Here is a 41064-nt window from a genome sequence, read left to right as displayed (position 1 = left end):
GTGAATCGTTACCTTTCCCCGGATTGCGCCGTAAACGGCTTATCCGGGCTACCGGACCGCAGACGGCTGTAAACCCGTAGCCCGGGATAAGGCGTCAGCCGCGACCCGGGGATCCTCCCGGAGGCGGCGCTTAACGCGCCTTGTCCGGGCTACCGGATCGCACGGACCCGTAGCCCGGTCAGCGCAGCGCCACCGGGAGATTTCCTATTAGGAGGCTTTGATGAATGAAACCATAACATTACGCCCCGAAAGCAGGGCATCGACAAAAGATGTCATTATCGATTACATGCTGGCATCAGTAGATGAAGTTGAACAACTGCAGCCCGCGCTTAACCTGTTAGCGCACCCATCGGTTGCCCGCGGAGGCCATGATTTTTTTGTCCATTGCTATGAGGCGGGTACGCAAAATAAAGCAGCTGAAACAGAACCGGCGCTACCTGATACGGTATTTCGGGACTCCACACCGTGGATGCAAAGAAGTGGGCTGCTGTGTGCCGCAGCGGGTCATCTGGATACACTGGGAAAGACGCTGACGCACAATCGTCTGTGCGACCTGGCCGGCCAGTATTGTGCCGGCGCGGCGGATGCCGATGCTGAAACCCGTAGCGGATTTTATACCGTGCGCAGCATATCGCTGCCGGTTTACCGGCGACTGCTGCGGGACAAGCATCCTCATGGCGTCTGCCTGCAGCAGTCACTGCTGCATCTGCTGGCCTGGAAGAGCGAATCACCCTGGGCGCGGCAGCAGGCTCAACGGTTGCTCTGGCAGGGCGGCGTACTGGGTGATAACGGCGAATTTGCGCTGATGACGCTCGATGACGAGCTGCGGGAGCGGCAGTTTGCCTGGCCGGGGCTGTGGTCGCTGCTGGCCGTCACCGGGTTTCTGGCGAAATTCCCGGCCGGGCCGATTTTTGCTGATTAAATAGCGCTCCCCGTTCGGGGAGCCTGTTAGTTGGTCGCAGGATATTCCTGTACGGCGATATGCAGCGTAATTTTTTTATCGTCACGCATAATCACCACCGGAATTTCCGATCCCGGACGGATCTCTGCGACCTGATCCATGGTTTCCAGGGCGGAAACGGCGGGTTTATCGTTAACCGAAATAATCACGTCATTGGCGCGGATCCCTGCCTGGGCTGCCGGGCCTTCCGGCGCCACATCATTCACTACAATCCCCTGCAATTGATCGATACCGCCGCCGCTCTGCGCGTGCAGCGGCGCAATTTCGCGGCCGCTGATCCCAATGTAGCCACGAATCACGCGGCCATCGCGGATCAGCTTATCCATAATCTTGGTCGCCAGCTGGAAAGGAATCGCAAAGCCGATGCCCTCCGGCGTTTCGCCATCGTTGCTTTTATCAAATGACAGGGTATTGATACCCATAAGCTCGCCCAGCGAGTTCACCAGCGCGCCTCCGGAGTTACCGTGGTTGATTGACGCATCGGTCTGCAGGAAGTTCTGGCGCCCAGTGGGGTTCAGACCGATACGCCCGGTGGCGCTGATAATGCCCTGGGTAATGGTTTGCCCGAGGTTGTACGGGTTGCCAATCGCCAGCACGACGTCACCGATATGCGGCACGCGTTTCGGGTTAATCGGAATAACCGGCAGACCGCCGCTGGCGTTGATTTTTAATACCGCCAGATCGGTGAGGGTATCTGAGCCGACCAGCAGCGCTTCAAAGACCCGGCCATCCTGCAGGGCAACAATAATCTGATCGGCATCGTTGATGACGTGCTTGTTGGTCAGAATATAGCCGCGCTGGTCCATGATCACGCCGGAGCCGAGCGTTAACTGATTATGACTGGTGCTGTTAAGGGCGCGGTTATAGACATTGACGACCGCAGGCGCCGCGCGACGGACGGCGGAATTATAGCTGGCGGGGGATTCATCCGCGCTATCGTATTGCGTGGTCGGCGAAAGCTGCCACTGGCGCAGGGAAGGCATGACGGCCAGCAGCAGACCGCCGACGATCAAACCGATAAGTATCGAACGTAAAAGCTTTGCAGGCATGATGCAGATATCGTTGATGGATAGACAGGCGAAGCATAACACGACTTGTCCGGACATCGCACTGCACGCGATGTCCGGAAGGCGAGTTAGCGCAGCAGTAGATAGATGCTTTCGCTGCCGCGAACGACGTTCAGTGCAATGACCGTCGGTTTGCTTTCGAGTACTTTTCGCAGTTCGGCAATCGAGCGCACGCGTTCGCGATTGAGGCCAATAATGATATCGTCCTTATGCAGGCCGGCCTGCGCGGCAGGGCTGCCTTTATCGACGTTATCAATGATGACGCCTTTGGTCCCATCCTTCATCTGACCGTCGCTTAACGATGCGCCCTGTAACGCCGGAGCGATAAGCTCTGCGCTGGCGGAAGACGAGGTGCTCTTGTCCAGCGTGACCTCCACTTCAACGGGTTTCCCTTCGCGCAATAGTCCTAATTTCACCTTGGTTCCCGGCTCGGTCGTGGCGATGCGTGAACGCAGTTCGGCGAAGCTGTTGAGCGGTTTGCCGTTCAGGCTGACGATAACGTCGCCAGATTTAACGCCCGCTTTAGCCGACCCCGAGTTTGGCAGGACTTCGCTAACGAATGCGCCGCGCTGGACGTCAAGATTCATCGCTTTGGCGATATCCGCGCTCATTTCCATTCCTTTAATACCCAACAGGCCGCGTTTGATTTCGCCAAACTGGATAAGCTGCTGAGAGAGGATTTTTGCCATATTGCTGGGAATGGCGAAACCAATGCCGACGCTGCCACCGCCCGGGGCCAGAATGGCGGTGTTGATGCCAATCAGCTCGCCGTTGAGGTTCAGCAGCGCGCCGCCGGAGTTGCCGCGGTTAATGGAAGCATCGGTCTGGATAAAGTTTTCCAGCCCCTCAAGGTTCAGGCCGCTGCGGCCAAGGGCGGAAACAATCCCGGATGTGGCGGTCTGACCCAGGCCAAATGGGTTACCGACGGCGACGGCGAAGTCGCCAACCCGCAGCTTGTCCGAGTCGGCGATAGCGATTTGCGTCAAATTACTGGGCTTGAGGATCTGCAGCAGTGCAATATCGCTCTGCTCGTCGCTGCCGACCAGTTTGGCATCGAATTCACGCCCGTCGTTGAGCTGGACGCTGATCTTCTGGGCCTGATTAATGACGTGATTATTGGTCAGCACGTAGCCTTTTGCGGCATCAATGATGACCCCGGAACCCAATCCTTCAAAAGGCTGCGCCTGCTCTTGCGGCGCGTTGTCGCCAAAATATTTCTTCAACTCTTCCGGCATATCCTGCGCGGGTGACGCGGTACCCTCAACCTGTACGTTCACCACCGCCGGCAACACTTTTTCCAGCATTGGCGCGAGGCTTGGCAGCGCGCCCTGGCCCGGAACTTGTGTCGGTAAAGACGCTGCTGCCGGAGGTAAGGCTGACAACGACAACCCAATGCTTAACGCTAACGCACTCAACAGCAAAGTTGGTTTATTCATTAGTTGCTGGCTCTCGTAACCTGAGGTGTATGGGAAACGTCCCGAATGGCCCGATGTTATTGAATTTTCGACCCGGTAACAACGTGGGCAATAGTTAAATTGTAGCTGGGATGAGAGGTTGAAACGGGCGCAGAGGGTGCGCCCGGAAAATATTTTTACTGGCGTTGCCGAATCAATCGCGCTTTACACCGCCGCGCAGCAGACCGGATGCGCCTTCAGAATAGTCGCGCGGCATCTGGACCGGAGCCTGATCGTTGCCCGCTTCGGACTCTTCCAGACGATTGCGGAACGGATTAGCGTCCGCCATGGTGTCCGGCAGGAGGTTGCTGGAGCTTTTCGCCATATGCTGATACAGCTGGCGGTAATCATGCGCCATGTTATCCAGAAGCTCGGCGCTCTGGGCGAAATGGCTCACCAGCTCTTCGCGGTACTCCTCCAGCTCTGCTTTATTCTTTTCCAGTTCAAACTGCAGCGCCTGCTGTTGGCGTAATTTACGATTGCCAAAACGCATCGCGACGGCACCGATAATGATGCCGACAACTAGCCCAATTAGCGCGTATTCCCAGGTCATGAACATCTCCCGTTGTTTTGTGGTTCCGTAGGGTGGCTATGAGGCTCTCCGCCTGCGCCCGATAGTGCCACTATAACCGCTAATTCCACAGAAGTGGAATCCTGGCGTATCATCACGTAGTGTAGAGCAGCCTTTTTTTCGTCAATCGTGAGCTACGGCATTACGGTTTTCAAGGAATAACAATTAGATCATGCAAAGCCTGTCCCCAACATCGCGTTACCTTTCCGCTCTCAAAGAGGGAAGCCATCAACCTGACGACGTTCAGCGAGAAGCGGTCAGCCGCCTCGATACGATTTATCAAGAATTGCAGAATAAACCTTCGGTAGCGCCGCAAACCGGCGGCGGTCTGCGGGCGAAATTCGGCAAGCTGCTGGGCAAGCGTGAACCCGCTGTCGAAACGGCCGCAGTTCGCGGTCTCTATATGTGGGGTGGGGTCGGCAGAGGGAAAACCTGGCTGATGGATCTGTTCTTTCAAAGTCTGCCGGGAGAACGTAAACAACGTCTGCATTTTCATCGCTTTATGCTGCGGGTACATGAAGAGTTAACCACGCTGCAGGGGCACAGCGATCCGCTGGAAATCGTTGCGGACCGTTTTAAAGCTGAAACCGATGTGCTCTGCTTTGATGAGTTTTTTGTCTCTGACATTACCGATGCGATGCTGCTGGGCGGTCTGATGAAAGCGCTGTTTGCCCGCGGGATAACCCTGGTGGCGACGTCGAATATTCCTCCTGACGAACTGTACCGTAACGGTCTGCAGCGCGCCCGCTTCCTGCCTGCGATCGACGCGATTAAGCAGCACTGCGATGTGATGAATGTCGACGCCGGCATCGATTATCGTCTGCGCACGCTGACCCAGGCGCACCTGTGGCTGTCGCCGCTGAACGCTGAGACCCGGCAGCAGATGGACAAACTGTGGCTGGCGCTGGCGGGCGCAAAGCGCGAGCAGATGCCAACGCTGGAGATAAACCACCGTCCGCTGCCGACGTTAGGCGTTGAGAACCAGACGCTGGCGGCTTCCTTTGCGACGCTGTGCGTGGATGCGCGTAGCCAGCACGACTATATTGCGCTTTCGCGCCTGTTTCATACCGTCATGCTCTTTGATGTGCCGGTGATGACCGGGCTGATGGAGAGCGAGGCGCGGCGCTTTATCGCCCTCGTCGATGAATTCTACGAACGCCACGTCAAACTGGTGGTCAGTGCTGCGGTTCCGCTGTATGAGATCTATCAGGGCGAGAGATTAAAATTCGAGTTCCAGCGCTGTTTATCGCGCCTGCAGGAGATGCAGAGCGAGGAGTATCTGAAGCGAGAACACCTGGCGGGGTAAAACCGGGTACAAATCACATAAAGGGGTCGATCTTTGACCCCGACTTCTCTATAATCTTGCGACCCCACGTTACGAGAAGGTTTTTTTCCCAAAACTTTCTATGTGCCGGCATAGGCTATTCGAAGGGGTAGGTTTGCTGGACAATGTCGTGTGAACCTCAACTGACTAAACGTTTGGGTGTTCACCAACGTGTAACTTATTTATTTGGGTAAGCTTTTAATGAAAACTTTTACAGCTAAACCAGAAACCGTAAAACGCGACTGGTATGTTGTTGACGCGACCGGTAAAACTCTGGGCCGTCTGGCTTCCGAACTGGCTCTGCGCCTGCGCGGTAAGCACAAAGCGGAATACACTCCGCACGTTGATACCGGTGACTACATCATCGTTCTGAACGCAGAAAAAGTTGCTGTAACCGGCAACAAGCGCGAAGACAAAATGTACTATCACCACACCGGCCACATCGGTGGTATCAAAGAAGCGACCTTTGAAGAGATGATTGCCCGCCGTCCTGAGCGTGTGATTGAAATCGCGGTTAAAGGCATGCTGCCAAAAGGCCCGCTGGGTCGTGCTATGTACCGTAAGCTGAAAGTTTACGCGGGTAACGAGCACAACCACGCGGCACAGCAACCGCAAGTTCTTGACATCTAATCGGGATTATAGGCAATGGCTGAAAATCAATACTACGGCACCGGTCGCCGCAAAAGTTCCGCAGCTCGCGTTTTCATCAAACCGGGCAACGGTAAAATCGTTATCAACCAGCGTTCTCTGGAACAGTACTTCGGTCGTGAAACTGCCCGCATGGTAGTTCGTCAGCCGCTGGAACTGGTCGACATGGTTGAGAAATTAGATCTGTACATCACCGTTAAAGGTGGTGGTATCTCTGGTCAGGCTGGTGCGATCCGTCACGGTATCACCCGCGCTCTGATGGAGTACGATGAGTCCCTGCGTGGCGAACTGCGTAAAGCTGGTTTCGTTACCCGTGATGCTCGTCAGGTTGAACGTAAGAAAGTCGGCCTGCGTAAAGCACGTCGTCGTCCGCAGTTCTCCAAACGTTAATTGTCCTCTGCTTATGCAGAACAATTTGCGAAAAAACCCGCTTCGGCGGGTTTTTTTATGGATAAATTTGCCATTTTCCCTCTACAAACGCCCCATTATTACCACTTTTTCAGCATTTCCAGAATACCCTCACCACAACGTCTTCAAAATCTGGTAAACTATCATCCAATTTTCTGCCCAAATGCAGGTGATTGTTCATTTTTTGTTTGGATGATAAGCAAAAGTGATATCACGCAAATGGGGTTTTTACATCTGGCTGGCCATCCGTGGTCGGCAGCAGTACAAAATTCTGAATATACCTGGAGGTTTTCATGGCTGTCGCTGCCAACAAACGTTCGGTAATGACGCTGTTTTCTGGTCCTACTGACATCTATAGCCATCAGGTCCGCATCGTGCTGGCCGAAAAAGGTGTTAGTTTTGAGATAGAGCACGTGGAGAAGGATAACCCGCCTCAGGATCTGATTGACCTCAACCCGAATCAAAGCGTGCCGACGCTTGTGGATCGTGAGCTCACTCTGTGGGAATCTCGCATCATTATGGAATACCTGGATGAGCGTTTCCCGCATCCGCCGCTGATGCCGGTTTATCCGGTGGCCCGTGGGGAAAGCCGTCTTTACATGCAGCGTATCGAAAAAGACTGGTATTCTCTGATGAATACTATTCAGACCGGTACCGCTTCGCAGGCCGATACTGCACGTAAGCAGCTGCGTGAAGAGCTGCAGGCCATTGCGCCGGTCTTCACCCAGAAGCCGTACTTCCTGAGCGATGAGTTTAGCCTGGTGGACTGCTACCTGGCTCCGCTGCTGTGGCGCCTGCCGGTTCTTGGCGTCGAGCTGGTTGGTGCTGGCGCGAAAGAGCTTAAAGGCTATATGACTCGCGTATTTGAGCGCGACTCTTTCCTCGCTTCTTTAACTGAAGCCGAGCGTGAAATGCGCCTCGGTCGGGGCTAAATGATGGATGTATCACAGCTGACGCCTCGTCGCCCGTACCTGCTGCGGGCGTTCTATGAGTGGCTGCTGGATAACCAGCTGACTCCGCATCTGGTCGTTGATGTTACTCTGCCGGGCGTACTTGTGCCGATGGAGTATGCGCGTGATGGGCAAATTGTTCTCAATATTGCTCCGCGTGCTGTCGGTAACCTGGAGCTGGCGAACGACGAAGTGCGTTTTAACGCGCGTTTCGGCGGTGTGCCGCGCAATGTCTCCGTGCCGATGGCTGCCGTACTGGCGGTTTACGCGCGTGAGAACGGTGCGGGGACCATGTTCGAACCAGAAGCCGCTTACGATGAAGATGTCACCAGCCTGAACGATGAAGAAGAGCTGCCTGACAGCGAAACGGTCATGTCGGTGATCGATGGTGATAAGCCAGATAATCACGACGACGATCCGGATGATACGCCGCCGCCCCGTGGCGGACGCCCGGCGCTACGCGTTGTGAAGTGATATCAATAACAGGCCCTGCGGGGCCTGATTCATATATGAATTCATATGTGAATCAGACAGCATCCCCTATCCCGAGCGAAGCATTCATAGATATGCTTCGCTTTTTTTTCATTTTATAACTTTACTGCTGGCGTCGAGTCTCTTCTCCGTCAGGGCAAAGTGTGTTTCTGCGGCGGGCTGGGTCTGCACAGATTATTTTGCTGTGCCCTATGGTCATCCAGCACAGGAGATAGGGTATATTAGATGAAATGGGAGTGTGAATTCATATTTTTCTGGGTTTATTTATTGTAACTTTAATTAAGGTGTTTCTATGATGAATATGTGTTCTTATTTTACTATTGATGCCGTTTATTTATAAAGAGCAGATTAATTAACTGACCTGTGTTTTATTTAACTTACCTGCAGTTCATGTACTATCTTCTTGTAATCATTGAAGGTTTTTACTTTTTAAAATTTGCAATTATTTTTCTTGAGATTAGTCGTTCAATTAAGTAGATTAGCCGGCGGTGAGAGGAGTCTCTTTCATCATTACTTCCAGTGACTAATTCTTTTCTCAATAATTATTGAGGGGATGATTAGTGATAATGATTTAATTGGATAAAGGATATGCCGATATTTTAATTCATATCGGTCGTACTATACATTAAGGAAAATTGATATGTTCTCTAAAAAGTCACTTTCTGCGCTGTGCGTTTGCGCTGCTATTGTTTCTACTGCAGGCGCCAATGCTGCCACGGATGCCAATCTTACGGTAAAAGGAACTTTTACTCCGGCAGCATGTACTCCGGAACTAAGCAACAGTGGCGTCGTTGATTATGGCTCCATGAACAACTCGGTTCTCGAGAAAACAATTAACGGTAACTCCTTAGTTCAGCTGGGAAAAAAATCCATTACTTTAACGGTAAGCTGCGATGCGGCGACCAGCGTGGGTATTATTGCGCAGGATAACCGCGCGAGTTCTAAAGTCACGCTTTCAAGTTCGGCCTATATTGCAGACTATGTACCGGGTCAGAATATGTCGAATACTAATGCAGTATTTGGCCTCGGCACCGTTAACAACGTGAACATTGGTGCTTACACCGTTACGGCAATGAAGGATGGGTTAACTGCCGATGGTGCAGCAGTGGATATGATTGTGAAAGATACGGATGTAGCAAGTTCCGTATGGAAGAATGCGAACGGTGGTGGGTTATATTATCCTGATACTACCCGTATCGTTACCGTTGCTGAAACCGGCAAAACCACCCCAATGTTGTTTAAAGATTTAGTGATGCCGCTGGATATTGTTTCCGCCGTTCAGGACAATGGCGTACTGGGTGCCGGAACAAAAATCGAGCTCGATGGTAATGCCACGCTGAGTCTTGTTTATCTCTAATATTTATATGCTGTCCTTCTGAAATTCGGCCCAATAAATATTTTTATAAAATTTATTGGGCCTGTTAATAAGCTCTATCTCATTTTAATACACACCACTAATATGAAAAAAACGCTGCTGTTGTCGATATTGATATTGACGACCCGGGCCAATGCCAGCGGCATGGTGCCTGAGACATCTGTTTTACTCGTTGATGAACAAAAAGGTGAGGTGTCGATGAACCTCACCAATTCAGATCCGCATCCGTCCCTGCTTTATACCAAAGTGGTTGATTTAGCCGATAGCGATAAATCTATCCGCTTAATTGTTACACAACCGGTAGTACGCGTAGAGCAAGGGGACACGCAAAAGATCCGTTTTATTTTGCAAACCTCTAAACCGCTGCAGCATGAAGAGTTTAAACGGGTCACCTTTGAAGGCATTCCGCCGAAGGAAAAGGAAAAACTGAAAACAACGGTCACAATTCGTCAGGATTTACCGGTCATTATCCATCCGGCTGGCCTGCCGGAGGAGCCCGCGCCGTGGAAGCATCTGGTCTGGCGCAAAAAGGGCGGCCAGGTGGAGATCAGTAATCCGAGCGACTATGTCGTCAGGATGACGGCCATGTTTAATACTTTGCCGTCAGGTTCTCCCGGCGAGTTAGCGAAAACGTATCTCCTGCCGCACACCAGCGTCAGCGTAAAATTACCTGCTAAAGCGGGAGCGGATACGAAAGTCGAGTTTTATCCGGCAAGCCGCTATGGATATAAAGGAGAGCGCTACATCACCTCGTTGCAGTAACCATGTTCAAGGATGAACGGAATGCTCAGGAAAAAGCTGTTGGCCTGTCTTATCGGGTTGGGAAGCGCTCAACTGGCGGTAGCTGAAGAGGCCAAAAAGAGCGCGATAGAATTTGATAGTGAAACCTTAACGTCTTTGGGTATCGATCCGCAAATTGCGCATTATTTCTCCTCAGAAGCCAAATTCCTGCCAGGGGCGACCTCGGTTATGCTGGGCGTTAACGGTAAGGATAAGGGGAATATCGTTGCCCACTTTGATGATGACGGCCAGCTGTGTTTCGATAAAGCGTTTATGGAACAGGCCGGTGTTCACCAGCCCAGGAACGATAGCGAGGGCTGCTATGACTATTTACAGGCCCATCCTGAAACGATCCTAAAAGCGTCGCCCGGAAAAGGGCGAATCGATCTGATATTACCGCAGGAGCAATTAGTTAGCCAAAGTACCGACCTCAGCGGATACGACACGAGCGGTACGGCTGGGGTGCTGAATTACACCTTTTTCGCTTCGCGCAACGATTATAGCGGCGGTCATTCCGAGTATTCGCAGCTGATGCTGGACGGTGGTCTAAACGTGAATACCTGGCTGCTGCGTAGCCATCAGCTATTAAGCCGTGCGAATAATCAGTTTACCAGCGAAAATTCGCAGACCTACCTGCAGCGCACCTTTACGCAGATAAAAAGCACCGTTAAGGCCGGAGAGGTAGGCATGAATAATCCTTTGCTCGACGGCGCCGAGCTATACGGTATCTCCTTTGTGCCGGAGAGCGCCCTTAACGATGCCGGGAGCGGCGTGCTGGTAACCGGGATCGCCAGTACCCCGCAGGCGCGGGTTGAGATTCGCCAGCAAGGGATCATGGTGTATTCCACTTTAGTGCCTGCCGGCCCCTTTACCTTAACGGATATTCCTCTGCGCAACGTCACCAGCGATCTGACGATCACCGTTATTGAGACCGATGGCAGCCAGCATAGCCAGGTGGTTCCCGCCTCATTGTATCGCTCCGGGCTGGGGCCTGCGGGCGGATATCAATTTTCATTAGGCCGGGTGGGCGATGCATATAGCCAGCAGCCCTGGGTAGCCAGCCTGGCTGGCGGCTGGAAGCTGAATGCCAGGCATAATTTAACTAGCGGCGCGATCGTTGCCCAGAGCTACCAGGCCTTAGGAATACGCGTTGACTCAGCACTGCCGCAGGAAATTTCGCTTTCCCTTCAGATTAACCAGGCGTTCGATCGCGATAATGCGCAGCAGGGCCAGAAGTACAATCTATCGGCCTCCTGTGCAACACCGTCCGGTTTTGGGCTGAATGCTTCGTTGAGCAAATACTCTGAAGAGTATCGTGAGTTTTCTCAGGCTATTGATAAGAGTTTTAGCGCCACCAATAAAATGGAGTACTCATTGGGCGCGAGCTGGGGACACCCTGTTATAGGTACGATGAGCGCCAGCTTCTATGATGTAACAGGGTTCGATAGCCACAATAATTCTCGCTACGCGACGCTTAACTGGGGAAAGAGTTTTAGCGCATTTTCCGTATCGGCAAGCTGGCAGCGCCAGCTCAGCGGCGGAAGTATCGAACAAAGCAATGATAATATTTTTTACCTGAACCTGAATATTCCCTTCCAGCAGCATTCGGTCAACGCTTACGCGCGCAGTGAAAAAGGGCGGAAGAGATTCGGTACTTCGGTAACGGGCACTATCAGCGATGACACCACTTATACCCTCGGCGCCGAACGTGACCAGACCGAGAGTCGGAACAGCTTCAGCGGCGGGGTAAATCAGAATCTGCATTACACGCAGCTAAGTATGAATGCGAGTACCAACGGTTCGCAGAGCCATAGCTATTCCGGAACGCTGCGCGGGGGAATGGCCGCCCACCGCCATGGTGTGACTTTTACACCGTGGGCGATTCGCGACACCTTTGCCATTGCCAGCCTGGATAAGCCGGTTTCCGGAGTGCGCATCGAGACATCGCAGGGGCCGGTGTGGACTGACTTCAGCGGTCAGGCTGTCATCCCTTCCGTTTCGGCCTGGCGAGATGCAGTCGTTGAAATCAACACTGGGACTTTGCCAAAGAATATGGATATTGGCAATGGGCTCAGAATGCTCAAGCAAGGCCGAGGGGCCGTAGGCAAAATCCGCTTTTCTACCATCACGGAACGCCGGGTATTGCTGAGTGTCACGATGGGGAACGGTGATCCGCTGCCGAAGGGGGTCGCCGTAACGGATTCAGCGGGCAATTACTTAACGACTTCCGTCGATGACGGCGTGCTTTTTTTGAACAACCTCACAGGGAGACAAACATTGGTGGCGAAACTGGAAAAGGGAAGTTGCCGCATCTCACTAACGCTGCCTGAAGCGCCAGACGCAGATGCGTTCTATGAAAATGCCAGCGGGGTATGTCAATGATTCGTCTATGGCTGGGCCTTAGCCTGCTGGCGTTTTCCGGCACCCTTCTGGCCGGATGCGAATTAAATAGCACGCAGCGTTCGGTTGACTATCTGCCCGTTCGCCCGGCAGAACGTCAGCAGGCGGGAGATAAGCCTGTGGTACTTCCGGAAAAGCAGTTCGTCCTGCATGTACATTGTGATAAGCCACAACGTATTCGGCTTTTCTTCGGTAGCGCCTATGCGCAAAACGGCAGGTTCGCACTTGGCAATCGTGGGGAAATGAATATTACCGCCGGGCAAGCGGTGGCTGACGATCGCGACGTGATGCTGGTCCCTGTACGGAGCGCCGGGGCGCCGATTACCGCTGAAGCAGCAAAGCGATCCCGCATTGTGCTCAATCAAGGGATCGCCTTTGTACAGGGAGAAGAGATTGAAGCCAGTCAGCTCTCTGTGGTTCTGAACGTGGCTTCAATGATGGAGAGCCAGGCGATTACGGATCGCGTAACGTATCGTGGGAATCTGCAGATCAGGGTGGTAACTCCATGAGGTACGCCTTTGTTTTATTCGCGCTTTTACTCAGTCCGATCCTTCACGCCGGCGACAACCTTAGTATTGATTTTACCGTGACCGCAGAAGCGGCGGCGTGCACGCCAACGCTGAGCCATAACGGCATCGTAGATTTCGGTGAACGGCATGTCGGGTCGCTATCAACGTCCGCATTTACCCAGCTAGGCGTGCGGGATATTACCTTAACGATTACCTGCGAATCCTCCACCGGGATCGCTATTACGGCGAGAGATGCGCGATCCAGTTCCGCTATCACGGGAAAAGATACACACGGCCATGAGGGAGTGCTTTTTCAGGTCAATGGCGGCGGATACATAAGCGACAAATTACGGCTTTTTGGTCTGGGTATGACGATGGAAAATAAACCTATTGGCAGCTATGCGATGCAAATCGATTCCGCCAATACCATCGCGGTTGATGATAAAAAAGTTGCCGTTGATATCGCCGGATCGGCCAGCAAGGAGGGACCGTGGGAAGTTTCCTCGCTTTTACCGCTCCCAACGGGACAGGACTATTTCTATACCTTTGTTAAAAAAGGCTCTTCGGTGCCGCAGCCAATCACGGCGGCAACGGTGCCTCTGCAGATAAGCGCATCGGTGGGAAGTAATCTCAGGAGCGGGCAAAAGGTGACGTTGGACGGCGAGGCGGTAATCAGTATTGTCTATCTCTGAATGAATAAGCTTGCGGGCTCCGGGACCCGCAAGCTTTTTTCGTTACACTTCCAGGTAGTTCAGGATGCCGTCAGCCGCCTTACGGCCTTCGGCAATCGCGGTGACCACCAGGTCAGAGCCGCGAACGATATCGCCGCCGGCGAAGATTTTCGGGTTGCTGGTCTGGAAAGCATTGTCGCTGCCTTCCGGCGCAATCACGCGGCCCTGAGAATCGAGCTCAACGCTGTGCTTCGCCAGCCATTCCATGCTGTGCGGACGGAAACCAAATGCCATGACTACGGCATCTGCTGGCACCACATGTTCTGAGCCGGCAACGATTTCCGCGCGGCGGCGGCCTTTCGCATCCGGCTGGCCCATCTCCGTACGCGCCATCTTCACGCCGCAGACTTTACCGTTGGCATTCACTTCAATGCCCAGCGGCTGAACGTTGAACTGGAATTCCACGCCTTCTTCCCGCGCGTTTTTCACTTCGCGCTTCGAGCCCGGCATGTTCTCTTCATCACGGCGATAGGCGCAGATGACGTGAGTCGCGTTCTGGCGAATCGAGGTACGCACGCAGTCCATTGCGGTGTCGCCACCGCCAAGAACCACGACGCGTTTGCCTTCCATGCTGACGTACGGCTCGTCCGCCGTTTCACCAAAGCCCATGATCTGCTTGGTATTGGCGATCAGGAAGGGCAGCGCATCAAAGACGCCGCTGGCGTCTTCGTTTTCCAGACCGCCGCGCATTGACTGATAGGTACCAACGCCGAGGAATACCGCATCGTACTCTTTCAGCAGATCGTCGAGCTGTACATCGCGACCCACCTCGGTATTGAGTTTGAACTCAATGCCCATACCGGTAAAGATCTCGCGACGACGGGTCATCACCTCTTTTTCCAGCTTAAAGGCTGGAATACCAAAGGTCAGGAGGCCGCCGATCTCCGGATGGCGATCGAAGACTACCGCCTTCACGCCGTTACGGGTCAATACGTCGGCGCACGCCAGACCTGCCGGACCCGCGCCGATAATGGCGACGGTTTTGCCGGTTTGTTTCACGCCGCTAAGGTCAGGACGCCAGCCCATTTCGAACGCTTTATCGTTGATATAACGCTCAATGTTACCGATGGTTACCGCGCCGAACTCATCGTTCAGGGTGCAGGAACCTTCGCACAGGCGGTCCTGCGGGCAAACCCGTCCGCAGACTTCCGGTAGGGTATTGGTCTGATGCGACAGCTCAGCCGCTTCGAAAATACGTCCTTCATTAGCCAGCTTCAGCCAGTTCGGGATGTAGTTATGCACCGGGCATTTCCATTCGCAGTACGGGTTGCCGCAGGACAGGCAGCGATCTGCCTGTGCTTTAGCCTGGCCTTCTGAAAACGGCTCGTAAATTTCCACAAATTCAATTTTACGGATCTTCAGCGCTTTTTTAGGCGGATCAACTCGCTGTAAGTCGATAAATTGATAGACATTCTGACTCATCTTAACCCCTTACTGCGCCTGCACCCGCAGCTCAGCTGCGGAACGACTACGGTGACCCAACAGTGCTTTAACATCGCTGGACTTCGGTTTGACCAGCGCAAACTTCGCCGAGAAGGCCGGCCAGTTGGCCAGAATCTCTTCACCGCGCTGTGAACCGGTAAGCTGCACATGCTCGGTAATTAAACCGCGCAGGTGCTCTTCATGGATGGCCAGAGAGTCAACGTCCAGCACTTCTACCAGTTCAGAGTTCACGCGTTTACGGAAGTCGCCGTCTTCATCCAGTACGTAACCAAAGCCACCGGTCATGCCTGCGCCGAAGTTGACGCCGGTTTTGCCCAGCACGCAGACGATGCCGCCGGTCATATATTCACAGCCGTTGTCGCCGATACCTTCGACGACGGTGATAGCCCCGGAGTTACGCACTGCGAAACGCTCGCCCGCACGACCCGCAGCATACAGACGACCGCCGGTCGCGCCGTACAGACAGGTGTTGCCGATAATGCTGGCTTCATGGCTACGGAAGGCCGAGCCTACCGGAGGACGAATGGCGATCAGGCCGCCGGCCATCCCTTTACCCACGTAGTCGTTCGCGTCGCCGGTCAGATGCAGCTCAACGCCGCCGGCATTCCACACGCCGAAGCTCTGACCTGCGGTACCGCTGAAGTGGGCGGTAATAGGATCTGCTGCCAGGCCCTGGTCACCGTGGGTCTGGGCGATGTAGCCGGACAGCGAGGCTCCTACGGAACGGTCGGTATTGCGGATATCGAACCAGAACGTTTTGCTCTGCTTGCCGTCAACAAAGGGTTTTGCCTGCTGCAGCAGCTGCGCATTCAGGACGCCATTATCGAACGGCGGGTTGTTCTCCGTGCAGTACAGCGCTTTGCCTGGATGCGGCTCCGCGGTTTCCAGCAGCTTGCTCAGATCCAGCTTCTGCTGCTTGGCGGTAAAACCGTCCAGCTCTTTCAGCAGATCGGTACGGCCAATCAGATCCACCAGACGCTTCACGCCCAGCTGTGCCATCAGCTCGCGCGTTTCGCGGGCGATGAATTCAAAGTAATTGGTCACTTTAAACGGCAGACCGTGGTAGTGGTTCTTACGCAGTTTGTCATCCTGGGTTGCTACGCCGGTTGCGCAGTTGTTCAGGTGACAAATACGCAGATATTTACAGCCCAGCGCCACCATTGGTCCGGTCCCGAAGCCGAAGCTCTCAGCGCCGAGGATAGCCGCTTTGATGATATCGAGGCCGGTTTTCAGCCCACCATCGACCTGCAGACGAATTTTATGGCGCAGCCCGTTAGCAACCAGCGCCTGCTGGGTTTCTACCAGTCCAAGCTCCCACGGACATCCCGCGTACTTCACTGACGATAGCGGGCTGGCGCCGGTGCCGCCGTCGTAGCCGGCAATGGTGATTAAATCCGCGTAAGCTTTTGCTACGCCGGTGGCAATAGTCCCGACGCCCGGTTCAGAGACCAGCTTCACGGAGATCATCGCTTTCGGGTTGACCTGTTTCAGGTCGAAAATCAGCTGTGCCAGATCCTCGATCGAGTAGATATCGTGGTGCGGCGGCGGAGAAATTAACGTTACGCCAGGTACTGAATAGCGCAGTTTGGCGATATACGGAGTCACTTTATCGCCGGGTAACTGGCCGCCTTCGCCAGGCTTAGCACCCTGGGCGACTTTAATCTGGATAACGTCGGCGTTGACCAGATAAGCCGGAGTCACGCCGAAGCGGCCGGAGGCGACCTGCTTTATGCGCGACACTTTATTGGTGCCGTAGCGCGCCGGGTCTTCGCCGCCTTCGCCGGAGTTGGAGTTGCCGCCGAGGCTATTCATGGCTTCCGCCAGCGCTTCGTGCGCTTCCGGGCTCAGCGCGCCGATAGACATCGCCGCGGTATCGAAGCGTTTGAACAGTTCGCTCGCCGGTTCAACGTCGTCCAGGTTCACCGTGGTTCCGTCCGGGGTGACGGAAAGCAGGTCGCGCAGCGTTGCCGCCGGGCGCTCGTTAACCAGCTTCGCGTACTGCTGATAATCGCTGTACTCACCGCTTTGTACCGCTTGCTGCAGGGTGCGCACCACGTCCGGGTTGTAGGCGTGATATTCGCCGCCGTGAACGTATTTCAGCAGACCGCCCTGATCCAGCGGTTTACGCGCCAGCCAGGCACGTTTCGACAGATTCAGCAGATCCTGCTGGAAATCATCGAAGCCCGCGCCGCCGATACGGCTGACAACGCCCTGGAAGCACAGATCGGAGACTTCGCGATGCAGGCCGACCGCTTCAAACAGCTTCGAGCAGCGATAGGATGCAATGGTCGAAATCCCCATCTTCGACATGATCTTATACAGACCTTTGTTGATGCCGTTACGATAGTTCAGCATCACCGCGCGGTACTCTTTGTCGATGGCTTTATTATCGACCAGCTTCGCCAGGGTTTCATAGGCGAGGTACGGATAGATAGCCGTCGCGCCGAAGCCGAGCAGCACGGCAAAGTGGTGCGGATCGCGGGCGCTGGCGGTTTCGACAATAATGTTGGCATCGCAGCGCAGGCTCTTATCGACCAGGCGGGTCTGGATCGCGCCTACCGCCATCGGTGCCGGTACCGGCAGACGGTTTTTAGCGATGTTACGGTCTGAGAGCACCAGCAGAACGGTACCGTTACGCACCATCTGCTCGGCTTTATCGCACAGCGCCTTCACGGTTTCAGCCAGCGTGGTTTCGGCGGCATCAAAAGTGATATCCAGGACGTCGGCGCGATAGTGCTCCTCTTCCATGGTGGTCAACTGTTTAAAATCCGAGTACAGCAGAATCGGCGATTTGAAGCTCAGGCGATGCGCCTGGCCTTCCGCTTCACAGAAGACGTTCATTTCACGGCCGATGCTGGTGGCCAGCGACATAACGTGCGCTTCGCGCAGCGGATCGATCGGCGGGTTAGTGACCTGCGCGAACTGCTGGCGGAAGTAATCGTAAATGATACGCGGCTGGCTGGAGAGCACGGCAAATGGGGTATCATCACCCATTGAGCCGACCGCTTCCTGGCCATTTTCACCCAGTACGCGCAGGACGGAATCCAGCTCTTCGGCACTGTAGTTGAACTGTTTCTGATAGCTGGCGAGGGTATCATCGTCCAGCTGGCGGCTACCGACCTCTTCGTCCGGCAGTTCTTCGAACGGCACCAGACGACGGACGTTTTTCGCCATCCACTCTTTATACGGGTGACGGCTTTTCAGATCGTTGTCGGTTTCCGCGGAGTGCAGAATACGCCCCTCGCGGGTATCGATAACCATCAGTTCGCCTGGACCGACGCGGCCTTTTTCAACGACTTCATCCGGCTGATAATCCCAGATACCCACCTCGGATGCGCAGGTGATGAGCTTATCTTTGGTGATCACATAGCGTGCCGGACGCAGGCCATTACGGTCGAGGTTACAGGCGGCGAAGCGACCATCGGACATCACGATGCCCGCCGGGCCGTCCCACGGTTCCATATGCATGGAGTTAAAGTCAAAGAACGAGCGCAGCTCGGGATCCATATCCGGGTTATTTTGCCAGGCTGGCGGAACCAGCAGGCGCATTGCGCGAATGATGTCCATCCCGCCCGCCAGCAGCAGCTCCAGCATGTTATCCATAGAGCTGGAGTCAGAGCCGGTTTCGTTAACGAACGGCGCGGCGTCGTGGAGGTCAGGGATTAGCGGCGTCTGGAACTTATAGGTACGGGCGCGGGCCCACTGGCGGTTACCGGTAATGGTGTTGATTTCACCGTTGTGTGCCAGGTAACGGAAGGGCTGAGCCAGCGGCCAGCGCGGCACGGTATTGGTGGAAAAGCGCTGGTGGAACAGACAGATGGCTGACTCCAGGCGCAGATCCGCGAGGTCCAGGTAGAAGCGCGGCAAATCCGCCGGCATACACAGACCTTTATAAATGTTGACCAGGTTCGACAGGCTGCAAACGTAAAAATCTTTATCTTCCTGCAGACGCTTTTCGATACGACGGCGCGCGATGAATAAGCGGCGCTCCATGTCGCGCGGGCGCCAGCCAGCCGGGGCGTTAACAAAGATTTGTTCTATACGGGGCAGCGAGGAGAGGGCGATTTCACCTAGTACGCCTTCATTGGTTGGCACATCGCGCCAGCCGACGATAGACAGCGTTTCGCGCTGAAGTTCTTCTTCGACGATGCGGCGCGCCGCGTTTGCCAGTTCAGGATCCTTATTAAGGAACAGCATCCCAACGGCGTAATTTTTGGCTAAACGCCAGCCGCGCTCTTCCGCAACAATTCGGAAGAAACGATCGGGTTTTTGTAGCAGCAAGCCACAACCGTCGCCGGTTTTTCCATCGGCAAGAATCGCGCCGCGGTGCTGCATTCGGGCCAGTGCGTGTATAGCGGTTCGCACTACCTTGTGGCTAGGTTCGCCTTCTATGTGGGCGATCAGGCCGAAACCACAGTTATCCCTCTCAAGGGATTTATCGTACAACATATCAGTGAACCTCCCCAGGCTCTACGGGACTCCCTCCGATACCGATTGCGCACGGGCACAGAAAGAGCATGGCGACGGGGTTTACACCTCGCATTCGCCCTCTTTAAATCCTTTTCGCATCGGTACACAAGTTTGAGGACTTGCTGTTAAGAGGGAATCTCAATTACTGCATAAATATGATGAGCAGAGCGCTCATCCAGAAAGCTTCCAGCGGATTCCCAACTTATCGGGAATCCACACATACGTCAAATGGCAATCTTATTTATACAAAAATGTGCTATGCAACAGCTAATTAAATGATTTTTAAGAGAATAAATGCGTTTTAAATACTACTGAAACGTGCCCGGAGACAGAAACGAGTGTGATCTGTCTCACTGTATCGACGGCACGACATTATCTGTCTGTGCTGAATTGTTTTTTTATCGCAGTTTTTTAAACTGCTTTTAATTTATTTTTTGGTGGCTAATACTGTTTTGTGCCCGGGTAAAGATAATTGCCAATCAGCGGCTATGTATAAGGAAAAGTCATTACCCTGAACATGAATTAAATTGCAATTATCTTGATTGTTTATGCAATGAGGTAAGCGGCCGCGTTGACGATTGATCCAGGTCATCGCCGTCGGTAGCTAAAAATGGCAGGCTTGGCCCCTTTCTTAAGGCCGGTCTATCAGATTATGCAGTTACAAAAATTAGTCAACATGTTTGGTGGGGATCTTGCGCGCCGATATGGAGAAAAGGTTCACAAACTGACGCTGCACGGTGGATTTAGCTGTCCAAATCGCGATGGCACCATTGGTCGTGGCGGCTGTACCTTTTGTAATGTCGCTTCTTTTGCCGATGAAGAGCAGCAGCAGCATTCGATTGCTGAGCAGCTAGCCCATCAGGCGCAGCGGGTAAACCGGGCTAAGCGCTATTTGGCCTATTTCCAGGCCTATACCAGTACGTTTGCCGAAGTTCAGGTACTGCGCTCCATGTATCAGCAGGCAATCAGCCAGGCCAGCATCGTCGGGCTGTGCGTGGGCACCCGTCCGGACTGCGTCCCCGGAGCCGTATTGGACCTGCTGAGTGAGTATCGGGAGCAGGGCTACGAAGTATGGCTCGAGCTGGGTTTACAAACCGCGCATGATAAAACGCTGCACCGAATTAACCGCGGCCACGATTTTGCCTGCTATCAGCGAACCACCCGCCTGGCACGCGAGCGCGACCTTAAAGTGTGTAGCCACCTTATCGTGGGCCTGCCGGGCGAGGGACAGGGTGAATGCCTGGAGACCTTAGAGCAGGTAGTGGAGACCGGCGTAGACGGCATTAAGCTGCATCCACTTCATATTGTGAAGGGGAGCATTATGGCCAGGGCCTGGCAGGCAGGAAGGTTAAACGGTATTGCGCTGGACGACTATACGGTTACCGCAGGAGAGATGATCCGTCACACCCCTCCGGAAGTGATTTATCACCGTATCTCCGCCAGCGCGCGCCGCCCAACGCTGCTGGCGCCGCTGTGGTGTGAGAACCGCTGGACCGGGATGGTTGAACTGGATAAATACCTCAATGAACACGGCGTTCAGGGGTCTGCTCTCGGTCGCCGCTGGATCTCTCCATAGCAGGCGGATAACGTCATCGCTACGGCGCATTTATTTTGCTTTATCCTCTGAAAAAAAGTGGTGTGACCAACGTCACTGTCGTTAATATAAATCTGGTTATTTTATCTTGTATGGTAGTAGGCTATTACCGTTAATAATATTGAATCAGGTGATTTCGTATGCAAATGACAATGCGTTGGTTTGGGCCGGAGGAAGACAAGGTCTCTCTGGAATATATCCGCCAGGTTCCCGGCGTTGAAGGCGTGGTGGGGGCGCTCTATGATGTCGCGGTTGGTGAGGTATGGCCGCTGGAAAAAATCCAGCGCCTGGTAAATCAGGTTCATGATGCCGGGCTAAAAATGGAAGTTATCGAAAGCGTCAATATTCATGACGATATTAAAATAGGGCTGCCTTCCCGCGATCGCTATATTGCCAACTATCAACAGACTATCCGTAATCTTGCCCGGTTTGGCGTAAAAGTGATTTGCTATAACTTCATGCCGGTTTTTGACTGGATGAAGACCGATATGAACTATGTTCTGCCGGATGGCTCCCGGACGATGGCTTTTGAAAAAAAAGACATTGATAAGAGCCTGGAAGAGGTGGTGAAAGAGGTTCTGGATAACTCAAATGGTTTTGCGCTGCCGGGCTGGGAACCTGAGCGTCTGGCCAAAGTTCAGGAGCTGTTTGCGCAGTACAAAGATGTTGATGACAAGACGCTGCGGGAGAATCTGGTCTATTTTCTGAAGGCGGTTATCCCCGTCTGCGAAGAGGTCGGCGTGAAAATGGCTATTCATCCGGACGATCCGCCGTACTCTATTTTTGGCTTGCCGCGTATCGTGAAAAATCGCGACGATCTGGATTGGATCTGCCGGGCGGTAGATTCTGAGGCCAATGGCATCACGCTCTGCACCGGTTCAATCGCGGAAGATCCTGCCAATGACGTCTACTCGATTCTGGCCGAGTTTACACGGCGCAAGCGTATCCATTTTGCCCATGTGCGTAATATTAATCTTATTAAAGATAAAGACTTTTATGAATGCGCTCATCCGTCAGAATTTGGCTCTTTGGACATGTATAAAGTGATGCAGGCGCTCTATGACAATGGTTTTAGTGGCTATATACGCCCGGATCATGGACGTTTTATCTGGGGTGAAACAGGGCGGCCAGGTTATGGATTGTACGACCGTGCGCTGGGCGTGACCTACCTGAAGGGGCTGTGGGAAGCGCTCAGTAAACGCTAACGCTCGTTTTGTTCTCTTCTCTATTTCCGGCTGACGCCCGTTCAGCGTCAGCCGCGTAACTGCAATCCTTCCCGCATTTTTTGCACAACTTACAGCGTCTTGCTCAGAATTGAGTATTATTGTGCGAAGTTGTCGCGAAGGAATCCCTTATGAAGCAAATCCGTATGCTGGCGCAGTATTATGTTGACCTGATGATGAAGCTGGGTCTGGTGCGCTTTTCAATGCTGCTGGCCTTTGCGCTGGTGGTGCTGGCGATAGTTGTGCAGATGGCCGTTACGATGGTGCTGCATGGCCAGGTGGAAAGTATTGATGTGATCCGCTCCATCTTCTTCGGCCTGCTGATTACCCCGTGGGCGGTCTATTTCCTTTCGGTGGTGGTTGAGCAACTGGAAGAGTCCCGGCAGCGCCTCTCGCGGCTGGTAGAGAAACTGGAGGAGATGCGCGAGCGCGATCTCAAGCTGAATGTGCAGCTTAAGGACAATATCGCCCAGCTTAATCAGGAAATCGGCGAACGTGAAAAGGCGGAAGCGGAACGTGAAACGACGCTTGAGCAGCTCAAAATTGAGATGAAAGAGCGTGAAGAGGCGCAAATTCAGCTTGAGCAACAATCCTCTTTTCTGCGCTCCTTCCTTGATGCTTCTCCGGATCTGGTTTTCTATCGTAATGAAGATAAAGAGTTTTCCGGTTGTAACCGTGCGATGGAGCTTTTGACAGGCAAAAGTGAAAAGCAGCTTATCCATCTGAAGCCGCAGGATGTTTATACCGAAGAAGTGGCGGAAAAGGTGCTGGAAACGGATGAGAAAGTCTTCCGCCATAACGTCTCACTAACCTACGAACAGTGGCTGGATTATCCGGACGGGCGTAAGGCCTGCTTTGAAATCCGTAAGGTTCCTTATTACGACCGCGTAGGTAAGCGGCGCGGCCTGATGGGTTTTGGCCGCGATATCACGGAGCGTAAGCGCTATCAGGACGCTCTGGAGCGAGCCAGCCGAGATAAGACCACCTTTATCTCAACGATCAGCCACGAGCTGCGTACGCCGCTTAACGGCATTGTAGGGCTTAGCCGAATTCTGCTGGATACCGATTTGACCGGCGAACAGGAAAGATACCTGAAAACCATCCATGTCTCAGCGGTAACCCTTGGTAATATCTTCAATGATATTATTGAGATGGATAAGATGGAGCGGCGTAAAATTCAGCTGGACAACCAGCCGGTTGATTTTACCGGTTTCCTTGCGGACCTGGAAAACCTCTCCGGCCTGCAGGCGCAGCAGAAAGGCCTGCATTTTGTGCTGGAACCCACGCTTCCGCTGCCGCATAAAGTGATCACCGACGGAACGCGTTTACGCCAAATCTTGTGGAATCTTATTAGTAATGCGGTGAAATTTACTCCGCAAGGCGGGAATGTGAACGTCCGCGTGCGCTATGACGAGGGGAATATACTGCACTTCGAAGTGGAAGATTCAGGTATCGGCATCCCTGAAGCGGAGCAGGATAAGATTTTCGCCATGTACTACCAGGTTAAAGATAGCCAGGGCGGCAAGCCTGCGACGGGCACCGGTATCGGTCTTGCCGTATCACGTCGCCTGGCGCGAAATATGGGGGGGGATATCTGCGTTTCCAGCCTGCCGGGTAAAGGCGCGACATTTACCCTCACCGTACATGCTCCGGCCGTTGCGGAAGAGGTTGAAGATACGCTGGCGGAAGATGAAATGCCATTACCTGCGCTGAACGTGCTGCTGGTGGAAGATATTGAGCTAAACGTGATCGTTGCGCGATCGGTACTTGAGAAGCTTGGCAATAGCGTCGATGTGGCGATGACCGGTAAGGCTGCGCTGGAGATGTTCGTCCCCGGCGAATACGATCTGGTGCTGCTTGATATCCAACTGCCGGATATGACCGGCCTTGATATCTCTCGTCAGCTTAAACAGCGCTTTGCCGCCGACGAGCTTCCGCCGTTGGTTGCGCTTACCGCTAACGTACTGAAGAACAAGAATGAGTATCTGGAAGCGGGAATGGATGATGTCCTGAGTAAGCCGTTATCGGTTCCGGCATTAACCGCGATTATCAAAAAATTCTGGGATGCGCCGGAAGAAGAGGAGAATGAGATGCCATCTGTAGATAGCAGTAAATCGGCTTCAGTACTGGATATTCCGATGCTTGAGCAGTACATCGAACTGGTAGGGCCGAAGCTTATTTATGACGGTCTGGCCGTCTTTGAAAGAATGATGCCGGGCTATATGGCGGTTCTGGAGTCTAATTTAACCGCTCGCGACCAGAAAGGAATTGTTGAAGAGGGGCACAAGATTAAAGGGGCTGCGGGCTCGATCGGTTTGCGCCATATTCAACAGTTAGGTCAGCAGATCCAGACGCCGGATTTACCCGCATGGGCGGATAACGTTGGCGAATGGGTTGAAGAGATGAAATCAGAATGGCAAAGCGATGTCGCGGTACTGAAAGCGTGGGTCGCGGCGGCAGATAAAAAATGACCCCGGATAAACCGGGGTGCGCGAATACTGCGCCAACACCAGGGAACTGGACATTGCGCCAGAATCATTTAAGTGATTTTTTTACACGGCGCAACCTGAGGATTTGGCTTACTCGCTCATTAAGATAGCAAACCTTAAATATTTTGTTACGTGAAACAGTAAAATATGTGAAGCATAGCGAGTAAATCAAAATTTTTGACTGCTTTCATAAACTTGTACTAAGGGGCTGATGTGATGAAGAAAATTGGTGTCGTGCTGAGCGGATGCGGCGTTTATGACGGAAGTGAAATCCATGAAGCTGTCATTACCCTGCTGGCAATTGCCCGCAGCGGGGCTCAGGCCGTTTGCTATGCGCCGGATAAAGTACAAACCGATGTTATCAATCATCTGACCGGCGAAGCGCAGGCGGAAAGCCGTAATGTGCTGGTGGAAGCGGCGCGTATCGCGCGCGGAGAGATTCAGCCTTTGGCCAATGCCCGAGCGGATGAGCTGGACGCGCTGATTGTGCCCGGCGGTTTTGGCGCGGCAAAGAATCTCAGTAGCTTTGCCTCGCAGGGGAGCGAATGTGAAGTGGATAGCGATCTTAAAGCGTTGGCTCTGGCGATGCATCAGGCCGGTAAGCCGCTGGGCTTTATCTGCATCGCTCCGGCGCTGTTGCCGAAAATTTTCGCTATTCCGCTACGCGTGACCATCGGTACCGATCTCGATACCGCCGATGCGGTAGAGGAAATGGGCGCTGAGCACGTGCCTTGCCCGGTGGATGATATTGTAGTTGATGAAGATAACAAAGTGGTGACGACTCCGGCGTACATGCTGGCGCAGAACATCGCGGAGGCGGCGAACGGAATTGAAAAACTGGTCGCTCGCGTCCTGGTGCTGGCCGCATGACCCTCCGCTTTTCGCCGCTGCGGATGATGAAGCGTTTTGTTCTGAGGCTGCTGTTGGCTTGCGTGGTGCTTTGGGGCGGCGGAATTGCGCTGTTTAGTATCGTGCCCGTCCCTTTTTCGGCAGTGATGCTGGAGCGCCAGGTCAGCGCCTGGCTTTCCGGGAATTTTCATTATGTCGCCCATTCCGATTGGGTGGGGATGGATGAAATCTCGCCGTGGATGGGGCTTGCCGTTATTGCTGCAGAAGATCAGAAATTCCCGGAGCACTGGGGGTTTGATGTTTCGGCCATTGAGAAGGCGCTGGCGCATAACGAGCGCAATGACAGCCGGATCCGCGGAGCGTCAACGCTGTCGCAGCAAACGGCAAAAAACCTGTTCCTGTGGGATGGCCGCAGCTGGCTGAGAAAAGGGCTGGAGGCGGGGCTGACCGTCGGCATCGAGACGGTCTGGAGCAAAAAACGGATCCTCACCGTTTATCTCAATATTGCTGAGTTTGGCGACGGAACGTTTGGCGTAGAAGCCGCATCGCAGCGCTATTTTCACAAACCTGCCAGTAGACTGACGGCTGCAGAAGCCGCGCTTTTAGCTGCGGTTTTGCCCAATCCCATTCGCTTTCGCGCCGATGCGCCGTCGGGTTATGTTCACCGCCGTCAGGCGTGGATCCTGCGCCAGATGAGGCAGTTAGGTGGGGAAGGTTTTATGCGGGCGAATAAGCTACATCAATAAACTTGCTATCAGATCTCCCCGGTAAGCACCGCTGCAGCCGGGGAATACCTCTAGTCTTCATCAAACCCGGCGTTGAATAGCGCGATAACGGCGGCTAGCGCTTCAACCTCCTGCGGACCGTTGGCTTCAATCTCAATCTGACGGCCTTTAGCCGAGTCGAGCATCAGCAAGGCAATCACGCTATTCGCTTCAGCTTCAGTACCTTCATCATTGCGCAGCAGGACTTCAGCATCATAGTTCTGCATTAATTCAAACAGCTTCATCGCCGGGCGAGCGTGCATGCCCAGCTTATTGGTGATTTCAACGGTTTGCTTAACGGTCATGATTTGCGTTTTTCCAGCGTCCGATGACGGGACTGCACGTTCTTACCGCGTGAGCGGAAGTAGTCAGCCAGCTGTTCGGCGATATAAACCGAACGGTGTTTACCACCGGTACAACCAATAGCTACCGTCAGATAGCTGCGGTTATTGGTCTCCAGCATAGGTAACCATAGCTCAAGATAGCTGCGGGTCTGGTAAATGAAATTATGCACTTCCGTGTGCCGGTCGAGGAAAGCGGCCACGGGTTTATCAAGGCCGGTCATCGGGCGCAGCTTCGGATCCCAGTGCGGGTTCGGCAGAAAGCGCACGTCAAAAACGTAGTCGGCATCGATAGGGATGCCGTGCTTAAAGCCAAAGGATTCAAATACCATCGTCAGTTCGCGTTCGCGTTTGCCCAGCAAACGCGTGCGCAACATTTCTGCCAGCTCATGCACCGACATTTCAGAAGTATCGACGATCAGGTCGGCGCGGGAGCGCAGAGGTTCCAGCAGATCGCTCTCTTCATCAATGGCGCTTTCCAGCGACAGGTTTTTGCTTGATAGAGGATGTAAACGACGGGTGTCGCTATAGCGGCGAATCAGGGTGTTACGATCGGCATCAAGGAACAGCAGCTGAGGTGAAAACTCTGCGGGCAGATTTTTCATCGCCTGCTCGAAGATTTCCGGCGATTCGGGCATGTTTCGCACGTCAATACTGACGGCCGCCGAGATGTTTCTGTCGGCGAGCGAACGCGCCAGCTCTGGCAACAGCACAACCGGCAGGTTATCGACGCAGTAAAAACCCATATCTTCCAGCGCTCGCAGGGCGACGGATTTCCCCGACCCTGAACGGCCGCTGACGATCATCAGTACCATGTACCGTTTCTCCTCAGTACGAAAAAGAGTAAGGTGCGACTTCCGTTATGCCTCATTGTTGCTTCCCGCTTCAGTGATGATTTCATAGAGCTCTTCATCACTTTGTGCAGCGCGCAGACGGCGGCAAATAGTTTTATCTGCCAGGCGCTTCGCCACCAGCGAGAGCGTATGCAGATGCGTTTTAGTTTGATCGGCCGGGACGAGAAGGGCAAACAGCAGATCGACAGGTTGATTGTCGATAGCATCAAAGGCAATCGGGGTTTCCAGTTGAACAAAAACGCCCACGGCGCGCAGCGTATCCTCTTCGAGTTTACCGTGGGGGATCGCAATGCCGTTACCAATCCCGGTACTGCCCATTTTCTCACGGGTGAGAATCGCCTCGAACACCACCTGGGGCGCTAAGCCTAACTGCTTTGCCGCCAGCTCGCTGATGATTTCCAGCGCGCGCTTTTTGCTCTGGCAGTGAACCTGGCTACGGGTACATTCCTGGTTAAGGACATTGCTCAGTTGTAGAGCCGAATCGTTATTTATCATAATTTCACCTGAGCTCACCCTGGCCAACCGCCTGCAGGCGGTTGGCGTAGGCTATTGCCCGGACAATTAGTGTTGTTTCAGTTTATCTTTATGTTTTGTTAACTGTCTTGCCAGCTTATCGATAAGGCCATCGATAGCAGCATACATATCCTGCCCTTCCGCACTGGCATGGATTTCGCCACCGTTGACATGCAGATTGGCGTCCGCAATTTGCGTCACCTTCTCCACTTTTAACACAATATAGACCTGATTGATCCTGTCGAAAAACTGCTCCAGTTTGCTGAACTTCGCCGTCACGAAATCGCGCATGGCGGGAGTTATTTCGACGTTGTGTCCTGTAATGTTGAGCTGCATAGTGTCTTCCTTATCGGTTGGGTCAAACCAGCTGCTTGCGCTGATTCGACGGCGGGATGGATAAAGACTCTCGGTACTTAGCAACGGTTCGCCGCGCCACCATAATACCCTGATCGGACAGCATGGTGGTGAGCTTACTGTCACTCAATGGTTTCGCGGGGTTTTCCGCGGCGATTAATTTCTTCACCAGCGCGCGAATGGCCGTCGACGATGCTTCGCCGCCGCCTTCGGTGTTCACATGGCTGGAGAAGAAATACTTCAGCTCAAAAATACCGCGTGGACTGTGCAGGTATTTTTGCGTGGTAACGCGTGAAATAGTGGATTCATGCATTTCGACGGCCTGAGCGATATCCGCCAGCACCATCGGCTTCATAAACTCTTCACCTTGTTCAAAAAAGGCCTGCTGCTGTTCGACGATGCAGCGACTGACGCGCAGCAGGGTGTCGTTGCGGCTCTCCAGGCTCTTGATAAGCCAGCGGGCTTCCTGGAGATTGCTGCGGATAAACTGGCCGTCAGCATCATTGCGCGCGCTGTTACCCATTGCCGCATAGTGCTGATTGATCTTCAGGCGGGGAAGGCTATCTGAATTGAGTTCGACAACCCAACGATCGTGAACCTTACGCACCAGCACGTCAGGGATGACATATTCCGGCTCGCCAGTTTGAATCGACTGGCCCGGGCGCGGATCCAGCGATTGGATCAGATTCACCGCTTCCTTTAACACCTCTTCTTTCAGGCGGGTAACGCGCATCAGAGTACGGAAGTCATGGTTGGCCAGCAGATCGAGATGATCGCTGATGATCAGGCGAGCTTCATCAATCCACGGCGTCTCTTTGGCAAACTGTGAAAGCTGAACCAGCAGGCAATCGCGCAAGTCTTTCGCCGCCACGCCGACGGGGTCGAAACGCTGGATGCGCTTGAGCACCGCTTCAACTTCTTCAAGTCCGATTTCATCATCGCCAATACTTTCAACGATCTCTTCGACAGGAATAGTCAGGTAGCCCGTGTCATCAACGGCATCGACGATTGAGGTCGCAATGGCGCGATCGGTATCGGTAAATGGCGTGAGTTCAACCTGCCACATCAGGTAATCCTGCAGGCTTTGCGTGGTCTCGCCCTGATAGACGGGCAGTTCATCATCCTGATAATCGACGCCGTTGCCTGAAGGCGTTCCCGCGGTATAGATCTCATCCCAGCTGGCATCAAGCGGCAGCTCGTCGGGCATCTCTTTCTGCTCAAGGGCATCGACGGTATCCAGAGATTCGCGATCCTCGGCCTCTTTGGTTTCTACCTCATCGTGAAGATCGGTTTGCTCCAGCAACGGGTTGCTGTCCAGCGCCTGCTGGAGTTCTTGCTGGAGTTCTAACGTAGACAACTGCAGTAGACGAATCGCCTGCTGCAGCTGTGGCGTCATGGCAAGCTGTTGGCTTAGCCTTAATTGCAAACCTTGCTTCATATTCAGGGCCAATATCTCCGGCTAAAACGTCTGGAACCTCTACCCTATCAGAGTCTGAAGTCTTCCCCAAGATACACGCGCTTAACCTGCTCGTCTTCAAGGATTTGCTGTGGCGTACCGTGAGCAATCAGGTGGCCCTGGCTGACGATATAAGCGCGTTCGCAAACGGCCAGCGTTTCTCTGACGTTATGGTCGGTAATCAACACGCCGAGGCCGCTGTCGCGCAGGTGTTCAATAATACGTTTGATGTCGATAACGGAAATGGGGTCAACGCCGGCGAAGGGTTCATCAAGCAGGATGAATTTCGGATTAGCGGCCAGCGCGCGGGCGATTTCAACGCGGCGGCGTTCACCACCGGAGAGCGCCTGACCGAGACTGTCGCGCAGGTGCTCAATGTGAAACTCTTCCATGAGCTCTTTCGCGCGATCTTCACGCTGTTCGGTGCTCAGGTCGTCGCGAATCTGCAATACCGCCATCAGGTTATCGTATACGCTCAGGCGGCGAAAAATAGAGGCTTCCTGAGGGAGATAGCCGATTCCGCGACGCGCGCGCGCGTGCAGCGGCAGCAGGCTAATATCTTCGTCATCGATGATAATGTTCCCTGCGTCGCGCGGTACGATGCCAACGACCATATAGAAGGTGGTCGTTTTACCGGCGCCGTTTGGGCCGAGCAGGCCTACAATTTCGCCCGAGTTCACGGTCAGACTGACATCTTCCACGACGCGGCGGCCTTTATAGGCTTTAGCAAGGTTCTTTGCAGTTAATGTTGCCATAACGAATTACTTACCTTTCTTTGACTGATCGCCACTTTTGTCCTGCAGCTGCGAAGGAACCAGAACCGTGGTCACGCGCCCGCCTTTATTGCTGAAAGCCTGCATTTTTTGTTCTTTCACCAGGTAAGTGATTTTGTCACCCTGGATATTGCTATCGACCTGCTCCAGATGCGCATTGCCGGTCAGGACGACAAAGTCATTTTGCAGTTCATAATGCATTTTCGACGCGCGGCCTTTCACCGGCTTGCCGTTGTCCTGCATCTGGTAGAAGGTGGCAGGGTTACCGTAGCCATCGATAACCTCTTTACCTTTTTCGCCGCCAGGACGGGTCACAACGACTTTGTCGGCATTGATTTTGATGGTTCCCTGAGTGACGACAACATTCCCCGTAAAGGTCACGACATTGCCCTGCATATCCAGCGACTGCTGATCGGATTCAATGTGAATCGGCTGATCGGTATCACCCGTCTTTGCCTGAGCCGACAGGCTGGCCGCCAGTAAGGCGCTGGCGAGCGCAATCTTAAGGCTGAGTTTGTTTGTTCTGAATTTCATATGAGGTTCTAACCTTTTCAATCAGCTCGGCATTTTTGCTGCGCAGGTTCCCGCGCATTTTCAGGCCGCTGGAATTAAATGTTGTTCCGTACAACGTCACCATGTCATCGGAGGTAACATCCTGCGTCACCAGGTTTATCTGGGCGTTATCCGTCGTAATTTTGCGCAGTTGAGAGTCAGCCGACAGCGCATCGACTTCAACGTGCCCGTAAAGATACAGCATGCGATCATTGGTCAACTTAGCTTTATCCGCTTTGATAGACCAGGTTGGTGCTTTATTCGTATCAAAGGTGGTCATCACCGGTTTGGCAAACCACGACAGCTGCTGCGCGGAGAAGTACTCCACGTGTTCAGCGATGAGCCGGTAGTTAAGCGCCCCCTCGGGACTATACACGACGGTATCGGTATGTTCGCTGGTATACGTTGGGTCATCAGGATTGATCGCTTGCTGGGTCGTATCGTCCGTACTCGCCAGGTTCAGGCCGATCAGAATCAGCGCGACCAGCGACAGTAAAATGATAACCCAACGTCTGGTTTTACTCATATAGATTGCCCTTTGGCCTCATCCAGCTTGCCCTGCGCCAATAGTAGCAAATCGCATACTTCCCGTACCGCTCCGCGACCGCCGTTAATACGCGTGACGTAATCCGCGCGCGGGAGCAGCAACGGATGCGCATCGGCTACCGCTACACTTAAACCCACTTTAGCCATCACCGGCCAATCAATCAGATCGTCGCCAATGTAGGCGACTTCATCAGCATCAACGGCCAGCTTATTCAATAGTTCATGGAACGCCAGCAGCTTATCGGACTGCCCCTGGTACAGATGCCTGATGCCCAGCGTTTGGCAGCGATCTTCCACCAGTTTAGCTTTTCGCCCGGTAATTATCGCCACTTCAATATCTGAAGTCAGGGCGCAGCGGATGCCGTAGCCATCGCGCACGTTAAACGCTTTCAGCTCTTCACCGTTATTGCCCATGTAGATAACGCCGTCGGACAGAACGCCGTCCACATCAAGTATGAGTAAACGGATTTTTGCCGCCCGGTCAATAAAGTCCTGGCTCACCGGCCCATAGCAGGTCGCGATCAGGGCATCAGCATTATTCATTATTTTTTCCTTACTTACACTACGCCCGCGCGCAGGAGATCGTGCATATGTATCACACCTACCAGGCGGTCGCCATCGGCAACCAGCACACAGGTGATATGACGGGACTGCATCAGGTTGAGCGCATCAACGGCCAGAGTGCCGGGACGGATACGGATACCGCCTCGCGTCATCACCTCGGCAATGCTGGCGTTACGCATATCAATACCGGTATCAAATACGCGGCGCAAATCGCCATCGGTGAAGATGCCGATGATATTCATCTCATCATCGCAAATGGCAGTCATGCCTAAATTTTTGCGCGTGATTTCCAGCAGCGCATCGCGCAGCGTAGCCTCCAGGCTCACGTGCGGAATTTCATCACCGGTGTGCATGATATCATTGACCCGCAGCAGTAGCTTACGGCCCAGCGCGCCGCCGGGATGTGATAGCGCAAAATCCTCTGCGGTAAAACCGCGGGCTTCCAGCAGCGCTACGGCAAGCGCATCGCCCATGACCAGCGCGGCGGTGGTGCTGGATGTCGGAGCCAGCCCTAACGGGCAAGCCTCTTTGGGCACCTTTACGCACAGATGAATATCCGCCGCGCGCGCCATGCTGCTGTCCGGTCGGCTGGTGATACAAATCAGCGACACCTGCTGGCGCTTAAGCACCGGGATCAGGGCGAGGATTTCGTTTGATTCGCCGGAGTTGGACAGCGCAATCACCACATCGCAGGGGGTGACCATACCCAAATCGCCGTGCGCGGCCTCTCCGGGGTGAACGAAGAAAGATGAAGTACCGGTGCTGGCAAACGTCGCCGCCATTTTTCGCCCGATATGGCCGGATTTGCCCATCCCCATCACCACAACTTTACCGTTACAGCGGAAGATGGTCTCACAGGCACGGGTAAAATCTTCATTAATATATTGATCGAGCTGGGCCAGACCTTCACGTTCAATTTCCAGAACCTCACGGCCTGCCCGTTGAAAGTCAAAATCCGCTGGCAAATCTGTTTGCGACATAATGTTATCCCGAATCATTCAACGAAGAGCGGCGCTGTCCAGTACAGCATCGCTAACCAAAGCATAAAACCGCCAACCAGCAGGGCGCCGGCAAGGCGACCTGGCTGCTGCTTACGGCGCCAGCACAGCGCAGCGAAGATCAGGCTGACCAGCAGCATAACGCCATAGTCGCGGGTAAAGGCCTCGGCGGCAAAGGTACCCGGCGCAATCAGCGCGGGGAGCCCGAGGACCAGTACAATATTCAGAATATTAGCGCCAATGATATTGCCGATGGCGATATCGTTCTCGCCTTTGCGCGCACCGGCAATGGCGGTAGCCAGCTCGGGCAGGCTGGTGCCTATCGCGACGACCGTTAAGCCGACGGTCAGTTCGCTGATGGCAAAAAAGTTCGCCAGAACCGTGGCGTTATCAACGACCATTCGCGTGGCCATCGGCATCACTATCATCGCGACGCCCAACCAGAGCAGCGCGACGGGAAGCGAACCCTCCCGCGGCAGCTCCGCCAGCTGTTCGCGGGTCAGGCTGTCGTTCCCCTGACGCTCTGCCAGGCGGGCGATTTTAATGGTAAACAGCAGCCATAATATGGCCAGCGCCAGCAAAAAAAGGCCGTCTATCCGCGTGAGCTGCCCGTCGTACAGCACGAATCCCGCCAGTAAACTGACCAGCAACATTAACGGCAATTCGCGGCGCAGGATATCAGAATGCACGGTAAAAGGTTGAAACAGAGCCGTGAGGCCGAGGATCAGCAGGATGTTAGTGATATTCGATCCGAGAGCCGTTCCGATCGCTAAATCGGTTTGCCCATGCAGAGAAGCGGCGGCGGAAACGATCGTTTCCGGTAAGCTGGTTCCGATGCTTACCACTGTCATGCCAATAATCAGGGGAGGGATCCCCAGCATACGGCAGAGTATTGAAGCGGCGTAGACCAGACGATCGGCGCTGTAGACAACCAGCAATAAACCAATAATTAACAGAGCCGTCGCTAAGAGCATCTAAAGTCCTTTATTCAGGTATAATCGTCGCCTCGCTGGCCGTCCGTAGGCAGCGTAACGAATTCTTAATTTTGACTTTATGTGTGCCAAAAGTAAAACAAATGCCAGCTTTCGCTAACCTGGGCAGGTAAGATTCTGTAAAAATGTTGGGTTTGTGGTGAAAGAAAGCGCCATGCTTAGCCCGAAGGGTGTCTAGTAAGGATGATTTTATGAGCCAGAGTTTGGCGAATCTAGTCGAAGTGCGCGGTATTCGCTTCTCGCGGGGCGATCGCGTGATCTTCGATGATATCTCGCTATCGGTACCCCGCGGAAAGATCACCGCGATTATGGGGCCATCAGGGATCGGCAAAACCACCCTGTTACGCCTGATCGGCGGCCAGATCCCGCCGGACAAGGGCGAGATCCTGTTTGATGGTGAAAACGTACCGCAGATGTCGCGCTCGCGCCTGTACACCGTGCGCAAGCGTATGAGCATGCTGTTTCAATCCGGCGCGCTGTTCACCGACATGAACGTGTTTGATAACGTCGCCTATCCGCTGCGCGAGCATACTCGTCTGCCGGAAGCGCTGCTGCACAGCACGGTAATGATGAAGCTGGAAGCCGTCGGCCTTCGCGGAGCCGCTAAGCTGATGCCTTCCGAACTTTCGGGGGGGATGGCGCGCCGTGCTGCGCTGGCGAGGGCGATTGCGCTGGAACCTGATCTCATCATGTTCGATGAGCCCTTTGTCGGACAGGACCCCATTACGATGGGGGTACTGGTGAAATTGATTTCTGAACTCAACAGCACCCTGGGTGTCACCTGTATCGTAGTTTCGCATGATGTGCCGGAAGTGCTCAGCATTGCGGACTTTGCGTATATTGTGGCGGACAAAAAAGTCGTGGCGCATGGGAGCGCGCAGTCGCTGCGTGAAAATGCCGATCCTCGCGTTCGTCAGTTCATTGATGGTATCGCTGACGGCCCGGTGCCGTTCCGCTATCCGGCGGGTGATTATCATCATGATTTATTGGGTAAAGGGAGTTAAGCGACTCATGTTGTTAAATGCGCTAGCCGCGCTCGGGCATCGCGGTATTAAAACTATCGCGACGTTCGGGCGTGCTGGATTGATGCTCTTCAACGCTGTTGTGGGCAAGCCTGAGTTTCGCAAGCATGCGCCGCTGCTGGTACGCCAGCTGTATAACGTTGGCGTGCTGTCGATGCTGATCATTATTGTATCGGGGTTGTTCATCGGTATGGTGCTGGGTCTGCAGGGCTATCTGGTGTTAACCACCTATAGCGCTGAAACCAGCCTCGGCATGCTGGTGGCGCTGTCGCTGCTGCGTGAACTGGGGCCGGTTGTTGCCGCGCTGCTGTTTGCCGGACGTGCCGGTTCGGCATTGACGGCCGAAATTGGCCTGATGCGCGCCACTGAACAGCTCTCCAGCATGGAGATGATGGCGGTCGACCCGCTTCGCCGCGTGATTTCACCGCGTTTCTGGGCCGGGGTGATTTCACTGCCGTTACTAACCATTATTTTTGTGGCGGTCGGCGTATGGGGCGGTTCGCTGGTTGGGGTTAACTGGAAGGGCATTGATGCCGGCTTCTTCTGGACGGCGATGCAAAATGCCGTCGACTGGCGGATGGATCTGGTCAACTGCCTGATTAAGAGTCTGGTTTTCGCCATTACGGTAACATGGATCGCGTTATTTAACGGTTATGACGCTATCCCCACTTCCGCCGGGATTAGCCGGGCGACGACGCGTACGGTAGTACATGCGTCGCTGGCGGTTCTGGGGCTGGATTTTGTGCTGACTGCGCTGATGTTTGGGAATTGAGTTCATGCAAACGAGAAAAAATGAAATCTGGGTTGGGGTATTCTTACTGGTTGCGCTGCTGGCGGCGCTGTTTGTCTGCCTGAAGGCGGCAAACGTGACCTCTATACGTACTGAACCGACCTACCGGCTCTATGCCACTTTTGACAATATCGGCGGTCTGAAAGCGCGCTCACCGGTGCGAATTGGCGGCGTGGTCGTAGGACGCGTGGCGGATATCACCCTCGATCCTAAAACCTACCTGCCTCGCGTGGCTCTCGATATTGATGAGCGCTATAACCATATCCCCGATACCAGCTCGCTGGCGATCAGAACTTCCGGTCTGCTGGGCGAACAGTACCTGGCGATGAACATCGGGTTTGAAGACCCTGAGCTGGGAACGGCTATCCTTAAAGATGGCGGCACCATTCAGGACACCAAATCCGCCATGGTGCTGGAAGATTTGATAGGCCAGTTCCTCTACAACAGTAAAGGTAGTGACAATAAGAATTCTGGCGATGAACAGGCTGCTGGAGAGAGTCATACTGACGCTACGCCGCCTGCCGGCACGACGCATTAATTTCAGGAGAGAGAAGACATGTTTAAACGCTTACTAATGGTCGCCATGCTGGTGATTGCCCCATTGACTGCGGCTACCGCCGCGGACCAGTCCAATCCGTATAAGCTGATGAACGAAGCGGCGCAGAAAACCTTCGACCGCCTGAAAAACGAGCAGCCGAAGATTCAGGCTAACCCGAACTACCTGCGCGAAATCGTCGATCAGGAATTGCTGCCGTACGTTCAGGTAAAATACGCCGGTGCGCTGGTGCTGGGGCGTTATTACAAAGAAGCGACCCCGGCGCAGCGTGAAGCCTATTTTGCCGCCTTCCGTGAATATCTGAAGCAGGCCTACGGCCAGGCGCTGGCGATGTACCACGGTCAGACCTACCAGATAGCGCCGGAGCAGCCTCTGGGCGATGCGACTATTATCCCTATCCGCGTCACGATCCTTGACCCGAATGGCCGTCCGCCGGTGCGCCTGGATTTCCAGTGGCGTAAAAATACCCAGACCGGCAACTGGCAGGCGTACGACATGATTGCGGAAGGGGTGAGCATGATCACCACCAAACAAAATGAGTGGAGCGACCTGCTGCGCACCAAAGGCGTTGATGGTCTGACGGCGCAGCTGAAGGCAAGCTCCGCGCAGCCGATTACCCTGGAACAGAAAAAATAATGACCGGGCAGCTGAGCTGGGCTCGCGATGGTGAGACGCTGGCGCTGCGCGGAGAGCTGGATCAGGATCTCCTGGTCCCGCTGTGGGATGCACGCGCTCAGGCGACGGATGGCGTGTCGGCAATTGACCTGAGCGCAGTGACCCGCGTGGATACCGCCGGACTGGCGCTATTGGTGCATTTTATCGCGCTGATTCGTCGGCAGGGTCGGGAAGCGAAATTGATCGGTAAGAGTGAAAATCTGCAAACCCTGGTCAGGTTATATAACCTTCCTGCTGATATGATCCCATAAATTTTTCAGTGCCTTACTGCTGAAGCTATTCTGAAAGCCCCATCAAACTTTTCGATGGGGCTTTTTGCTTGTTTAAGACAGCGCCACTTTCCTCTAAGATGTTGGGCTGTTTTCACTATCAGATAAATGTAGCCCATGGAAAATCATGAAATTCAGACCGTGCTGATGAACGCACTCTCCCTTCAGGAAGTCCACGTCTCTGGCGATGGCAGCCACTTTCAGGTTATTGCTGTGGGTGAGATGTTCGACGGCATGAGCCGGGTCAAGAAGCAACAGGCTATCTACGCCCCGCTGATGGAATATATTGCCGATAACCGCATCCATGCTCTGTCGATTAAAGCGTTTACTCCGCAGGAGTGGGCGCGAGACCGCAAACTTAATGGCTTATAAGCTGTGGGGATGTTCCCCGCAGCGTATGTGAATTCTTAACAGAGAACAGAATCAATGGATAAATTCCGTGTTCAGGGGCCAACTCGCCTTCAGGGCGAGGTCACCATTTCCGGCGCGAAAAACGCCGCCCTGCCAATCCTCTTTTCCGCGCTATTAGCCGAAGAGCCGATTGAGATCCAAAACGTACCGAAGCTGAAAGACATCGATACCACCATGAAACTGCTGAGCCAGCTGGGCGCGAATGTTAAGCGCAACGGCTCCGTCTGGATTGATGCCGGCCCGGTCGACGTTTTCTGTGCTCCGTATGATCTCGTTAAAACTATGCGCGCGTCTATTTGGGCGCTGGGGCCGCTGGTGGCCCGCTTTGGTCAGGGTCAGGTTTCACTGCCTGGCGGCTGCGCTATCGGCGCGCGCCCCGTTGATTTACACATTACCGGCCTTGAGCAGCTGGGCGCGGAAATCAAACTGGAAGAAGGGTATGTTAAGGCGTCGGTCAACGGCCGTCTGAAAGGCGCGCATATCGTGATGGACAAGGTCAGCGTTGGCGCAACCGTGACCATCATGAGCGCAGCGACGCTGGCGGAAGGCACGACCGTTATCGAAAACGCCGCGCGTGAGCCGGAAATCGTTGATACCGCAAACTTCCTTAATACGCTGGGCGCGAAAATCAAAGGTCAGGGTACCGATCGTATCACCATCGAAGGCGTAGCGCGCCTCGGTGGCGGCGTGTACCGCGTTCTGCCGGATCGTATTGAAACCGGGACGTTCCTGGTGGCAGCGGCGATTTCTGGCGGTAAGATTCTGTGCCGCAATGCTCAGCCCGATACCCTGGATGCGGTTCTGGCGAAGCTACGTGATGCCGGCGCGGATATCGAAACGGGCGAGGACTGGATTAGCCTCGACATGCATGGCAACCGGCCGAAGGCTGTCAACGTGCGTACTGCCCCGCACCCGGGCTTCCCGACCGACATGCAGGCCCAGTTCACATTACTGAATCTGGTTGCTGAGGGAACAGGGGTGATCACCGAGACGATCTTCGAAAACCGTTTTATGCATATTCCGGAACTGATCCGTATGGGTGCGCATGCGGAAATCGAAAGCAACACGGCGATTTGCCACGGCGTGCAGCAGCTTTCTGGCGCTCAGGTAATGGCGACGGATCTGCGCGCGTCAGCCAGCCTGGTACTGGCGGGCTGTATCGCGGAAGGTACGACGATTGTCGATCGTATTTACCACATTGACCGCGGCTACGAGCGTATCGAAGACAAACTGCAGGCGCTGGGCGCGAATATCGAACGCGTCAAAGGCGAATAAGCCTGTAGCAGCAGCCCTCTGACGTTGGTCCGGGGGCTGTTTTCTGCAACCTCGCTTTACTTGTTATTCTTCCTCTGACGCATCATCTGCGTTCTGTCGATAAACTGATGGGTATGGGGATCGTGATAGCGCGATGGCCATATCACCCACGGATCGGTTTCCAGCGCATTCGCAATAATTAGCTCGCCTTTGGGCCAGGGACGAGTCAACGCGTTGGCAAGCGTTGAAGAACTTAAACCATTACGCCGCGATTCAGCTGCCAGCGACGTCCCTTTTTTGCGTAATCCGGCAATAATATCCGCCGGATGCCAGTCGATGAACTTATCCATAAATTCTCCTGGTATTAAACATTCCGTTCGTCCTTAATGGGCGACAAAATGACTATACCTTGAGTTCCAGTAATGTTCTAACAAGTTCTTTTAATGGATGGGATATTAGGAATATATCAAGAAATAAAGCAGATTTTGAGTTTACAGGATTTTATTGGAACTTTCCCGCGATTGACGCGGGAAAGGAAGACGGGAATTAATGATCGCGCTGTACAGCGATGTGGGCGAGGCCAATTAGCGCTTCCCGCCATGGAGAATCGGGAAGGACCTGAAGTGCGGCAATAGCTTTATCAGCTTCTTCCTCCGCGCGTTTTTGGGTCCATTCAAGCGAACCACAGGTGGCCATGGTTTCCAGCACGGCTTCAAGAAGATGACGACCGTTACCCTGTTCAATCGCTCCGCGGATCATGGCGGATTGTTCGGCGTTGCCGTGCCGCATCGCGTGCAGCAGTGGAAGGGTAGGTTTGCCTTCATTCAGATCGTCACCGACGTTTTTACCGAGTCGCTCGCCGTCTGAACTGTAGTCCAGCAAATCATCGATCAGCTGGAAAGCGGTCCCCAGATAGCGTCCGTAATCCTGTAACGCTTTTTCTTGTTCCGCGGTACAGTCGGCCAGAATACCGGAGCACTGAGCTGCAGCTTCAAACAGACGGGCAGTCTTGCTGTAAATAACCCGCATGTAGTTTTCTTCGGTGATGTCCGGATCGTTGACGTTCATCAACTGCAGCACTTCGCCTTCAGCGATAACGTTAACGGCTTCCGACATCACTTCCAGAACTCTCAGCGAGCCAAGGCTGGTCATCATCTGAAAGGCGCGGGTGTAGATGAAATCACCAACCAGCACGCTAGCGGCATTACCAAAAGCGGCGTTTGCTGTGGCTTTTCCGCGGCGCATATCAGACTCATCGACGACATCATCATGCAGCAGGGTGGCGGTGTGGATAAATTCGATCAGCGCGGCAATGGCGACATGAGCGTTGCCCTGATATCCAACGGCACGCGCGGCCAGTACGGCGATCATCGGACGAATGCGTTTACCGCCTCCGCTAACAATGTAATAGCCTAACTGATTGATAAGCTGAACATCAGAGTCGAGTTGCTCAAGAATTGTCGCATTGACGCCCGCCATATCCTGCGCGGTTAACTCATTGATTTTTTCTAAATTCATCGCAAAAGCCGGGCCAAATGTCCTGTTATCGCGTATCCGAATAGGATCACAGAAGGATTAAGACAGAATTAAAAGAAGATGTGATTGTACTGAAAAATTGCCGTAGATAAACGCTGGAGTGAAA

Annotated in this window: 41 protein-coding genes; 23 read left to right on the top strand and 18 right to left on the bottom strand. The window is 53.8% G+C overall.

What is annotated here, in order from left to right; genetic code table 11:
• Positions 1 to 220 precede the first annotated feature (220 nt).
• Positions 221 to 922 carry a hypothetical protein gene (locus tag ABLV11_RS19890; RefSeq protein WP_126489600.1) on the top strand — a complete coding sequence of 234 codons (702 nt, stop codon included), beginning with the start codon at positions 221 to 223 and terminating at the stop codon, positions 920 to 922.
• A 26-nt stretch (positions 923 to 948) separates the two neighbouring features.
• Here ABLV11_RS19890 and degS read toward each other — a convergent pair whose 3' ends face one another.
• From degS to zapG, 3 genes are all read right to left on the bottom strand, one after another.
• Complete coding sequence (gene degS, locus ABLV11_RS19885; protein WP_024274763.1) at positions 949 to 2010, bottom strand: outer membrane-stress sensor serine endopeptidase DegS; 1062 nt, start codon at positions 2008 to 2010, stop codon at positions 949 to 951.
• A gap of 86 nt (positions 2011 to 2096) precedes the next feature.
• Positions 2097 to 3464 (bottom strand): serine endoprotease DegQ, encoded by a 1368-nt coding sequence (degQ, locus tag ABLV11_RS19880; RefSeq protein ID WP_224329710.1) that lies wholly within the window; start codon positions 3462 to 3464, stop codon positions 2097 to 2099.
• A gap of 172 nt (positions 3465 to 3636) precedes the next feature.
• Entirely contained in the window at positions 3637 to 4035 is a 399-nt protein-coding gene (gene zapG / locus ABLV11_RS19875) for a Z-ring associated protein ZapG (RefSeq protein WP_004106204.1), read from the bottom strand.
• A gap of 190 nt (positions 4036 to 4225) precedes the next feature.
• Between zapG and zapE the strand changes: the two genes are divergently transcribed.
• The 10 genes from zapE to ABLV11_RS19825 all read left to right on the top strand — a co-directional run bounded on the left by zapE (position 4226) and on the right by ABLV11_RS19825 (position 13631).
• Positions 4226 to 5359, top strand: a complete 1134-nt coding sequence (zapE, locus tag ABLV11_RS19870) for a cell division protein ZapE (protein ID WP_004106202.1) — start codon at positions 4226 to 4228, stop codon at positions 5357 to 5359.
• A 219-nt stretch (positions 5360 to 5578) separates the two neighbouring features.
• The gene (gene rplM, locus ABLV11_RS19865) at positions 5579 to 6007 is read left to right on the top strand and encodes a 50S ribosomal protein L13 (protein WP_004106200.1); all 429 of its coding nucleotides are present in this window, start codon (positions 5579 to 5581) and stop codon (positions 6005 to 6007) included.
• Between the two features lie 15 nt (positions 6008 to 6022).
• The gene (gene rpsI, locus ABLV11_RS19860) at positions 6023 to 6415 is read left to right on the top strand and encodes a 30S ribosomal protein S9 (RefSeq protein WP_000829815.1); all 393 of its coding nucleotides are present in this window, start codon (positions 6023 to 6025) and stop codon (positions 6413 to 6415) included.
• Between the two features lie 311 nt (positions 6416 to 6726).
• Positions 6727 to 7365, top strand: a complete 639-nt coding sequence (gene sspA / locus ABLV11_RS19855; RefSeq protein WP_004106197.1) for a stringent starvation protein SspA — start codon at positions 6727 to 6729, stop codon at positions 7363 to 7365.
• A 3-nt stretch (positions 7366 to 7368) separates the two neighbouring features.
• Positions 7369 to 7857 (top strand): ClpXP protease specificity-enhancing factor, encoded by a 489-nt coding sequence (gene sspB / locus ABLV11_RS19850; protein ID WP_024274762.1) that lies wholly within the window; start codon positions 7369 to 7371, stop codon positions 7855 to 7857.
• A 658-nt stretch (positions 7858 to 8515) separates the two neighbouring features.
• On the top strand, positions 8516 to 9232 hold the full coding sequence (locus tag ABLV11_RS19845; RefSeq protein ID WP_126489598.1) for a DUF1120 domain-containing protein: 717 nt from the start codon (positions 8516 to 8518) through the stop codon (positions 9230 to 9232).
• Between the two features lie 102 nt (positions 9233 to 9334).
• Positions 9335 to 10012 carry a fimbria/pilus chaperone family protein gene (locus ABLV11_RS19840; protein WP_126489597.1) on the top strand — a complete coding sequence of 226 codons (678 nt, stop codon included), beginning with the start codon at positions 9335 to 9337 and terminating at the stop codon, positions 10010 to 10012.
• Between the two features lie 21 nt (positions 10013 to 10033).
• Complete coding sequence (locus ABLV11_RS19835) at positions 10034 to 12412, top strand: fimbrial biogenesis usher protein (protein ID WP_126489596.1); 2379 nt, start codon at positions 10034 to 10036, stop codon at positions 12410 to 12412.
• A complete protein-coding gene (locus tag ABLV11_RS19830; RefSeq protein WP_134883672.1) occupies positions 12409 to 12939 on the top strand; it encodes a hypothetical protein in 531 nt (176 codons plus the stop codon). The genes ABLV11_RS19835 and ABLV11_RS19830 overlap by 4 nt, the downstream gene beginning before the upstream one ends.
• Positions 12936 to 13631, top strand: a complete 696-nt coding sequence (locus ABLV11_RS19825; protein ID WP_016809821.1) for a DUF1120 domain-containing protein — start codon at positions 12936 to 12938, stop codon at positions 13629 to 13631. The genes ABLV11_RS19830 and ABLV11_RS19825 overlap by 4 nt, the downstream gene beginning before the upstream one ends.
• Before the next feature lie 42 nt (positions 13632 to 13673).
• Here ABLV11_RS19825 and gltD read toward each other — a convergent pair whose 3' ends face one another.
• Both gltD and gltB read right to left on the bottom strand, forming a co-directional pair.
• Positions 13674 to 15092 carry a glutamate synthase subunit GltD gene (gene gltD / locus ABLV11_RS19820; RefSeq protein WP_023321685.1) on the bottom strand — a complete coding sequence of 473 codons (1419 nt, stop codon included), beginning with the start codon at positions 15090 to 15092 and terminating at the stop codon, positions 13674 to 13676.
• Positions 15093 to 15101: 9 nt separating this feature from the next.
• A complete protein-coding gene (gltB, locus tag ABLV11_RS19815) occupies positions 15102 to 19562 on the bottom strand; it encodes a glutamate synthase large subunit (RefSeq protein WP_004106181.1) in 4461 nt (1486 codons plus the stop codon).
• Positions 19563 to 20235: 673 nt separating this feature from the next.
• On the opposite strand from gltB, the gene ABLV11_RS19810 reads away from it, so the two are divergent.
• The 5 genes from ABLV11_RS19810 (at position 20236) to mtgA (ending at position 26484) form a co-directional block, all read left to right on the top strand.
• Positions 20236 to 21159, top strand: a complete 924-nt coding sequence (locus ABLV11_RS19810) for a TIGR01212 family radical SAM protein (RefSeq protein ID WP_126489594.1) — start codon at positions 20236 to 20238, stop codon at positions 21157 to 21159.
• Between the two features lie 158 nt (positions 21160 to 21317).
• On the top strand, positions 21318 to 22382 hold the full coding sequence (uxuA, locus tag ABLV11_RS19805; protein WP_004106177.1) for a mannonate dehydratase: 1065 nt from the start codon (positions 21318 to 21320) through the stop codon (positions 22380 to 22382).
• A 149-nt stretch (positions 22383 to 22531) separates the two neighbouring features.
• The gene (gene arcB, locus ABLV11_RS19800; protein ID WP_004106175.1) at positions 22532 to 24871 is read left to right on the top strand and encodes an aerobic respiration two-component sensor histidine kinase ArcB; all 2340 of its coding nucleotides are present in this window, start codon (positions 22532 to 22534) and stop codon (positions 24869 to 24871) included.
• A 234-nt stretch (positions 24872 to 25105) separates the two neighbouring features.
• Positions 25106 to 25759, top strand: coding sequence for an isoprenoid biosynthesis glyoxalase ElbB (gene elbB, locus ABLV11_RS19795; RefSeq protein WP_004106173.1), 654 nt, complete (start codon positions 25106 to 25108; stop codon positions 25757 to 25759).
• Positions 25756 to 26484, top strand: coding sequence for a monofunctional biosynthetic peptidoglycan transglycosylase (gene mtgA / locus ABLV11_RS19790; RefSeq protein WP_004106171.1), 729 nt, complete (start codon positions 25756 to 25758; stop codon positions 26482 to 26484). Before elbB ends, mtgA begins: the two co-directional genes overlap by 4 nt.
• Before the next feature lie 50 nt (positions 26485 to 26534).
• Here mtgA and npr read toward each other — a convergent pair whose 3' ends face one another.
• The 11 genes from npr to ABLV11_RS19735 form a co-directional block, all read right to left on the bottom strand.
• Positions 26535 to 26807 (bottom strand): PTS phosphocarrier protein NPr, encoded by a 273-nt coding sequence (npr, locus tag ABLV11_RS19785; protein ID WP_004106170.1) that lies wholly within the window; start codon positions 26805 to 26807, stop codon positions 26535 to 26537.
• Positions 26804 to 27658: an RNase adapter RapZ gene (gene rapZ / locus ABLV11_RS19780; protein ID WP_004106169.1), complete on the bottom strand. Its 855-nt coding sequence runs from the start codon at positions 27656 to 27658 to the stop codon at positions 26804 to 26806. The genes npr and rapZ overlap by 4 nt, the downstream gene beginning before the upstream one ends.
• A 45-nt stretch (positions 27659 to 27703) precedes the next feature.
• Positions 27704 to 28192 (bottom strand): PTS IIA-like nitrogen regulatory protein PtsN, encoded by a 489-nt coding sequence (ptsN, locus tag ABLV11_RS19775; RefSeq protein ID WP_004106168.1) that lies wholly within the window; start codon positions 28190 to 28192, stop codon positions 27704 to 27706.
• A 66-nt stretch (positions 28193 to 28258) separates the two neighbouring features.
• Positions 28259 to 28546, bottom strand: a complete 288-nt coding sequence (gene hpf, locus ABLV11_RS19770) for a ribosome hibernation promoting factor (RefSeq protein ID WP_004106167.1) — start codon at positions 28544 to 28546, stop codon at positions 28259 to 28261.
• Between the two features lie 22 nt (positions 28547 to 28568).
• Complete coding sequence (rpoN, locus tag ABLV11_RS19765; protein WP_004106166.1) at positions 28569 to 30002, bottom strand: RNA polymerase factor sigma-54; 1434 nt, start codon at positions 30000 to 30002, stop codon at positions 28569 to 28571.
• A 47-nt stretch (positions 30003 to 30049) separates the two neighbouring features.
• Positions 30050 to 30775: an LPS export ABC transporter ATP-binding protein gene (gene lptB, locus ABLV11_RS19760; protein ID WP_004106165.1), complete on the bottom strand. Its 726-nt coding sequence runs from the start codon at positions 30773 to 30775 to the stop codon at positions 30050 to 30052.
• A gap of 6 nt (positions 30776 to 30781) precedes the next feature.
• Complete coding sequence (gene lptA, locus ABLV11_RS19755) at positions 30782 to 31327, bottom strand: lipopolysaccharide ABC transporter substrate-binding protein LptA (RefSeq protein ID WP_004106163.1); 546 nt, start codon at positions 31325 to 31327, stop codon at positions 30782 to 30784.
• On the bottom strand, positions 31296 to 31871 hold the full coding sequence (lptC, locus tag ABLV11_RS19750) for an LPS export ABC transporter periplasmic protein LptC (protein ID WP_004106160.1): 576 nt from the start codon (positions 31869 to 31871) through the stop codon (positions 31296 to 31298). Before lptC ends, lptA begins: the two co-directional genes overlap by 32 nt.
• Complete coding sequence (gene kdsC, locus ABLV11_RS19745; RefSeq protein ID WP_004106158.1) at positions 31868 to 32434, bottom strand: 3-deoxy-manno-octulosonate-8-phosphatase KdsC; 567 nt, start codon at positions 32432 to 32434, stop codon at positions 31868 to 31870. The genes lptC and kdsC overlap by 4 nt, the downstream gene beginning before the upstream one ends.
• 14 nt (positions 32435 to 32448) lie before the next feature.
• A complete protein-coding gene (kdsD, locus tag ABLV11_RS19740; protein ID WP_004115845.1) occupies positions 32449 to 33453 on the bottom strand; it encodes an arabinose-5-phosphate isomerase KdsD in 1005 nt (334 codons plus the stop codon).
• Positions 33450 to 34427 (bottom strand): calcium/sodium antiporter, encoded by a 978-nt coding sequence (locus ABLV11_RS19735; RefSeq protein WP_004106154.1) that lies wholly within the window; start codon positions 34425 to 34427, stop codon positions 33450 to 33452. The genes kdsD and ABLV11_RS19735 overlap by 4 nt, the downstream gene beginning before the upstream one ends.
• Positions 34428 to 34636: 209 nt before the next feature.
• On the opposite strand from ABLV11_RS19735, the gene mlaF reads away from it, so the two are divergent.
• The 7 genes from mlaF to murA all read left to right on the top strand — a co-directional run bounded on the left by mlaF (position 34637) and on the right by murA (position 39443).
• Positions 34637 to 35449, top strand: coding sequence for a phospholipid ABC transporter ATP-binding protein MlaF (gene mlaF / locus ABLV11_RS19730; protein WP_004106152.1), 813 nt, complete (start codon positions 34637 to 34639; stop codon positions 35447 to 35449).
• A gap of 7 nt (positions 35450 to 35456) precedes the next feature.
• Positions 35457 to 36239 carry a lipid asymmetry maintenance ABC transporter permease subunit MlaE gene (mlaE, locus tag ABLV11_RS19725; protein WP_004106151.1) on the top strand — a complete coding sequence of 261 codons (783 nt, stop codon included), beginning with the start codon at positions 35457 to 35459 and terminating at the stop codon, positions 36237 to 36239.
• Between the two features lie 4 nt (positions 36240 to 36243).
• Positions 36244 to 36795 carry an outer membrane lipid asymmetry maintenance protein MlaD gene (mlaD, locus tag ABLV11_RS19720; protein ID WP_004106149.1) on the top strand — a complete coding sequence of 184 codons (552 nt, stop codon included), beginning with the start codon at positions 36244 to 36246 and terminating at the stop codon, positions 36793 to 36795.
• Between the two features lie 18 nt (positions 36796 to 36813).
• Positions 36814 to 37449, top strand: coding sequence for a phospholipid-binding protein MlaC (gene mlaC / locus ABLV11_RS19715; protein WP_004106146.1), 636 nt, complete (start codon positions 36814 to 36816; stop codon positions 37447 to 37449).
• On the top strand, positions 37449 to 37739 hold the full coding sequence (gene mlaB / locus ABLV11_RS19710; protein ID WP_004106144.1) for a lipid asymmetry maintenance protein MlaB: 291 nt from the start codon (positions 37449 to 37451) through the stop codon (positions 37737 to 37739). Before mlaC ends, mlaB begins: the two co-directional genes overlap by 1 nt.
• A 135-nt stretch (positions 37740 to 37874) precedes the next feature.
• Positions 37875 to 38129, top strand: coding sequence for a BolA family iron metabolism protein IbaG (gene ibaG / locus ABLV11_RS19705; protein ID WP_004106141.1), 255 nt, complete (start codon positions 37875 to 37877; stop codon positions 38127 to 38129).
• A 54-nt stretch (positions 38130 to 38183) separates the two neighbouring features.
• Positions 38184 to 39443: a UDP-N-acetylglucosamine 1-carboxyvinyltransferase gene (murA, locus tag ABLV11_RS19700; RefSeq protein WP_004106129.1), complete on the top strand. Its 1260-nt coding sequence runs from the start codon at positions 38184 to 38186 to the stop codon at positions 39441 to 39443.
• A gap of 56 nt (positions 39444 to 39499) precedes the next feature.
• Here the strand turns inward: murA and sfsB are convergent, their stop codons facing one another.
• The gene (gene sfsB, locus ABLV11_RS19695; RefSeq protein ID WP_004106127.1) at positions 39500 to 39772 is read right to left on the bottom strand and encodes a DNA-binding transcriptional regulator SfsB; all 273 of its coding nucleotides are present in this window, start codon (positions 39770 to 39772) and stop codon (positions 39500 to 39502) included.
• Between the two features lie 196 nt (positions 39773 to 39968).
• Positions 39969 to 40940 carry an octaprenyl diphosphate synthase gene (gene ispB / locus ABLV11_RS19690; RefSeq protein ID WP_004106125.1) on the bottom strand — a complete coding sequence of 324 codons (972 nt, stop codon included), beginning with the start codon at positions 40938 to 40940 and terminating at the stop codon, positions 39969 to 39971.
• Between the last annotated feature and the right edge of the window lie 124 nt (positions 40941 to 41064).

This window comes from Klebsiella sp. GW_Kp181 (genome assembly GCF_040062315.1).
Taxonomy (GTDB): domain Bacteria; phylum Pseudomonadota; class Gammaproteobacteria; order Enterobacterales; family Enterobacteriaceae; genus Klebsiella; species Klebsiella oxytoca.
This window is presented reverse-complemented; position numbering and strand designations above follow the sequence as displayed.

Coding starts and splice junctions, on each gene's coding strand:
- ABLV11_RS19825 (WP_016809821.1), top strand. CDS start 12,936: ATGAGGTACGCCTTTGTTTTATTCGCGCTTTTACTCAGTCCGATCCTT.
- elbB (WP_004106173.1), top strand. CDS start 25,106: ATGAAGAAAATTGGTGTCGTGCTGAGCGGATGCGGCGTTTATGACGGA.
- mtgA (WP_004106171.1), top strand. CDS start 25,756: ATGACCCTCCGCTTTTCGCCGCTGCGGATGATGAAGCGTTTTGTTCTG.
- hpf (WP_004106167.1), bottom strand. CDS start 28,546: ATGCAGCTCAACATTACAGGACACAACGTCGAAATAACTCCCGCCATG.
- lptB (WP_004106165.1), bottom strand. CDS start 30,775: ATGGCAACATTAACTGCAAAGAACCTTGCTAAAGCCTATAAAGGCCGC.
- kdsD (WP_004115845.1), bottom strand. CDS start 33,453: ATGATTCGGGATAACATTATGTCGCAAACAGATTTGCCAGCGGATTTT.
- mlaB (WP_004106144.1), top strand. CDS start 37,449: ATGACCGGGCAGCTGAGCTGGGCTCGCGATGGTGAGACGCTGGCGCTG.
- gltD (WP_023321685.1), bottom strand. CDS start 15,092: ATGAGTCAGAATGTCTATCAATTTATCGACTTACAGCGAGTTGATCCG.
- ABLV11_RS19840 (WP_126489597.1), top strand. CDS start 9,335: ATGAAAAAAACGCTGCTGTTGTCGATATTGATATTGACGACCCGGGCC.
- ABLV11_RS19845 (WP_126489598.1), top strand. CDS start 8,516: ATGTTCTCTAAAAAGTCACTTTCTGCGCTGTGCGTTTGCGCTGCTATT.
- ptsN (WP_004106168.1), bottom strand. CDS start 28,192: ATGATAAATAACGATTCGGCTCTACAACTGAGCAATGTCCTTAACCAG.
- sfsB (WP_004106127.1), bottom strand. CDS start 39,772: ATGGATAAGTTCATCGACTGGCATCCGGCGGATATTATTGCCGGATTA.
- gltB (WP_004106181.1), bottom strand. CDS start 19,562: ATGTTGTACGATAAATCCCTTGAGAGGGATAACTGTGGTTTCGGCCTG.
- degS (WP_024274763.1), bottom strand. CDS start 2,010: ATGCCTGCAAAGCTTTTACGTTCGATACTTATCGGTTTGATCGTCGGC.
- npr (WP_004106170.1), bottom strand. CDS start 26,807: ATGACCGTTAAGCAAACCGTTGAAATCACCAATAAGCTGGGCATGCAC.
- ABLV11_RS19735 (WP_004106154.1), bottom strand. CDS start 34,427: ATGCTCTTAGCGACGGCTCTGTTAATTATTGGTTTATTGCTGGTTGTC.
- rpoN (WP_004106166.1), bottom strand. CDS start 30,002: ATGAAGCAAGGTTTGCAATTAAGGCTAAGCCAACAGCTTGCCATGACG.
- degQ (WP_224329710.1), bottom strand. CDS start 3,464: ATGAATAAACCAACTTTGCTGTTGAGTGCGTTAGCGTTAAGCATTGGG.
- sspA (WP_004106197.1), top strand. CDS start 6,727: ATGGCTGTCGCTGCCAACAAACGTTCGGTAATGACGCTGTTTTCTGGT.
- rapZ (WP_004106169.1), bottom strand. CDS start 27,658: ATGGTACTGATGATCGTCAGCGGCCGTTCAGGGTCGGGGAAATCCGTC.
- ispB (WP_004106125.1), bottom strand. CDS start 40,940: ATGAATTTAGAAAAAATCAATGAGTTAACCGCGCAGGATATGGCGGGC.
- murA (WP_004106129.1), top strand. CDS start 38,184: ATGGATAAATTCCGTGTTCAGGGGCCAACTCGCCTTCAGGGCGAGGTC.
- lptC (WP_004106160.1), bottom strand. CDS start 31,871: ATGAGTAAAACCAGACGTTGGGTTATCATTTTACTGTCGCTGGTCGCG.
- ABLV11_RS19810 (WP_126489594.1), top strand. CDS start 20,236: ATGCAGTTACAAAAATTAGTCAACATGTTTGGTGGGGATCTTGCGCGC.
- sspB (WP_024274762.1), top strand. CDS start 7,369: ATGGATGTATCACAGCTGACGCCTCGTCGCCCGTACCTGCTGCGGGCG.
- mlaF (WP_004106152.1), top strand. CDS start 34,637: ATGAGCCAGAGTTTGGCGAATCTAGTCGAAGTGCGCGGTATTCGCTTC.
- lptA (WP_004106163.1), bottom strand. CDS start 31,327: ATGAAATTCAGAACAAACAAACTCAGCCTTAAGATTGCGCTCGCCAGC.
- ibaG (WP_004106141.1), top strand. CDS start 37,875: ATGGAAAATCATGAAATTCAGACCGTGCTGATGAACGCACTCTCCCTT.
- arcB (WP_004106175.1), top strand. CDS start 22,532: ATGAAGCAAATCCGTATGCTGGCGCAGTATTATGTTGACCTGATGATG.
- ABLV11_RS19835 (WP_126489596.1), top strand. CDS start 10,034: ATGCTCAGGAAAAAGCTGTTGGCCTGTCTTATCGGGTTGGGAAGCGCT.
- rplM (WP_004106200.1), top strand. CDS start 5,579: ATGAAAACTTTTACAGCTAAACCAGAAACCGTAAAACGCGACTGGTAT.
- rpsI (WP_000829815.1), top strand. CDS start 6,023: ATGGCTGAAAATCAATACTACGGCACCGGTCGCCGCAAAAGTTCCGCA.
- zapG (WP_004106204.1), bottom strand. CDS start 4,035: ATGACCTGGGAATACGCGCTAATTGGGCTAGTTGTCGGCATCATTATC.
- mlaD (WP_004106149.1), top strand. CDS start 36,244: ATGCAAACGAGAAAAAATGAAATCTGGGTTGGGGTATTCTTACTGGTT.
- mlaE (WP_004106151.1), top strand. CDS start 35,457: ATGTTGTTAAATGCGCTAGCCGCGCTCGGGCATCGCGGTATTAAAACT.
- mlaC (WP_004106146.1), top strand. CDS start 36,814: ATGTTTAAACGCTTACTAATGGTCGCCATGCTGGTGATTGCCCCATTG.
- uxuA (WP_004106177.1), top strand. CDS start 21,318: ATGCAAATGACAATGCGTTGGTTTGGGCCGGAGGAAGACAAGGTCTCT.
- zapE (WP_004106202.1), top strand. CDS start 4,226: ATGCAAAGCCTGTCCCCAACATCGCGTTACCTTTCCGCTCTCAAAGAG.
- ABLV11_RS19890 (WP_126489600.1), top strand. CDS start 221: ATGAATGAAACCATAACATTACGCCCCGAAAGCAGGGCATCGACAAAA.
- ABLV11_RS19830 (WP_134883672.1), top strand. CDS start 12,409: ATGATTCGTCTATGGCTGGGCCTTAGCCTGCTGGCGTTTTCCGGCACC.
- kdsC (WP_004106158.1), bottom strand. CDS start 32,434: ATGAATAATGCTGATGCCCTGATCGCGACCTGCTATGGGCCGGTGAGC.